At 58.6% G+C, this 57,671-nt stretch carries 37 protein-coding genes, 1 tRNA gene and 3 pseudogenes (1 of these 41 running past the window's edge); 19 read left to right on the top strand and 22 right to left on the bottom strand.

Translation table 11 applies throughout. From position 1 onward, the window contains the following. The 6 genes from rsmG to GSD1FS_RS02595 all read left to right on the top strand — a co-directional run. Positions 1 to 722 carry the 3' portion of a 16S rRNA (guanine(527)-N(7))-methyltransferase RsmG gene (rsmG, locus tag GSD1FS_RS02620; RefSeq protein ID WP_155588259.1) on the top strand. Its footprint begins 13 nt before the window's first position, so 722 of the gene's 735 nt are visible here — the last part of the coding sequence; its start codon lies beyond the left edge, outside the window; the stop codon is at positions 720 to 722. 277 nt (positions 723 to 999) lie between these two features. Further along, complete coding sequence (locus tag GSD1FS_RS02615; protein WP_155588461.1) at positions 1,000 to 1,947, top strand: ParA family protein; 948 nt, start codon at positions 1,000 to 1,002, stop codon at positions 1,945 to 1,947. Beyond that, positions 1,947 to 3,356: a ParB/RepB/Spo0J family partition protein gene (locus GSD1FS_RS02610; RefSeq protein ID WP_155588258.1), complete on the top strand. Its 1,410-nt coding sequence runs from the start codon at positions 1,947 to 1,949 to the stop codon at positions 3,354 to 3,356. Before GSD1FS_RS02615 ends, GSD1FS_RS02610 begins: the two co-directional genes overlap by 1 nt. Positions 3,357 to 4,389: 1,033 nt before the next feature. Beyond that, the gene (locus GSD1FS_RS02605; RefSeq protein ID WP_155588257.1) at positions 4,390 to 4,722 is read left to right on the top strand and encodes a hypothetical protein; all 333 of its coding nucleotides are present in this window, start codon (positions 4,390 to 4,392) and stop codon (positions 4,720 to 4,722) included. Between the two features lie 178 nt (positions 4,723 to 4,900). Continuing rightward, positions 4,901 to 5,161: a hypothetical protein gene (locus GSD1FS_RS02600; RefSeq protein WP_196425003.1), complete on the top strand. Its 261-nt coding sequence runs from the start codon at positions 4,901 to 4,903 to the stop codon at positions 5,159 to 5,161. Then, positions 5,158 to 5,445 (top strand): ribbon-helix-helix protein, CopG family, encoded by a 288-nt coding sequence (locus GSD1FS_RS02595; RefSeq protein ID WP_155588256.1) that lies wholly within the window; start codon positions 5,158 to 5,160, stop codon positions 5,443 to 5,445. Before GSD1FS_RS02600 ends, GSD1FS_RS02595 begins: the two co-directional genes overlap by 4 nt. 496 nt (positions 5,446 to 5,941) lie before the next feature. On the opposite strand, the gene trxB is transcribed toward GSD1FS_RS02595, so the two are convergent. The 5 genes and pseudogenes from trxB to GSD1FS_RS02575 all read right to left on the bottom strand — a co-directional run bounded on the left by trxB (position 5,942) and on the right by GSD1FS_RS02575 (position 13,877). Beyond that, complete coding sequence (gene trxB / locus GSD1FS_RS02590; protein WP_155588255.1) at positions 5,942 to 6,883, bottom strand: thioredoxin-disulfide reductase; 942 nt, start codon at positions 6,881 to 6,883, stop codon at positions 5,942 to 5,944. Between the two features lie 153 nt (positions 6,884 to 7,036). Then, positions 7,037 to 10,998, bottom strand: a pseudogene (locus GSD1FS_RS02585) (lipid II flippase MurJ). Next, positions 10,995 to 12,818 (bottom strand): DUF6049 family protein, encoded by a 1,824-nt coding sequence (locus tag GSD1FS_RS02580; protein ID WP_281349824.1) that lies wholly within the window; start codon positions 12,816 to 12,818, stop codon positions 10,995 to 10,997. The pseudogene GSD1FS_RS02585 and the gene GSD1FS_RS02580 overlap by 4 nt, the downstream one beginning before the upstream one ends. Further along, entirely contained in the window at positions 12,728 to 13,087 is a 360-nt protein-coding gene (locus tag GSD1FS_RS10115) for a DUF6049 family protein (protein WP_281349823.1), read from the bottom strand. The genes GSD1FS_RS02580 and GSD1FS_RS10115 overlap by 91 nt, the downstream gene beginning before the upstream one ends. Positions 13,088 to 13,148: 61 nt before the next feature. Continuing rightward, positions 13,149 to 13,877, bottom strand: coding sequence for an NUDIX hydrolase (locus tag GSD1FS_RS02575; protein WP_155588254.1), 729 nt, complete (start codon positions 13,875 to 13,877; stop codon positions 13,149 to 13,151). 114 nt (positions 13,878 to 13,991) lie between these two features. Between GSD1FS_RS02575 and GSD1FS_RS02570 the strand changes: the two genes are divergently transcribed. Next, entirely contained in the window at positions 13,992 to 15,413 is a 1,422-nt protein-coding gene (locus tag GSD1FS_RS02570) for a CCA tRNA nucleotidyltransferase (RefSeq protein ID WP_343030172.1), read from the top strand. A gap of 788 nt (positions 15,414 to 16,201) precedes the next feature. On the opposite strand, the gene GSD1FS_RS02565 is transcribed toward GSD1FS_RS02570, so the two are convergent. From GSD1FS_RS02565 to GSD1FS_RS02530, 8 genes and pseudogenes are all read right to left on the bottom strand, one after another. After that, positions 16,202 to 16,828, bottom strand: coding sequence for a LytR C-terminal domain-containing protein (locus tag GSD1FS_RS02565; RefSeq protein ID WP_155588253.1), 627 nt, complete (start codon positions 16,826 to 16,828; stop codon positions 16,202 to 16,204). Positions 16,829 to 16,903: 75 nt separating this feature from the next. Continuing rightward, positions 16,904 to 17,794, bottom strand: coding sequence for a 4-(cytidine 5'-diphospho)-2-C-methyl-D-erythritol kinase (locus GSD1FS_RS02560; RefSeq protein ID WP_155588252.1), 891 nt, complete (start codon positions 17,792 to 17,794; stop codon positions 16,904 to 16,906). Then, a complete protein-coding gene (gene rsmA, locus GSD1FS_RS02555; protein WP_155588251.1) occupies positions 17,791 to 18,669 on the bottom strand; it encodes a 16S rRNA (adenine(1518)-N(6)/adenine(1519)-N(6))-dimethyltransferase RsmA in 879 nt (292 codons plus the stop codon). The genes GSD1FS_RS02560 and rsmA overlap by 4 nt, the downstream gene beginning before the upstream one ends. 125 nt (positions 18,670 to 18,794) lie before the next feature. After that, positions 18,795 to 20,311 (bottom strand): annotated as a pseudogene (locus GSD1FS_RS02550) (resuscitation-promoting factor). A 311-nt stretch (positions 20,312 to 20,622) separates the two neighbouring features. After that, a tRNA-Thr gene (locus GSD1FS_RS02545) sits at positions 20,623 to 20,699 on the bottom strand. 244 nt (positions 20,700 to 20,943) lie between these two features. Then, positions 20,944 to 21,978 carry a DsbA family protein gene (locus tag GSD1FS_RS02540; protein ID WP_155588250.1) on the bottom strand — a complete coding sequence of 345 codons (1,035 nt, stop codon included), beginning with the start codon at positions 21,976 to 21,978 and terminating at the stop codon, positions 20,944 to 20,946. Between the two features lie 133 nt (positions 21,979 to 22,111). After that, complete coding sequence (locus tag GSD1FS_RS02535) at positions 22,112 to 24,271, bottom strand: serine/threonine-protein kinase (RefSeq protein ID WP_155588249.1); 2,160 nt, start codon at positions 24,269 to 24,271, stop codon at positions 22,112 to 22,114. A gap of 42 nt (positions 24,272 to 24,313) precedes the next feature. Continuing rightward, the gene (locus GSD1FS_RS02530) at positions 24,314 to 25,312 is read right to left on the bottom strand and encodes a potassium channel family protein (protein ID WP_155588248.1); all 999 of its coding nucleotides are present in this window, start codon (positions 25,310 to 25,312) and stop codon (positions 24,314 to 24,316) included. A gap of 423 nt (positions 25,313 to 25,735) precedes the next feature. On the opposite strand from GSD1FS_RS02530, the gene GSD1FS_RS02525 reads away from it, so the two are divergent. After that, entirely contained in the window at positions 25,736 to 26,863 is a 1,128-nt protein-coding gene (locus GSD1FS_RS02525; RefSeq protein ID WP_155588247.1) for an ABC transporter ATP-binding protein, read from the top strand. A 102-nt stretch (positions 26,864 to 26,965) separates the two neighbouring features. On the opposite strand, the gene GSD1FS_RS02520 is transcribed toward GSD1FS_RS02525, so the two are convergent. Then, positions 26,966 to 27,187 (bottom strand): hypothetical protein, encoded by a 222-nt coding sequence (locus GSD1FS_RS02520; protein WP_155588246.1) that lies wholly within the window; start codon positions 27,185 to 27,187, stop codon positions 26,966 to 26,968. A gap of 476 nt (positions 27,188 to 27,663) precedes the next feature. Here GSD1FS_RS02520 and GSD1FS_RS02515 point away from each other — a divergent pair, with 476 nt between their 5' ends. Then, a complete protein-coding gene (locus GSD1FS_RS02515) occupies positions 27,664 to 29,112 on the top strand; it encodes a DUF4032 domain-containing protein (protein ID WP_155588245.1) in 1,449 nt (482 codons plus the stop codon). A 92-nt stretch (positions 29,113 to 29,204) separates the two neighbouring features. Here GSD1FS_RS02515 and GSD1FS_RS10235 read toward each other — a convergent pair whose 3' ends face one another. Further along, complete coding sequence (locus GSD1FS_RS10235) at positions 29,205 to 30,623, bottom strand: polysaccharide deacetylase family protein (protein ID WP_343030171.1); 1,419 nt, start codon at positions 30,621 to 30,623, stop codon at positions 29,205 to 29,207. A 160-nt stretch (positions 30,624 to 30,783) separates the two neighbouring features. Further along, positions 30,784 to 31,779 (bottom strand): 23S rRNA (guanosine(2251)-2'-O)-methyltransferase RlmB, encoded by a 996-nt coding sequence (gene rlmB / locus GSD1FS_RS02505; protein ID WP_155588244.1) that lies wholly within the window; start codon positions 31,777 to 31,779, stop codon positions 30,784 to 30,786. 255 nt (positions 31,780 to 32,034) lie between these two features. Between rlmB and GSD1FS_RS02500 the strand changes: the two genes are divergently transcribed. After that, the gene (locus GSD1FS_RS02500) at positions 32,035 to 35,025 is read left to right on the top strand and encodes a cation-translocating P-type ATPase (RefSeq protein WP_155588243.1); all 2,991 of its coding nucleotides are present in this window, start codon (positions 32,035 to 32,037) and stop codon (positions 35,023 to 35,025) included. Between the two features lie 315 nt (positions 35,026 to 35,340). Here the strand turns inward: GSD1FS_RS02500 and GSD1FS_RS02495 are convergent, their stop codons facing one another. From GSD1FS_RS02495 to dcd, 3 genes are all read right to left on the bottom strand, one after another. Then, entirely contained in the window at positions 35,341 to 35,592 is a 252-nt protein-coding gene (locus tag GSD1FS_RS02495) for a hypothetical protein (protein ID WP_155588242.1), read from the bottom strand. Between the two features lie 145 nt (positions 35,593 to 35,737). Continuing rightward, positions 35,738 to 37,246 (bottom strand): hypothetical protein, encoded by a 1,509-nt coding sequence (locus GSD1FS_RS02490; protein WP_246165730.1) that lies wholly within the window; start codon positions 37,244 to 37,246, stop codon positions 35,738 to 35,740. Between the two features lie 149 nt (positions 37,247 to 37,395). Further along, on the bottom strand, positions 37,396 to 37,977 hold the full coding sequence (gene dcd, locus GSD1FS_RS02485; protein ID WP_155588458.1) for a dCTP deaminase: 582 nt from the start codon (positions 37,975 to 37,977) through the stop codon (positions 37,396 to 37,398). Between the two features lie 177 nt (positions 37,978 to 38,154). On the opposite strand from dcd, the gene GSD1FS_RS02480 reads away from it, so the two are divergent. After that, entirely contained in the window at positions 38,155 to 38,934 is a 780-nt protein-coding gene (locus GSD1FS_RS02480) for an alpha/beta hydrolase (RefSeq protein ID WP_155588457.1), read from the top strand. Positions 38,935 to 39,387: 453 nt separating this feature from the next. On the opposite strand, the gene GSD1FS_RS02475 is transcribed toward GSD1FS_RS02480, so the two are convergent. Further along, positions 39,388 to 41,460, bottom strand: a complete 2,073-nt coding sequence (locus tag GSD1FS_RS02475) for a Na+/H+ antiporter (RefSeq protein ID WP_155588241.1) — start codon at positions 41,458 to 41,460, stop codon at positions 39,388 to 39,390. 320 nt (positions 41,461 to 41,780) lie between these two features. On the opposite strand from GSD1FS_RS02475, the gene GSD1FS_RS02470 reads away from it, so the two are divergent. Then, the gene (locus GSD1FS_RS02470) at positions 41,781 to 42,257 is read left to right on the top strand and encodes a nucleoside deaminase (protein WP_246165729.1); all 477 of its coding nucleotides are present in this window, start codon (positions 41,781 to 41,783) and stop codon (positions 42,255 to 42,257) included. Positions 42,258 to 42,518: 261 nt separating this feature from the next. Beyond that, positions 42,519 to 44,777, top strand: coding sequence for an alpha-galactosidase (locus GSD1FS_RS02465; protein ID WP_155588240.1), 2,259 nt, complete (start codon positions 42,519 to 42,521; stop codon positions 44,775 to 44,777). A gap of 169 nt (positions 44,778 to 44,946) precedes the next feature. On the opposite strand, the pseudogene GSD1FS_RS02460 reads toward GSD1FS_RS02465, so the two are convergent. After that, positions 44,947 to 46,067: pseudogene (locus tag GSD1FS_RS02460) on the bottom strand (ROK family protein). 447 nt (positions 46,068 to 46,514) lie between these two features. Here GSD1FS_RS02460 and GSD1FS_RS02455 point away from each other — a divergent pair. The 6 genes from GSD1FS_RS02455 to ilvA all read left to right on the top strand — a co-directional run bounded on the left by GSD1FS_RS02455 (position 46,515) and on the right by ilvA (position 55,760). Next, the gene (locus GSD1FS_RS02455) at positions 46,515 to 47,795 is read left to right on the top strand and encodes an ABC transporter substrate-binding protein (RefSeq protein ID WP_155588239.1); all 1,281 of its coding nucleotides are present in this window, start codon (positions 46,515 to 46,517) and stop codon (positions 47,793 to 47,795) included. Between the two features lie 22 nt (positions 47,796 to 47,817). After that, positions 47,818 to 48,828 carry a carbohydrate ABC transporter permease gene (locus GSD1FS_RS02450; protein WP_425481775.1) on the top strand — a complete coding sequence of 337 codons (1,011 nt, stop codon included), beginning with the start codon at positions 47,818 to 47,820 and terminating at the stop codon, positions 48,826 to 48,828. A gap of 32 nt (positions 48,829 to 48,860) precedes the next feature. Further along, a complete protein-coding gene (locus GSD1FS_RS02445) occupies positions 48,861 to 49,742 on the top strand; it encodes a carbohydrate ABC transporter permease (RefSeq protein WP_155588238.1) in 882 nt (293 codons plus the stop codon). Between the two features lie 187 nt (positions 49,743 to 49,929). Beyond that, positions 49,930 to 51,753: a Sip1-related alpha-galactosidase gene (locus GSD1FS_RS02440; RefSeq protein ID WP_155588237.1), complete on the top strand. Its 1,824-nt coding sequence runs from the start codon at positions 49,930 to 49,932 to the stop codon at positions 51,751 to 51,753. Between the two features lie 782 nt (positions 51,754 to 52,535). Next, on the top strand, positions 52,536 to 54,356 hold the full coding sequence (locus GSD1FS_RS02435) for a glycoside hydrolase family 13 protein (RefSeq protein WP_155588236.1): 1,821 nt from the start codon (positions 52,536 to 52,538) through the stop codon (positions 54,354 to 54,356). A 138-nt stretch (positions 54,357 to 54,494) separates the two neighbouring features. Then, a complete protein-coding gene (ilvA, locus tag GSD1FS_RS02430) occupies positions 54,495 to 55,760 on the top strand; it encodes a threonine ammonia-lyase (protein WP_155588235.1) in 1,266 nt (421 codons plus the stop codon). Positions 55,761 to 55,900: 140 nt separating this feature from the next. Here ilvA and GSD1FS_RS02425 read toward each other — a convergent pair whose 3' ends face one another. Next, the gene (locus GSD1FS_RS02425) at positions 55,901 to 56,671 is read right to left on the bottom strand and encodes an SIR2 family NAD-dependent protein deacylase (RefSeq protein WP_155588234.1); all 771 of its coding nucleotides are present in this window, start codon (positions 56,669 to 56,671) and stop codon (positions 55,901 to 55,903) included. Between the last annotated feature and the right edge of the window lie 1,000 nt (positions 56,672 to 57,671).

Here is a 57,671-nt window from a genome sequence, read left to right as displayed (position 1 = left end):
TCCATACCGATGAACAGCTCGCCGAATCCAATGTGTTGCATGATGTGTTTGGTGATGCTCTGCCCGCGATCGAAGTGTTTCACGAGAAACTTCGCAATGAGGGCGAAGAACGAGGATTGATCGGCCCGCGTGACGTCGATATTCTGTGGGAGCGCCATCTGCTCAATTCAGCCGCTATCGTTCCGTTCGTGGCCGAGAAAACCGAGGGAAAGCAGTTCAAAACGGTTGCGGATCTCGGTAGTGGTGGAGGATTTCCCGGGCTGGTGATCGCAGCCATGCTGCCGGATCACACGGTGACGCTGATCGAACCGATGGAACGCCGCATCGAATGGCTCGATGAATGCGTCGAGGCGATGCAACTCACGAACGTCAACGTCGTGCGCGGGCGTGCCGAGGCCGCGATCGCGGCGTTGCGCATGCATAAAGGGCAGGGGCGCGGCAAAACCGAGGTGCCGGAAGAAGTGTTCGAGTCGATCACCCACCCGTTCGCCGTTGTGACGTGCCGTGCGGTCGCGCCGATGACGAAGCTTGCAGGCTGGGCGCTTCCGCTCGTCGAACCGAAGGGTGCGCTTGTGGCGCTCAAAGGACGTTCGGCGCAGCAGGAGATCGACAAAGCGAAGGATGTGATCCGCAGATTCGGAGGCATCAAGCCGCGCGTCGTCACCGCTCCGGTCGCAGACGGGCTCGAGTCAACGCAAGTCGTCATTGTCGACAAGAAATAAAAGTTATCCACATTGTGCATAACTCAACTCAAGTTATCCACAGCAGTTTCTTCGTCGTGTGCAATAGTCAATAATCACTGAAATATCAGTAATTTCAAACTATTCGAACACCGCGGGGAATCAAGTCGGGCTGTGAATAATACGAAGTTATCCACAAGTTATCCACAGTGAAAAGTGTTCGTGAAAACTCGTGTGAAACTGTCCATACGAATGAAGAAACTGGAACGTATTGAACAGGAGGGCCGTCTTCGTGACTGAACAAGGGAACATCCCTGGCATGGAAAGCGCATCGGAAACCATAGCGCGCATATTCTCCGACCATAACGGGTCTGGCGTCGGCTCCGAAATCGCCGACGCATCCGCGCGCTACCATGCGCTCGACCGACTCACATTCAAACGTCCGGCAGACACGCGCCGCATCGCCGTCGCCAACCAGAAAGGCGGCGTCGGCAAAACGAGCACTACAGTGAACTTGGCCGCAGCGTTCGCGTTAGCGGGCATGAACGTGCTCGTCATCGACATGGATCCGCAGGGCAACGCGTCCACCGCGCTCGGCGTCAGCCACAATTCTGGCGATCCGTCGGTGTACGACGTGCTCGAAGGGCGCGCGCAGATCTCCGAAGTCATGCAGCGTTGCCCGGATTTCCCATCTCTGGAAGTCGTGCCAGCCTCCATCGACCTGTCGGGTGCCGAACTCGAAGTCGCCGATATGCCGAACCGCAACAATCTGCTGCGTGACGCGCTCGACCAGTTCCTCGAGCAGTCACCGACCCACTACGACTACGTGTTCGTGGACTGCGCGCCAAGTTTGGGCCTGCTCGTCATCAACGCGATGTGCGCGGTCACCGAAATGCTGATTCCGATCCAAGCGGAATACTATGCGCTCGAAGGCTTGGGGCAGCTCATCAACACGATCGGCCTGGTGCAGAAGCACTTCAACCCGCAGCTGCTCGTCTCGACGATGCTCGTGACGATGTTCGACAAGCGCACGCTGCTCAGTCGCGAGGTCTACCAGGAAGTCAAAACGCACTATCCGAGCATTGTGCTGGACACGACGATCCCGCGCACAGTGAAGATCTCCGAAGCTCCAAGCTTCGCCCAGACAGTGATCAGCTACGATCCGCGAGGACTGGGTGCTATTTCATATCGCGAAGCGGCGTACGAGATGAACGATCGCTCCGCAGTTGTGCTGGAAACCATTGCGTCGAGGAGGAATGAGAACTGATGGCATCGAAATCACGCTTAGGCAGAGGACTCGGCGCACTGTTCCCGACACTGCCGGACGAGCAGGAAATCCAGCATGAAACGCAGGCTGCGGCGCAACCACAGAACAACGCCAAGCCAGCCGCCGCACCACAGCGAAAAGCGGCTGAGAAGCCAGCTCAGGCAGCGAAGTCGGCGCAGAAGCCGGCTGAGAAATCTGCAGCGAGCAGCGAATCGGCATCGGTGAGCGTGGAAGGGCCGATCTCGCCGCTGAGCTCGACGATCCCGTCGATGGGCGAAATGACGATCCACGCTGAAACCGTCAACAAGCTCTCCGCGCCGATGACGTTGCAGCCGCAGGCCGCGGAGCATCATCCGGTCGAGAGCAAGAAAACAGAGCCGAAGAAAGCCTCGCACACCAAGCGCGCGACGATGCCCGGTCTCACACAGATGACCGCGCATCCGAGCGACATGTTCTTCGACGGAACGCCTCTCGCAGGAGCGTCAACGGCGTCTGTGTCAGCGTCTTCAGCGCAGTCTGACACCGCGGAATCCGATGTGCCTGAACTCAAGCCGGTTGCAGGTGGATATTTGATCGAACTGCATCCAGATCAGATCGGACCGAACCTCTACCAGCCACGCACCGTGTTCAACGAAGACGAATTGCGCGAACTCGCGGAGTCGATCAAAGAAGTCGGCGTCTTGCAGCCGATCGTCGTGCGCAAGCGTCCGCAGGAACAAATCGAAGAGGCACGCAAGCACCCGCAGAACAATTCGGATGACCAGTTCGCCGGCCATATGGACAGCGAATACGAGCTCATCATGGGGGAGCGCCGTTGGCGTGCGTCGCAGCTCGCAGGGCTCGACGAGATTCCGGTGATCGTCAAAACGACCTCCGACGAATACATGCTGCGCGACGCCCTGCTCGAAAACCTGCACCGAGTGGCGCTGAACCCGCTCGAAGAGGCGGCGGCCTACCAGCAGATGATCGACGAGTTCGGACTGACGCAGAAGCAGCTCGCGCAATCGGTGTCGAAGTCGCGCCCGCAGATCGCGAACACACTGCGTTTGATGAACCTGCCAGCCAGCGTGCAGAAGAAGGTGGCAGCCGGACTGCTGTCATCGGGCCATGCGCGTGCGCTGCTGGGGCTCAACAGCGACGAAGAGATGGAAAAGCTCGCCGAACGCATCATCAAAGAAGGTCTTTCCGTGCGCAGCACCGAAGAGATCGTGTCGATGAACGCAGGCAAAGAGCCACGCAAGCCGAAGACGAACCGCAACAATCCGTGGGCGGGGTCGCCGATTCAGCAGCATCTGGAGAAGCGTTTCTCCACCAAGGTGTCGATCAAGGGGTCCGAGAAGCATGGGCGTATCGAAATCGTGTTCTCGTCACCGGAAGAGATGAATCGAATCATCGAACTGCTGGGCTAAGTGCTCTCTGGGCTTTTGTCAATAGCCGTCTGAATTTATAGCCTAGAAGGTTCGGGTTTTTGAGCCCGCAAGGTTTGGGTTCGGGGAGGGGCGGGGAAACATCGCTTCGTCAGGGGTGTTCGGGCTCGCCGCGCTTCGCGTGGCTCGTGCGAACACATTCCTCAGCGACGTTTCCCCGCCCCTCCCCGAACCGTTCTTGGCTGTTTTCGCGACCTTTTTGGCAGGTCTCGAAAAGGCGCAAGTCCTGTGTTGAGACATATAGCCAATGGGCTCTATACGCCTAGTGGCGCTTCCAGCAGCTCATAGAGGGTGTACTGGGGCTCTTCCGTCTCCTTAGGGGAGGAGGGGGAGGGAGGGGCTAGGAGGCTAGATAGTGCTGGGCGTCTAGGTCGACTTGGCCGAGAACGTCCCGCTGTTTTGAGCAGTCTTGCGCTACTGATCAGGCGGATTATTCGCTGTTTCATGCGTGCCTCGTTGCCGTGATGGTTACGGTCTCGTAGTCTTTTTGACTAGGAGACAATGGGGCTCCATCCGCGCAGGATAAGCGCATTCATATGAGAAGGGCTATGAAATGGAAAAAGAAATGTGATCAAGGGGATTGCCGCAACGCTTGCGGCCATGATGCTGTCCGGCGTCGGCGCGGTGAAGAGCCAATGCTTCAGCTAAAACGTCCGAAATGGTTCCAATCACATTTTTGGGGCTGGCTCACAGCAATCCTGTCAATCGCCATGCCGGTGATATCGATTGTGTACTACCTGCGTGGAGGCGATGCGTTGATCGCATGGCTGCTGGTAGCGCCAATCGTGTTCTGCTGGCCTGACTCCATAAGCAGGATACTGGAGGGAACGAAACAACGGTCAGGCGAAGCAAGCGCACCTACAGGTGTGCCCAAGTCATAGTTTGGCAACGAAAATGAGTGGGGTTGTCGTTCAACGCAAGGGAGTGTGCCTGACAGTGCAGTGGGGCTGGCTTCCTCTGAGATCAGAAATCAGGTGAGCAATATATGACCAGATCGACAGCTCCGATACCCAGTTTGAGTCAAGACGATCAGAGCCCAATCCCTGCCCTGATCGGCTGTTGCGCCCTCGCTTTATGCCTGGTTAATGAGATGGGCTCTCACCCCGGCGCATTCACGGTGTATGCATTCGTGTATCTCGCGGGCTGGTTGATGTTTCTGACGGTGTTGGTGTACCGGTGCTGGCGGTTTGATCGTGGATCGTTGGCGATGACCCTAGCGGCGCTGTTGGTCCCGTTGGGCATCGTGCTGCTGTACAACTGCGATTTATCCCGTATGTTGCTGTCGTTGTACTACGCGGTCTGGTGCATGTGGGCGGCCTACCGTTCGGCGGGGCGCAGAGAACCGTAAAAGCGGGTTTCGTTTTTAGCGGTTCATGCTGCTTGATGTTTTCAGTGAGTGGGGCGTCCAACAAGATATCAAAACGATCTTGCCGGACGCCCCCTGCTCTATGCAGCTTGCTTGTGATTCGCGGGTGGTGCGGGTATGATTACGCATGTAATACGCTTGTGGTTCGCGGGTGGTGCGTGTGAAGATTCAGGTTCTTGACAGGGTGACGTTCAGGCATCCGGAGTTATCCGAGGAGGACGTGGTGATCGCAGTGCGCAGCGTCATGGTGGACGCGCAGCGAGAGTCCGGCGCATGGATGGCGATAGGGCTCGACGGGCGCGGCAGGAACGTCGAGCTGCTGTACAGGGTCGCTGGCGACGTTCTGGTGGTCTACCACGCGTTCACCCCGCCGACCAAGAAGTTCAGGCGTGAGCTCGACCAGTTGAGGAGGCAACGATGAGTGACGGTTTCAGCGAACGTGACAAGGAGCTGCTCAAGCTGATCGGCATGAGCGAGGAGCAGGTGCTGGCCGACGAGCGGATGGCCGAGTCGGAGACCGTACCCGATGATCTGACCGGACGAGTCCACTACGGGCTGCATCTGGAACGGCCGGACGAGCGGATGGTCAGCGTGAGCATACGGGTTCCGCAATCAACGCTCGACGAGCTGACCGACGAGGCCAAGCGCTACCATATTAGCCGCAGCGAGTACATGCGCAGGAAACTCGCCGCGCCTACCAGTTGAACGAGATCACAACGATTTCTCACACCGTGCGCGACGCCGCACTCTTTGTTTAGCAGAGCGTCCTTTCGGATGCGCCGGAGTCGTCAGACGATGCTTGCTGCGTCCGGCGACAGCAGAGATGACTGTCGGCGCGATCGTGAAGCACAGATCGATCATAAAGTGGCTTAATTGCGAATTGAGGGTCTTCGTATCGACCTTGCAGGTTTTGGGTACTCGTCCCGCAAGGTTTGGGTTCGGGGAGGGTGGGGAAACATCGCTTCGTCAGGGGTGTTCGGGCTCGCCGCGCTTCGCGTGGCTCGTGCGAACACATTCCTCAGCGATGTTTCCCCACCCCTCCCCGAACCGTTCTTGGCTGTTTTCGCGACCTTTGGCAGGTCGTGAAAAAGACGTACTTTAAGGCTTAGAAGCCAAGTTGACTCCCATCTCTGAGTGCTTCCAGCAGCTCATAGAGGGTGTACAGGGTCTCTTCCGTCTCCTTAGAGGAAGGGGAGGGAAGTTAGGCGGCTAGATAGTGCTGGGCGTCTAGGGCTGCACGGCAGCCAGTTCCCGCTGCACTGATGGCCTGCTGATAGATGGGGTCGGCACAGTCTCCTGCTGCAAACACGCCTGGCACGTTGGTACGGGTGGAAGCGCCCTCGACCTTGATGTAGCCATTGGCATCTAGGTCGACTTGGCCGGCTACCAATTGGGTTTGCGGAATGTGGCCGATCGCCACGAATACGCCGTTGGCCTCCAACTGCGTATGCTCGTTCGTCGCCACATTGAGCAGATCAAGCGAGGTGACGCCCTTGCCGTCGCCATTGATGCGCTCGACCACGGTGTTCGTCAGCACGTTGATCTTCGGATTGTTCCGCGTACGCTCCACCATGATCTGCGAGGCACGGAACTCGCCGCGACGGTGAATGAGCGTGACCGACGATCCGAAACGGCTCAGGAAGTTCGCCTCCTCCATCGCCGAATCGCCACCACCAATGACGACGATCGGCTTGTTGCGGAAGAAGAAGCCATCGCACGTGGCGCAGAACGAGACGCCCTTACCCGAATACTCCGTTTCGCCCGGCACATCGAGATGACGGTAGTTCGAACCGGTCGACACGATCACAGCACGCGCCTGGAACGTTTGACCGCCATTGCAACGCACCGTTTTTACATCACTCTGCAACTGTGCCTCATCAACGTCGTCGAACACGATCTCAGCGCCAAAACGTTCGGCCTGACGCTGCATCGACTCCATCAGCTCCGGCCCCATCACACCATCAGGGAAGCCAGGGTAGTTCTCGACCTCCGTCGTGTTGATCAGCTGGCCGCCAGGCGTGAGAGCTCCTGCAATGACGAGCGGCTTCAGCCCCGCTCGTGCCAGGTAGATGGCTGCGGTGTAGCCCGCCGGACCTGAACCGATGATGATGACGTTACGCACTTGTTCGTTCTGTTCGCTCATGCCATTCACAATAGGACGCAAGCCCCGATTATTTCCGCATTACCCTACCGGCGTGCCAGCAGCGTGTGCGCAAATGCATCAAAAAGCCGTTTCTAACGACTCATATGCATGAACTGCTAGAAACGGCTGTAATGATACGGCTCAAAGAGGGCGCTAGAAGGCCTGCATCGAGTTGATGTAGAGCTGATTGCCCGGCAGTGAGTCGATCGGCACCCACATCACGATGTCTTGCGTGTCAACGGCCTTATCGAGCTTGACCTCGGTTGTGCCTCCCTCTGCGAAGGTGAACTCAGCCACCTGCTCGCCCGCGGTCGGGTCGCCGGTCGTGTTGACGCGAATGTAGCCCTTGCCGCCCGAAGACTGGATCTTGATGACGATCTTCGACACGCTTTCCTTCTTGTCGAGCTGAATGTAGTAGCCATAGCCCTGCTGACCGTTCGGGCGGTCGAGGAAGCGCTGCTGCGAGATCGGGTACGCCGTGGTGTTCTCAGGCTTCTTCGTCTCGGTCTGAGTTGGCGTCGGAGTGCTGCTGGTCGATGGCGACGACGTGACATCGGAGCCGGAACGATCGCCGAACGGCACCTTGTCGATTTCGCTCATGCTCGGCCAGTAATTCGAATCACGCTTGCCAAGGCCGAACAGCGAACCGCTCGTGGCCAACGAATGCACGGCAAAGCCCAAAGCGGTGGCAACGGCGATCACTACGACGATGATCAGCACGGTCACACCCTTGTTGCGCTTCTTCTCAGGAGTGGCCGTGAGCAGCGACGAGGTGCCCGATGCCTCCGGATTGCTCTGCGGGGCGAAGCTCGGCGGCAACGCCGGAGTACCAGCGGCATACGAAGCGTCGATGGCGCGCTTCTCCTCTTCCAGCGCACGCTGCGACTGCGTGCCGTCAGGAACCTCATTGCCTTCGTCATCGACGATCGAAATGCGACCGGTGGTAGAACCTGTGGTCGGTGACGATGTGACATCTACAGAACCGTTGCGCACCGCCGAAACGTCAACAGGAGTGGTCAAACGGCTCGGCTGCATAGGCTGCGGGGCGTTCGGGTCGAATGCCGAGAACATCTCGGTGGCGTCAGCTGGCGAAATCTCAGGCACAGAGCCGGTGGCGTCTTCTCCGCCCTCCATGTAGGCCTTGCTCTTGTTCCACAACGCCTTGAACGATCCGGCAGCCATAGGAGCGGTTTTCTCACCCGGTGCCTCATCATCCTCAGCGTCTTCATCTTCAGCTGTGGCAGCAGCGAGCCGCGCCGCACCAGCAGGTGCGAATGACAGCGACGGCAATGTCTGCGACGAAATAAGCGAACCCGGTAGCTCGATGAGATCGCTCGGCAGAATCGGCCGCACCGGAGCATACACCACCGAGCATGCGCCCTCGGCGTTCGGAATGCGCACATCGTGCCTCGTCAGCATATGCATCGGTTTGTATGTGCCGAGCAGCATATTCAACTCGTTGAGCGTGAGCAGCGGAATAGTCGTTGACGTGCCATCCTGCAATTCAAGTCCGCGCTTGCAAATCACGAACAGTTCCATCGGCACATCCGCCGGCAGATCGTTCAGATCAAACTTCGGCGGGAACGTCGACGGGCGGCGCGTCAGCATGCCATAGAGCACGCCCGCGAGCTGGCGGACGGCGAGACGCTCCTCGTTGTCGGCAGGCGACGCACCCGACGTGTCGGAAAGCGCTGCGCTGATGGGCGCGTCCGCAAGCTGCACACCGCGCACAGTGATGCGCACAGTGTCGGTAGACACCGCGCGGTGTGTCAAATGCTCGCGTTGCAGAGACGAAATCGCTTCGGCAGCTTCGCCGATGATCGTGCGCATCGCCTCGTAACTCAGCGGCGAGCTATCCGGGCGCTGCAAATATTCGGTTAGTGACACACCTGCGTCGAGCTGTGTGAGCACGACGGCGACCTGCTCGTCGTGCAGCAACCTCAGCACCGGTGTGAACCGCGGATTCTTCGACGCGGCGAGCGTGCCGGCGATCGCGTTCGTGCTTTCGAGCACCGACTTATTGTTGACAATAAACAACTGGCAGTCGCGCGAAAGCACGCGATCATTGGCCTTCCATGCCTGCAACCCAGGCTCTTCACGAAGCGGTGATACCAACGTGTATCTGTTGAGAACGGTATCTCCTAAATGCGGCCTCATCTGTTCCCCATCTGTACGACTGCTGTCTGCTGCAATACTGGCATTCATTCTACTGTTGCCACTGGTCGGGCGAGATAATCCCTGAGACTGATTATTGGTCAGCATAACGGGGTTCTCCGCAAGTTCGATTGGCTCGACCGTGCCCAGCTGCTCGATCTGACCATACGGTTCTGCCGGAAGATCTGTGGAAGATTGCGGAGGGAAACTCGGTGGCATAGGTTCGGCGGCTGGCTCGCTCTGCGCTCGCTGCTCCGCCGTCTCCGCTGGCTGCGCTGCCGCTTGTTCCGCAGGCTGCGGCGCCTTCTTCGCGCGCCCGAAGCGCGCTTGAAGCGAAGAGATCATCGACAGCAGTTCTTCGCAACGCGTCACCCACAGCACCGCCACATAGATGACGCCGAGGATTACCGCGAATACCGCCGTCGCGAGAACGGTGAGAATCCAGCCGCCCACACCCAAGCGCGGTTCCATGACGTGCGCGATGGAATAGATCGGCTCACGGATCGCCAAACCGATCACCGTGGCGATCACCGCGGCGAGTATCGCCTTGCCGTAGGTGACGGCGATGCGCTTTCCGTCGAGACGGTTCTCGAAGCGTTTGCGCAGCATCAACACGAGTGGCATGAACGAAATCACATACGCCAGCGACAGGCAGACGCCGATCATCGTCGCCCACTTCGTCGGGTCGACCACGCGCGTGCCAACGAGGAACAGCACCAGCTGGATGGCGCTCAGCAACGCCATGAACAGGAATGGCGAACGGCCGTCTTCGAACGCGTAGAACGTGCGTTGAATGAGCAGGTACGCGCTCGCGAGCGGCAGGCAGATGCTCATGCCGACGAGCGGCCCGCAGATCAGCAACGCCTGCGTGACGCCGACGGTGGGCAGCAGCGAGCGGGTTATGGCAAGCGGCATGACGATGAACGCTGCCGTGAAGAAGCACATGATGACGCCGACCGTGCGCAATGCGCCAGAAAGATCGTCACGCGCCTTGTCGAGATTCTTCGTGGCGATCGCCTGCGCGATCTGCGGGAACAGCGCCGTCGCCACCGATGTTGCGATGAGCGAATACGGCAGAATGTAGAGCGTGTAGGCGTTCTGATAAGTGGCGTTGCCAGCCACGTTGAACTGGCTGATGTGCATTGTGCGCTCGGCGACCGAAGGGGCGCTCGTGAGCACACGTGTGGAGATGACGTTGACGAGCTGATCGACGCCGACGATGCCCAAGCTCCACGCAGCCACAGGGCCCATCGAGCGCAGGCCGATGCCACGCACGCCGAAGCGCAGGTGGAAGCGGAATCCGAGTTTTTGAGTGGCACCAGCAGAATGAGGCCTTGGAAGGCGACGCCCAGCGTCCATGTGCCAGCCGTCAACGCCAGTTTCATTGGCGTCCAGAAGTCGGCGGGCTGGTGAGCCGCATTGCCGAACAGCACGATGAAGATGCCGAAACCGAGGCAGCTGATGACGTTCGCGCCCACCGAACTCCATGCATAGGCGCCGAAATGGTTCTTGACGGCGAGAATCTGCCCGAGCAGCATGTGCAGGCCGTAGAAGAAGATCTGCGGTGTGCACCAGAGCATGAACGCCATCGAAAGGCTCACGAGGTCAGGGCTGCCACTCACGTAGATGCGTATCAGCACCGGTGCGAGCGCCGCGATGACCAACGTGGCGCCCAACAGCAGCATGATCGCGAACGTGACGATTTTATCGAGCGTCTCCTGAGCGTTCTTGCTGTTGAGCGTGCGTGTGATGTGCGGAACGAGCACGGCGTTGAATATGCCGCCAGACACCAGTGTGAAGATGACCTGCGGGATCATCGAACCCGCCTGATACGCGTTGGCCGCCAAGCCGGTTGTTCCGATCGCTGCGGCGAGCAGAATGGTGCGCAACTGGCCGGTTATGCGGCTCGCAGCCGTTCCCGAGGCCATGATCAGCGAATTGCGTCCGATGGAAGAGCTCATTCGTCGGGATCCTTCTTACGGTTGAATTGCCTCCAGAGGCCAACGATGCCGAGGAGCACAGCGATTGCGATGAATATCAGACCGCTTTTATCGCTTATTTGCAGTTGTGACGTGATGGTGGTGGTGTGCGTGCCGCTCAATGGCACGCCTTCGTTGTTCACGAGCATCTGGTTCGCGGTGGTCGTACCCGACGTCGATACGCGGATCTTCAGCGTGGCCTGCGTCTCGGAATTGGCTGGCACGTCAACGTCGACGAAGCGTGAGGTGACGATCTCCATAGAGTCGGTGCGCGAGGAGATGCGCAGTTTGATGGCATACGGCAGGTTATTCGTGACGGTGACCGGCAGCGACGCGCTTTCCGACACCACGTTCACGTTCGCCGGCGTGGTCAGCGAAACTCCTGCGCGCAGATAATCCGCCATACTCGTGGTATCTGCCGCGATGTCTGTGCCGGGCGGGGAGTTCGCGTTCAACGCGAGCAGTGCGAGATCGTCGTGCGCTTGCAGCCACCGTTCGCTCCACTGTGTCGCGCCAAGCGAATCCTTCGAATCCGTGCTCTGCGAACTCGTCGTTCCGGCGAGCAGCACGGCTGAATTGAACCGTTCGATACTCTGCCGCGAACTGGTGAGTGTAGAGAGCGTCGAGCTCAACGCGATCGTGTTGTATTGCGACACATCGAAATTATTGCCCGCCTCATTCGCCACCTGCGTCGCCTCGTCACCGCTTACGTATGCCTGATGACTGCGTAACGTCTGCAAATCAGTGAGATCGAGCCAGCTCGCCTGCCCCAGCGCCTCCATATATGTGTAGATATCGCTGGCTGAGGTGCTCGTGCCGAAGTTGACGAGCAGCGCGCGGTCTTCATACGGCTGTTCCATCTGGTAGAACGCGGTCTGCGCGATGAAACGCTGCAATCTGCCCGCCGTGTTCGTCTCTGCCTGCGCATTGCTCGACGTGCTCGTGCCCTGCACGAGCTTCGACAGCAGCGTGTGCGCCGACATCACGGTCACATCTCCGCTGTCAGTAGGCACAGAGTAGATGCAGGTGTGCGCGGTGTCGTCATCTTGATTGTCGAAATCATGCGTCGCGATAACCGTGTCGTATCCCTGCGCGCGGGCAGTGTTCAAAGCCTGCACATTCCACGGGCCCGAGCCTTGCAGCGCATACGTCGGGCGGCTCGCCTTCTCGTCTTTGAGCACATCGCGCAACGTCTGCGTCGCGGTGCTGGCGGCCCAACTGGTTTTCTGCACGCCCGCCTTGGTGTATGTACCGTCGTTATTGACGTAGCTATACATGTTGATATCGAAATCCGCGGGTTGCATCAACGCGCTCACGTGCGGCGTTTGCAATGCCGAAAGAATCTGCGGATCCGCCACGGTCTGCAATTGAGAGAACTGTTTGGCGAGCTTGTCTTTGTCGCGCAGCGCGCTCACCGTGGTGTCACTGAGCTTCGCGATCGACGACGCCTTTGTTTCCGCGGAATTCTGCGCGCGCATCGCCTTCAACGTGTCGTTGTTGATCGACCAGGCGCTCGCGGTAAGCGGCATCATCATCGTCATATGCAGCTGCGGCGTGCGCTCGCCTTGCAGACCGTCTTGCGAACGCGTAATAAAACTGTTGAGTTGCGCGGATTGCGAGCCATCATCGGCGGCGTAGCTGAGCGCGAGCGGGCGAGGACCCCAGCTGTTGAGTTGCTTGAGAATCTCTTCGCTGGCCGGCAGAGTGGAGCTCACGGTGACGGAGGCGCGCGCTCGATGCGCGGCACATGCAGCGTGACCAGCAGATCGGGTAGAGGAATGCGCGCGCTGCCATCCGCCCAATCCTGCACGTCGCTGCGCGAGACGAACGTATATGAGAAATTGGTGAGAGCGTCGATCGACCCCTGATCGACCGCTGAATCGGTGTTATTCGTGACGGTGAGCGTCATCGCAAGGCCGGAATCGTTGGTGATGACCGGCGTCATTGAATCGATTGCGATGCTCACGCCGGAGCTTTGCTCGCTTGTGCTGTCGCCGGCGTTCTCTTCGGCGTGCGCGACGGGTGCGCATATGGATCCCAAGCACAGCATCGCGAACAGCAGCGGAAGCAAGAAGATCCATCTGCACCGGAAGCGTGCCCAAAGGCGCTGATCGGTGCGATGTTGATTCACGTTAAGCCTGCCTATTCAGTTTCCGTGCATACAGCCAAGCGATCTTCCGCTCGTTCGGGTAGCTGAGCACATCGTCGAGATCGGCGAAATCGACCCAAATGGCATCTTCCGCCTCGTGGTCGGGATCTCCCTCGACGGTCAGCTCGCCTCCAACCTGACGTAATGCGAAATGATGCACTAGCTTGTGGACACGTTGACTCGTTCCAGTAAACCAATAGTCTATCGTGGCTATCGAATCTACAACCTCGCCGATGATGCCGGTTTCCTCGTGAATCTCGCGCACGGCGGTCTGCTGGGGAGTTTCGCCTTTTTCGATGTGGCCTTTCGGCAGGCACCATTCCAAGTGGCCGCTGCGTGAATGGCGGGCGATGATGGCCACACGACCATGCTCGTCGAACACCAGTCCGCCAGCCGAATACTCGCGCACCACAGGGAGTTCCTGCGCGTCGAGCGAGGCGAAGGAACTGCGACGGTCACTGCTGCGGCGCTGAGGCATCATCGCCGGCGTCGGCTTGCTGGGGTCGAGAGGCAGACGCTTCATTTGCTTGAGGCGCTTGGCACCGATGAGATGGGCGATATCGGCGGGGTTGACGCTGCCGGAGTCGGAGCTAGACACCACGGTCTGTGATGTATAGAGCAGCTCGTCAGGCTCCAACGGGTCGTGGTCGTCGTGGGCATGGTGATCCGCAGCGTTGGCATGCATGCGAGCAACGTCTGCGGGAGTAATCATGGTTTCAACCATACTCAATAAAACTGCATATGGGTGTCGGTATGCTTGATGGCGGAATGATGCATGCCTCAAGCGTGCTTGGAGTGTGCCTGAAGCGTGCTTGAAAGGGGTGGCGTGAATTTCGAAGTTTGGCCCGAAGCGATTGAACTTGGGCAGATGTTTGCAGACGAGGGTTACGAGCTGGCATTGGTTGGAGGGCCCGTGCGCGATTTGCTGCTGCACAGGCCGTCGCACGACCTCGATTTCTGCACATCGGCACGCCCTGAGCAATTCGAGCCGATTCTCAGGCGCTTCGGGCACGATGGGTTCTGGGACATGGGGCGTAAATTCGGCACGCTCGGCGCGATGCGTCGTCGCCCTGACGGCACTGAAGTCAAGGTTGAGGTGACCGCATACCGCAGCGACGAATACGACCCGGATTCACGCAAACCGGAAGTGAGCTACGGCGATTCGCTCGAAGGCGACCTGTCACGCCGCGATTTCACGGTGAATGCGATGGCGCTGACGGTGCCCGACCTGCGATTCGTCGACCCGTTCGGAGGGGCGAACGACCTCAACCGCAAGATTCTGCGCACACCGGTGGATCCATACCAGTCGTTCGATGATGACCCGCTGCGCATGATGCGTGCGGTGCGCTTCGTCGCGCAACTCGGCTTCAGCATCGAACCGGAAACGGCGGAGGCGATCACGAAGATGGTGGATCGCATCGACATCGTTTCCGCGGAACGTGTGCGCGACGAATTGACGAAGATGCTGCTCTCCGACCGTCCACGTGACGGCATCGAAGCGCTGGTGGATTCCGGCTTGGCCGACATCGTGCTGCCGGAGATTCCGGCACTGCGTTTGGAGATCGACGAGCATCACCGCCACAAAGACGTGTTCGACCACACGATGATCGTGGTCGACCGCGCTGTGGCACTCGAAACGGGGCCCGATGGTCCTGTGCCTGCACCCGACCTGGTGCTGCGCCTTGCGGCTTTGATGCACGACATCGGCAAGCCGAAGACCCGTCGCTTCGAACCTGGCGGCAAAGTGAGTTTCCACCGCCACGACGCCGTGGGCGCCAAACTGACCCGCAAGCGTTTGAAGGCATTGCGCTTCGACCACCATGTGGTTGACGATGTGAGCGATCTGGTCGACATGCATCTGCGCTTCCATGGCTATGTGGATGAGCGTTGGACCGATGCCGCCGTTCGCCGCTACGTCAAGGAAGCAGGGCCGCTGTATGAACGCCTGAACCGCCTGACACGGGCCGATGCCACCACGCAGAACCGTCGCAAGGCCCTCGTGTTCGAACATGCGATGGACGAGATGGAAGAGCGTGTGCGCCAGCTCAAACAGCAGGAAGACATCGATGCGATTCGCCCTGACCTCAATGGCGATGAGATCATGCAGGAGCTTGGATTGAAGCCGGGCCCAATGGTCGGCAAGGCCTACCGCCATATGCTCGATTACCGCCTCGATAATGGGCCGGTCGACCATGATGTGGCTGTAGCCGAGTTGCACCGCTGGTACGAATCGCAGCCTGAAGCCTGATCTCGACCGCCTTTAGCCCTGCTGCGCCTAGCTTCTATGCCCAATTGCGTGATTACCTCTGTTAGTTCGTGATTGCGTTGGTGTGGGGCGGGAGGCGCGGCATAGTCTCGCTTCGTCAGGGGTGTCGCGAGCTTCGCGCGCGCACATTCCTCAGCGAAACTATGCCGCCCCTCCTGCCCCACACGTCATTGTGCGCTTATGGTTTTATGCGGAAAATCGCTGACTTGGACGTGAATGAGCCGCTTTGGTACTGGCTTCAAGCGGAAATACCTCGATCGGCTTAGGCGGGCTGTTGGGGAGTGCGGCGGAAGCAAGCTGAGGAATGTGCGCGCGCGAAGCTCGCGACACCCCTGACGAAGATTGGTTCCGCCGCACTCCCCAACAGCCCATACGTTTCAACGATGGAATGGATTATTGCTACGGCGTTGTGGCGAATAGCCCGATATGCGTTATGACTTACCGTGGGTCGGGTGGTCTGGCGTGAGCTTGCTGAGGAATGTGCGCGCGTGCAGCTCGCGTCACCCCTGACGAAGCGAGTTCACGCCAGACCACCCAACTCACAGACGTTGAACGATAGAAACGGTCTGATGGACTGACTACTGGGGGTCGTTGTCAGTGAAGAGGGAGGGGATGGTGAATGCGATGGCGACTAGGACTGCTATCCACATATACCGATAGGTATGAGTGATCTTCCCGATCACGATCATGCAGCAGAAAAGCGTCGCCAGGAATATCCATAGGGCATTCAGCGCTTTTCTCATAGGGCACCTCAGGGGAGGGGAAGAAGGTTAGCCGACGGCGGTGTGCTCTGGAGCCTTCGGGAGATCCTTCATTTCGCTGACTGGCTTGCAGCCTTCAATGTTCGGAATCTCGGAACCCGTCTTCGGCAGCTTGTCTTCAGCCGTCAGGTTCTGGAAGGTCGCACCGAGAATCACATCGACGAGCTTGTCTTGACGATCGTCCATCTGCAGCTTCGCATCGGGGAAGTTTGCGGCAAGCGTGTAGGCCTGCGGAATCGCGTTCTTGCCGAACACGATCGTGGTGCGCTCCACCTTCGAATTGTTGTAGTTATCGACGCCCTGCACCACGAACTCACGGTTGGTCAGAGCCTGGCCGACCGCATTCGCGAAGCCCGAGAACTTCGTGCCGTTGAGCACACGGGTCGTAACCGACTTGTTGTCGAGATACTTCGGCTTGCTGCCATCGGCAGCAGGAGAGACGCAAGGGGCTGTAGTGCCATAGTTCGCGCCCTGAGCCGTCGTTTTCACTTCGCCTAGGCCACCCACATGGAAAAGGAATAGCGACGAGACGAACAGTGCAACAACGAGAACCACGCCAACGATCGCAAAGACGATCGTCTGGCGCCTGTGCACGTATTCTTTGCGCGCTTCGCGGGCGTCATCATTCTGTGCCATGTCAGTCCTTCTCATACGTAGACGATGCTTCCAGTATCGCATATGCCATGACCCGTGTTCAGCTCCGATCCGGCTTCAGCGGAGAATGCGCTCGCAGGGCACGGCTGGCGCTTCGGCGGCGATGATGCGGTCGACGGCATCGCGCTCGAGCCAACGGCGTTCCACCGCTTCACGAGCCTCGTCGGAGTTCACAATCGCGATCACGGTAGGGCCTGAGCCCGAGACGAACGCGCGGTCAGCTCCGGCGGCGAGCGCTTCGTCGATCGCCACACCGCTTCGCGGGTGGAGCGACACCGCAGCGTTCTGCAATTCGTTGAGATTGCCAGCTCCTGCGCCAAGCACATCGAAGGTCGAATACACTTCCGGCGTGCTCAGTTGCGAGAGGTAGGCGCCGACCAGCATCGTGGTGCGTGGCGAACCTCCGAGCAACGGGAGCACACGCTCGTCTTCGGGGCTCAGATCGGTTATGCGCTCGCCGAATCCCGTGCCCAATGCCACTCCGCCGCTCACGCAGAACGGCATATCGGCGCCAAGCGTCGCCGCGATCTCCCGCAGTCGCTCCACCGGCCAATCGAGCTCCCACAGCGTGTTCAGCGCCAGAAGCGTGGCGGCGGCATCGGCTGAGCCACCGCCCAAGCCGGCAGCCACCGGAATGCGCTTGTCGATGCGAATCGACACGTCGGGTTCATGCCCGCACGCTTCTGCTATCGCGAACATGGCCAGCACAGCGTGGTTGCGCCGCATATCGGAGGTCGATGCAGCCAAGTCTCCCAAGTGTGTGCCGGAAAGATCGAGGGAGAAGCCGGTGCCGCATGGCTTGGCTTCAACCGTCACCGTGTCGTAAATGCCTACGGCGCAGTAGATCGTCTCCAATGCGTGACGGCCACCCCATTCGGCATGGCGTTCGCCCACATGCAGTGTCAGATTCGTTTTCGCTGGGCAGTCAACGCTGACGCAGGTCGTCATGCTTCAAGCTCCTTACACGCCTTCGCCAGTGCCACGAATTCGTCTATCGTCAACGTTTCCCCGCGTCGAGTGGGGTCGATGCCGGCGTTCTCGAATGCCTGTGCCGGCACGGTTTTCTTGAGTGCGGCATGCAGCGTTTTGCGGCGCTGCGAGAACGAGGCGTCGATCAGGGCGAACACGCGTTCGCGCTCCACACCGCGATTCTGCGGGTTTCGCGGATCGTCAGCCGCATAGCGCTCGAAGCGCACCAGAGCGGAATCGACGTTCGGTGCCGGCCAGAACACGTTGCGCCCGATATTGCCGACATTGTGTGCCTCGCCATACCATGCGAGCTTCACGCTCGGCGTGCCATACACTTTCGTGCCGGGGGTAGCGCTCAACCGTTCCGCAACCTCCTTCTGCACCATCACGAGGAACGCATCGAGATTGTTGAACCGTTCGAGCAGTGTGAGCAGAATAGGCGTCGCCACATTGTAGGGCAGATTCGCCACCAACGTGAAGCGAGCGTCATCGTTGAAATCCGGCACATTGCTCGGCGTCACCTTCAACGCGTCCATATTGACGACGCGCAGGCGTGCAGCGGCGTCGGGCATGAACTCCTCAACCGTTTGCGGGAGCCGCTCAGCAAGCGGAGGGTCGATCTCCACGGCCGTCAGCGTAGCGCCGGTCTCCAGAATCGCCAGCGTGAGCGAGCCAAGTCCGGGGCCGACTTCCATCACGTGATCATTCGCGCCGATCTGTGCTTCGCGAACGATTTTGCGCACAGTTCCCGGGTCAATCACAAAATTCTGCCCGAACTTTTTCGTCGGACTGATGCCCTCCTGCGCGGCAATACGCCGAATATCGGCGGCACCCAGCAAATGCCCTTGTGTCATCTGTGTTTGAACTCCCTATGCACAACACGTGCGCTATGAACCCGGCAGAACTCAGCATAACCCAGCAAGCGCACGCATACTTGTATACAAAGAATATACGAATATATGAGGAATATGCGAAGAATTTAGTACCAGCCGTATTTCTCGGAATGCTCCCACGCCTTCAGCGGCGAGCCATACGTACCGGAGATGTAGTTGAGTCCCCAGTCGATCTGCACGGCGGCGTCTTCCTTCCAATTCGCGCCGTAGTCCGCCATTTTTTGCCGGGCAGTGACTGCGGAATGCCGTACGCGTGCGTCGACGGATTCTCCGCATACCACAGCCAGCTCGATTCGCGGTTCCACAGTTTCACGAGCGCGGTCCAGTTCGCTCCGGTCCAGCCATACTGCGCGGCCGCGCCCGCCGCATACGCTTGCGCGGCACTCGGCGACGGCTTGCACAGCCTGCAATCCGACGGCGTGCTCGGCGTCGTCGGCTGCTGCGTTGGCTGCTGTGTCGGCTCCTGCGTAGGGGTTTGAGTCGGCTTTTGCGTTGGCGTTTGCGTCGGTTTCTGGGTAGGCGTTTGCGTTGGCTTCTGCGTAGGCGACGCGGTTGCCTGCGAGTCGTCCTTCGAGTCGTCGGAATCGTTCGAATTATTTGCATTACTCGAACTATTCGAGTCCTCAGAATCCTTCGAACTGTTTGAATCTTCCGAATTACTTGACTTATCGGAATTACTCGAGCTATCTGAACTATCTGATTTGTTGGAATCTCCGGAACTATTGCCGGAATCAGTGTTCTTCGACTCTTCCTTCGCCGGGCCAATCGCAATAATCTGATTGACCGGAGTCGAAATCGGCGTCGTCGCCGTCAACTTGCGGCTCTCTTCTTTGCCGTCGACATAGGTGACTGAGTACGTGAGCTTGTTCTGCCCGTTCTTGCCCTCCTGCTGCACCTTCGTCTCGCCCGGCGCGAGCGACTCGTCGACCACCGTCAGCGTCTCGAACGGCACGTCTTCAATAACCGTCTCGTCTTTCGTAGTCACGCGCTGTACGCGCAGAACAGTCTTGCCGTCTTCCTTGCTCACGCTCACGCGGTCGTTCTTGCCGAGCGTGATGCCTTTGGAATCCAATATCGATGCCGCAGGCAGTTTGCCATTCGGCGCGACGGAAGACTTGCCGTCCGCGATCACCGTCACCGGGCCGTCCGTGTTAATAACAAAGCCGCCGGTGAGCTGGTTATAGACGTTCTTGATGTCTACGGTGATGCGATTCGCCTGCACTTCGTTCTGCTCGAAGAAATTGATGAGCTGATCCGCGCTTTCCGCGACCGTCCAGAACGGCACTTGCTGCCCGTCGATCGTGACGGTGGTTTGATACGCGGTTTTCACGGTCACCGTGTCGTGATCGGTAAGTTTTCCGGCAGTGGTGGATTGCACAACATCGTGCGTTTTCACGGTGACGCCGCTCTCGCGTAGGAACCCGGGGACTGAGGTGGCGTACGTCGACGTCGTGGTTTTCTCACCGTTGTAGTTCAACGTGACGGTTTTACGCACCAACGTGAAGAAGCACGCCGCCACGAGCGCGACGACGCAGACGATGCTCACGCCAATGCGGATCGCGCGCAGTCGCGCCATGCGCTGCGGTGTCCAACGTTTTGCCATGGTTGTGCTTCCCTTGATATTGACTATCTGCTGGTTCGATTGTACTTGCTAGAGTCCCCGCGAGCATAGGCGCGGGGAAAGAAAATGGCTTCGATGCTGGGCATCGAAGCCATTTGACGAATATGGGGGCGAGAGAGAAGGGGGTTATCTCGCCCCCGCTGAGTGCGACCGCTAGGGGAGGGTCTGCACTCATTCCAGAAGTCTCATGGTTGGGGGGAAGACTTCTGGACCTTACTCGTGGTAAGTCTTAAATTATTCTGTTTGGTGATGTATCACTCATTGTAAATGATGCATCGTCTCGACACAACCACTGGAGCCTCCTGTCGGGATCGAACCGACGACCTGCCGCTTACAAGGCGGCCGCTCTGGCCATCTGAGCTAAGGAGGCGCGTGCGGAATTGTTCTGCAACTGTTCGAGCATAGCAGATGCCCGGAATTGTTCACCAGTCAAACTCCGGCAATGTTGCACGGTGCCTTCACATATGGCTTTCGCTGATCTGTCGGCTACCGTCACAAAGTATAGCGTGAGTTTTCGCTCGCGGCAATGGCATGTCGCGCGTGTTTGGCATATTCTTTTGCCTTTTTGTGCCACGCGCGACATGCGCATATTCCGCGGTTCCAAGTTGAGATTATTATTCCTTGGACTGCGAAGACGAGTCCGTGGTGTCATCGGAATAACCGATGAGCGGCTTGCCGGTCGCGCCGATCGACGGGCGGATCTCGGAGTTGCCGACCTTGCTCTGCTCGAGTCCGATCGCGTCGAGGAACGCTTCGGCAACGTTCTTCTTGCTCGTTACTTCCGAAGAATTCATATCCCAGAAATATCCGTTGATCGTGACGGTCGGCGTGCTCATCGAACCCTTGAGCTGGCCGGAACGGTTCCACAGCTCCTGACGGGTCGGCGTGTAGGTGTTCACAGCGTCGAGCCACTTGTCGTAGTCGCGCTGCATCGCCTTGCTCTGCACATCTTCGCTGATGCCGGTGCCCTTCATCTGCGCCTTGATCTGGTCGTCGGAGACGTGCTTGTAGCCGGAGCCTTCCTCGGGCTGGAAGTCTTCTTTGTAAAGATTCGTCACGAAATTGAGCAGATGCGTCGGATTGTCGTCATGCTCGGCGACGTAGATCACGGCATTTGCTGCACGGCTCGAATAGGCGTCCGTTTTGGTCGAATCTCCGTCGAGCCACGAATAGCGGTCCATGAAGCTCATGAAGTGCAGGTCGATGTTGATTTGGCCGGCATCCATCATCTTCACGAGATCCTGGTCGAGCGTGCGGTTGAGATTGCCGCAGCCCGGGCACATGAAGTCCATGTAGATGCTCACGGTCGGCACGTCGTCAACCGGCTTGTTGTAGCCGTTCTTCGACACGAGAATGCCTCCGAGGTTATCGGCCTTCGACGGCTTGACGTTCTCGTCGGCGAGCGTCGCTTTCGCGGCGTTGGTCGATTCGGTGGTCTGCTGCTGCGAGCTCGTGCTCGGGTGCGTGCTGCGCCACACGGCAACACCGGCAATGGCGATAAGCGCAACGAGCACCACGATGACGATGATGCCGATCGTCGTTTGCGTTTTGCGTTCTTTGCGCAGGCGTTCCTGCTGTTCGGCGAGACGTCGTGCTTCTTCGGCCTTGCGCTGGGCGCGGCTCTCGCTCTTCGGTGATTTAGAGGCCATGCTCTTCCTTTCGTGTCGGTAGAAGTCTAAAACAACGCATTGCCATCTGGCTAGTGTTCACAGGAGTTTTTCAGCTTACATGCGCATCTGCCCACCTTCGACCAATATATATAGGTCGTAAAGGGCTAGAAGGTTAGAAGGGCGACCATGCGGTGATGGGCCACCAGTCGATGGTCGGCGTGATCGAAAGGTTGAGCACGGCGGCAACGAGTGCGATGACCCAGATGCCAAGCACGACGAAACGGCGGATATTCGTCGAAGAGCCCTGCGGCTGCAATTCGAGCTTCTGTTTCGGGCTCAGGCCGACGATCACGCCAGCTCCGGCGCGCATATTCGCCGAATATGGGCCGAACTGCGCGAAGAGCCATGCGAGCAGCAACGCCACCGCCAGCCACAAGCCACTCACCGATTCCGGTGAATCCGAGAGCAGCGGAATTCTGCCGAATGGCGCTGGGAATGGCAGATCCTGCTCAAAGGTTGGAAGCCCCATCAGGTATGTGGAGGCGGCGAGCAGAATGAGGTAGGTCACCCAGAACAGCAGCAGCGACCATATCGACATGAATATGGCGGCGAACAGATGCCAAGGCAGTTGCGCGGCTCGCAAGACCTTGGAGCCAGTGCCGTCTTGCCCGCCACGTTTAAGCACATGCGTGATATGCGCATTGAGGTTCATGCCGAGCGCCGTCTGCACCCAGATCAGCACCGATGCCGTGATGCCCGCACCTATTGGGCATGTGGCAGCCAGGATCATCAACGGCAGTGCGGTGAGCAGAATCGGCACGATCGCGCGTGATCTGTGCATCTGGGCGGCCTGCTGATAGGCGACTTGCGGAGGCGCGAAGGCAGGTGTTTGCGCGTATTGCTGGTAGTTGCTCGGCGGCTGAGTGTCGGCGAACTCGCCGTTATAGCCTTCCGGCGGTTGATACGCGGGAGCCGGCTCAACCGGCTTGAACGTGTTCGTCGGCAAAGCCTGCGTCGGCTCTTCAGCTGCTGCCGGCTGCGTCGCCAACACCCGCGTCGGGGCTGGCATGGCTCGTGTGGCCTGTGCATCTGAGGAATCTGCGTTCGCGTCGGAATCTCCTGCCATCAACGGACGCGTGGCTTCCGTCTCTTGCGCTGGCATGGCTTGCATCGCCTGCGTCGCCGGCTCCTGCTGCTGAAGAAGCGTGGTCTGCGCTGGCGGGGCAGGAGGTTTGCTCAACGAGGCGAACTGTTGTGCTGGCTGTGCCGACTGTGCCCGCTGTGCGGGCATCGCTTGCGTCGCCGCAGGCTCGTCGAGCAGCATCGGTTGCGTGGTTTGCGAGGCATGCACCGGCAATGCTTCGGTCGGCATCGATTGCCGACGCCACAACGTGCGAGGATTATCCACCCGTTCACGGCTGCGCAGCACGCGACCGGGATCGCCGGCGTCAAAAGGGAGCATCGCCTCGCCGTCGCCGTTCCAAGCATCGGAACGAATGGCCTCCAGCAGTTCCTGCGGAGTGCAGCGCTGCGACGGGTCGGGGTTCAACGCAGCGCGGAACGCCTCCATCGTGTGTGGCGGTAATCCGGTCAAATTGGCATGCCCAGCCGCCTCGCGTTGCAGCACCGCCATCATCGGAGACGTGCCGAACACCGGCTCGCCGGTTGCGGCGAACGCCAGCACCGAAGCGAGCGACCACCAGTCGCTGTCTGCAGTAGATTCAGCGCCCTCAATAATCTCCGGAGCAATAAATCCAGGAGTACCCATAACCAAACCAGTACTCGTCACATGGTTCTCGCCGGGAGCCATGGCGATGCCGAAATCCACCAGCACAGGGCCGGTCACGGAAATCATCACATTCGTCGGTTTGATGTCGCGGTGCACAATACCCGCCTCATGCACGGCGTGCACGGCGTCGATCAGTTTGCTCGACAGCCGCTCGAGATCGTCACCCACATATTTGCCGTTGTGCCGCACATCCTCGCGCAGATTCTCACCCTCGATCAGTTCGGTGACAAGGAACGCGAGCGAATCGTCTATCTCCATATCGACGATCTGCACAACGCCGGGATTCTTGATCTTGCGCATCGCCACGGCTTCGCGGCGAAGGCGCTCGCGAGCCACGACCTGCGCGCGGTATTCCGGGCTGTCGCGGTTGCCGTCTTCGGAGTCGGAAAGCGACGCGCGCAGAATCTTCATCGCATACGCAGTGCCGCCGCCATCTACCACTTTCCAGACGGAACCCATGGCGCCAGATCCGAGACGCGAGTCGAGCGTGTAGCCACCCACCATGTCTCCTGGCTGCAACTGCAATGCGTTGATATCTGTCATACGCCCTATCGTATAGCGCTCCATTCCGCGCAGCGCCAGCTTTTACCCGAGGTGAGAGTTATTTCTTCGACTTGCTGCGCGTGCCCGTTGTGCGCGCGTGCTGTGTGTGGTGCACGACTTTGGCGGTTGCGAAGTCTGCGCGGGCTCGGCGCTATGCGCGTTGTGCCCGTTACCCTGCCGCGAGAAGATCTGCCCGCGACCATTACCGTGTTGCTTACGCTCCGCATTGTGCTGCCTCCGCTCCATGCGGTGCATACGCTCGATCTCTGCGTTGAGACGGTTCACGGACTCGGTCAAACGCAATAATTCAGCTTGCATAATGCGCGACTGCTGAGTATTGAGCGAGGAAGACAATACCTCTGTGTGCAGTGCCTCGTGATACTGCACGTCTACGCTCGCGCTCTCTTCGCCATTCGCGGCGCTGCCGTCGGTGTTCTCGCTCTCCTCGTCTTCGGGACTCGGAAGCGGGTGAGTGCGCACGTTCACTTGGTCGATCACCCACGACGAGATCATTGCGCTCACAATACCGATGACTGCAATGCCGGTGATCATCAGTAATACTGCGATGAATCTGCCCACCGCAGTCACTGGGTACACGTCGCCGTAGCCGACGGTGGTCACGGTGACGAACGCCCACCAAATAGACGTGGGGAAACTGGTGATCGTCGCGCCCGGAGCCGTGTGCTCCACCGAATACTCGGCGAGCGCGCCCACATAGATGAGCATGGCGACCACACTGGTGGCATACAGCGTGATGCGCCCGCGCGTGGCAGTGCCCGCACTGCGGTTGAACATGCGCAGCATCGGCACAAAACGCAGTAATCGCAGCGGCTGGAACATTGGCAGCAGCATCGTGATGAGTAATAATAGATTACTTTTGAACCAAGCCCAGCGATTATGTGCCAGGCACAGTGAGACTAGATAATCTATGCCGTAGAGCACCCACACCAGATTGATCACCCAGTTGCACAGTGTGATGTGAGTTTGCGCGAGAATCTGCCACGAGTACGCGAATAAGAACAACGCCGATAGCACGAACATCGGCGCATTGGTATAGTGTTCCCATTTTTCAGCGTCATAGTGCCGATTGTATGCGGGGCAGAGTGCAAGATGTTGCGCAGTGAGCGCTGTGGCGTGTTGGGCAAGCGCGTCCCATGCTCTGAGATGAGTTGTGTTCAAAATGTGTCATTAGTTGCAAATCTGTCGAAGAGTTGGCAAGATAGTCCACGAACTTAGCGGTTCAGGCAAGTGGGGATAGGCAACACGCAGGGAGTGTGCATCACTATTGCATTGTTCGAAAGAGCGTGTATAGTGAAGAAAGCTCATCGAAGAGAACACTTCACTGGGCAAACAGTGGAAGGTTGTGGCCAAGTCGAAGACGACGGTTGCAAACGGAAACAACTAAAAGTAATCCCCTCACAACGGATCGTTCGGCACGTACCTGCCGATGAAAGGATGAACAATATGGCAGAAGTCATTTTCGATCATGTCACTCGTATCTACCCGGGCAACGATAAGCCATCGGTGGATGATCTGAATCTTGACATCAAGGACGGCGAGTTCCTGGTTCTCGTTGGCCCTTCCGGTTGCGGCAAGTCCACGACGCTGCGCATGCTCGCAGGCCTCGAGGAAGTTAACAAGGGTCGCATCTTGATCGGTGGCAAAGACGTCACCACGATGCAGCCTAAGGACCGCGACATCGCAATGGTCTTCCAGAACTACGCTCTGTACCCGCACATGACTGTGGCCGACAACATGGGCTTCGCTCTGAAGATCGCAGGCACCCCGAAGGACGAGATCCGCAAGCGCGTCGAGAAGGCCGCTGAGATCCTCGACCTCACCGAGTTCCTCGATCGTAAGCCGAAGGCTCTGTCTGGTGGTCAGCGTCAGCGCGTTGCCATGGGCCGTGCAATCGTTCGTGAGCCGAAGGTCTTCCTCATGGATGAGCCTCTCTCCAACCTCGATGCAAAGCTTCGTGTGCAGACCCGTACGCAGATCGCTGCTCTGCAGCGCCAGCTCGGTGTCACCACGCTGTACGTTACCCACGATCAGACCGAGGCTCTGACGATGGGCGATCGCATCGCCGTCATCAAGCTCGGTGTTCTGCAGCAGGTCGGCGCTCCGACCGAGCTGTATGATCGCCCGGCCAACGTCTTCGTCGCAGGCTTCATCGGCTCCCCGTCCATGAACCTCAACACCCACCCGGTGGTGAACGGCAAGGCTCAGATCGGTGCTGACACGATGGATCTGCCGAAGGAAGCTCTCGACAAGCTGACCCCAGAAGATCACAACCAGATCGTGGTCGGCTTCCGTCCAGAAGATGCTTCGCTGGCTACCCCGGATGAGACCAACGCCTTCTCCCTCAAGGTTGTCAACGTTGAAGATCTGGGCTCCGACGGCTACATCTACGGCAACATCATCACCGATGATTCGCCGGCAGAGCAGAGCACGGTGATGTCCGACCAGAACAAGCTCACGACGATTCGCGTGAATCCGCGTGTGCTCCCGAAGGCCGGCGACACCGTCAAGATCAAGGTGAACCCAGCTAAGATGCACCTGTTTGCTCCGTCGACCGAACTGCGCCTGAACTAATAGCGCATGTTCCAGCCACATGAGTGGCTATGGCTGACATGATGTGAGAGACCCCGCTTCGTGCGGGGTCTCTCATTTTGTTGTGTGGGCTGGCGTGAGCTGTTATGCAAACCACTGTTTGCCCAGTGAGCCGCGCTGCATGCGGAGTCTGTGATTTTGCTGTTTTAGCATCTTGTTTTGCCGTTTTGCATATATTAGAGCTGCTTTTGTAGTTAGAACGGCGAAATAATCTGTAAAAACATCAAATTCTAATAATTTTGCTGTTTTGTAGATTTGCTTTGCTGTTTCGTTGTCCGGTTTTGCCGTTTCGCATATAACAGACATATACCAGAGCAGTCTTATGGTAAGAACGGCAAAACAATCTGTAAAAACGTCAAAATAAGTTATGTTTGCTGTTTTGTATATTTGTTTTGCCGTTTTTGCGCATATTAGGACTGTTTTGTAGTCAAAACAGCAAAACTACATGTAGAAACGTCAAAAATATAAGATTTTGCTGTTATGGAGATTTATTTTGCCGTTTCTGCAGAAAGTTTCGCCGTTCTGCACACTGCATGAATGCTGTAGTGCTGTGCTGTAAGCGCTACATGGGTGCTTGCATTACCGTCAACAGGGCTACAGTGCTGGCAGCAGGACTCTGCAGAGCTGGCAACAAGAGTGCAGCGCTGCCAGGGGGATCGCGATGCTGTTGAAGAAGCAGATGGGCGAAGCTCGCAAACGCCTACGTCCCCTTTGCTAGGATAAGTGTTTGATACAAGGTGCACAAAACGTTGCGAGGCGCAACAGAACAAGGATGTGACGGTATGGCAATAACCGATAATCCGCAGTTGGATCCTCGAGCTCTCAAAGCTACCTCAGTCAAGGCTGAGGATCCTGAGAAACCAAGCGAAGAACCGTCTACATTGAAGATCACGGCGGCGAGCTCGGATCCGAAGATGTTCACGTTGCCGTGGGAGAAGCCGCTCGCGACCTGGCCTTCCGAACTGTTGGTGAATCTGCCTCGCGGTATTTCCCGCCACATCGTGCGCTTCGTGCATGTGGGCGATGAAGTCTACGCGATGAAGGAGATCACGCGTTCCGTGGCAGAACGCGAATATGAGATTCTGCGCCAGCTGCAGAAGCTCAACCTGCCGACTGTGCAGCCGATCGCCGTCGTCACCGGCCGTCACGACGACAACGGCGAACCGCTTGAGGCGATTCTGGTCACGAAACACCTGCGCTTCTCAATGCCGTACCGCGCACTGTTCGCCCGCACGCTGCGCCCTGACACCGCCGAGCGCCTCATCGACGCTCTGGCCGTGCTGATGGTGCGTTTGCACCTCGCCGGCTTCTACTGGGGCGATGTGTCGCTTTCCAACGTGCTGTTCCTCAAAGACGCCGACGCGTTCTCCGCGTTCCTTGTCGACGCGGAAACTGGTGATTTGCAGATCGAACTGACGCAAGGCCAGCGCGAATACGATATTGACTTGGCTCGCACGAACATCATCGGCGAATTGATGGATTTGAGCTCCGGCGAACTGCTGCCGCCTGACGTTGACGAGATCGCGATCGGCAATCGCTTGGTGGACCGTTACCATTCGCTGTGGAGCGCGCTCACCGACACCGAGAAGTTCAGCCCAGACGAGATGTGGAAAATCGAGAAGCGTGTGAATCGCCTGAACGAACTCGGCTTCGACGTTGATGAGCTTGAGATGAAGACGACTGAAGACGGCAAGCGCGTGCTCGTTCGCCCGCGCGTTGTGGACGCAGGCTATGCGAACCGCAAGCTGCTGCGTTTGACCGGCTTGGACGTGCAGGAGAATCAGGCTCGCCGTCTGCTCAACGACCTCGATGCCTACCGTGCACAAAGCTGGCGCGACGGCGAAGACCTGGAGATTGTGGCGACTGACTGGATGCGCGAAGTGTTCGAGCCGACCGTGCGCATGATTCCGCGCGAATACCGCTCGCAGATCGAACCTGCGCAGTTCTTCCACGAGGTGCTCGACCACCGCTGGTACATGGCTGAGAAAGCCGGTCATGACGTGCCTATGGCGGAGGCTGTGGAGAGCTACGTGAAAGACGTGCTGCCGCAATACAAGCTCGACACGAAGACGGTGAACGAGCTCAACGCCGACGCTGACGCTGGCGTGATCGACGACGAATACACCTATGATGACGCGTCGAACAAGGCGAATCACACGAAGCCGGCTGACGATCACGACGATGATTACAATCCCGAAGACGATCCTGACGCCGCAGTCTGGGCACAGTGATCAATAATTTGAAATATTACAAATAATATAGATTATTAAAATTCGCGCTGGCTAATAGATACTTAGTCAGCGCGAATTTTATATATATAAAATTATCGAGAATAATATAGCGATCCATTCTCGCCTTCGAGCAGTTTCGAAACGGTCACCAGAGTTAGTCCTTTGCTGCGCAAACCGCTGACAATCTGCGGGATGGCGGCCACCGTGCGCTCATTGCCGTCGTGCAGTGCGACGATCGAGCCAGCTTCGGCGGCGTCGACCACACTCTGCGCAATGTTGGTATTATTTGTGTCCCAGTCGCGCGAATCCACGCTCCATAGAATCACTTTCTGCCCGTCCGCATTGGCCTCTTTGACCACCGTGTCGCTCCACGCGCCGTCCGGCGGGCGGAACAGCGTGGGTTTGCTGACGCCAGCCGACGTGATGACGTCATCGGTGTCGTGTAGCCATTTGTCGAGCTGCGACGAGTCCATCATGTGCAGTTGCTTGTGCCGCCAACCCATGCTGCCGATCTCGTGGCCGGAATCCGCCATCGTTTTGAGCAGCTGTTTGTTCGAGCCGGAGACGAACTGGCCTTGCACGAAGAACGTGGCGGGCGCGTCTGCAGTGCGAAGCGCGGCGAGCAGTTGCGGAGTCACCTGCTTGTTCGGGCCATCGTCGAACGTGAGCGCCACGCATGCAGTGAATTCGCAGTCGAGCGGCATCGCGTCGATAACAGCGTCGGTAGCCTGAGTGAGCGAGCTCAGCGCAGTGTTGATCTGCTCGTTTGAGGCAGCGGAATCAGGCTCAAGTAGTGCGGTTGCGTTGGCGATCTGCGCGTTCAATGCGTCGCGGAGCGTTGCGTTCGCCTTGCCTTCCGAGCGAGTGTAGGCGGCGTTCGCAGTCGTGAGCTCTTTCTGCAATGCGCCGCGCCGGTTCGAGTTGCGAGCGCTGTCGATAAGCGTGCGCAATGTGTCGGTTTCGGTCTGCACATCGCGCATCCGGTTGACCATGCTCGTGCTCGCGACGCTGAAATCGCGGGCGAGTTCGTTGAGCTCATCGGTGCTTTTGCTGGCATTGCAGCTGACGTTTACTACTGAGGAAACGGTTTGTGTGTCGTCGATATGTTCGATTGTTGACGACAACGTGGTGGCGTGCTCTTTGCCGACGTCACTGCCGAAATCTGTGTTGCGGTTGCTGGCGATGAGTTTCTTTGCGTTCGTCAGCGTGGCAGTGTACGTGGTGTGCATCGTGCTGAACTGCTGTTGCGCGGACTCGCAGTCGGCGAGCGCGGTGGCATGCAGTTCTTCGGCATGGCGGCGCTGAGCGCGGTTGATCGGAATGATAATCGCCGCGAGCACGCCGGCGATGACGAGCAGTGTCACCACAACGGCGATGATGGTGCTGCGCTTGGCATGAGGGGAGTGCGGGGAGCCGTTTTGTTCTGCCGCGTTTGCGTTCGGATCTTCTGCTGCGAACTCAGCGTGGATCGCGTCGAAGTCATCGTCCTGCTCTGAAGAATCTTGTGCCACGATAACCTCCCCTTTGCACGCACACCCTTTGTGCGTATTCGTTATAGTTCAGAATACATTCTGCTGGCTATTGAAATGCTGACTATAAAAACTACGCAGGTGTGCCAGGCACAACGAATATGTGTTTGGCATACCTGCGTAGCAATAAGTCGATAATCGATTAGTCGGCGTCTGCGCCGGCCTTGCGGCGGGCGTTCACCGTGGCGTAGAGCGCAATGCCGGCGGCCACGGAAGCGTTCAGCGATTCGACTGCGCTGGAGATCGGGATGCTGGCGATGCTGTCGCACGCCTCACGGGTCAAACGGCTCAGACCCTTGCCTTCAGAGCCCAGGACCACGACGAGCGGATCGGTTTCGAAGCCGGTTTCGCCAACCATCTTGTCACCGCCACCATCGAGACCGATGGCATAGAAGCCGCGCTCTTTAAGGGCTTCGATGGCCTTCGTCAGGTTCACCACGCGGGCGATCGGCATGTGCGCGGCAGCGCCAGCCGACACCTTCCATGCGGCGGCGGTCACCGAAGCGGAACGACGCTCCGGCAGAATCACGCCGTTAACGCCGAACGCGGCGGCGGAACGAATCACAGCGCCCAGATTCTGCGGATCAGTGATGCCGTCGAGTGCGATGAACAGCGGGCGGGCATTGATGCGCGCGCTCTTCGAATCCGCCATCTCCATCGCGCGCGCCCTGCGCTCAGCGCGGTCGACGAGCTCGTGCAGCGACGAATACTGGAACGGGTCGGCCTTCATAATCACGCCCTGATGATTGCCGGAGCGTGCGATGCGATCCATTTCCATGCGGTCAGCTTCCATCAGGTTCAATCCGCGCTGACCAGCCAGCTTCACAATCTCGCGCGTGCGATCATCGTGCTCTATGCGAGCGGCAACATACAGCGTGCTTGCCGGAACGCCCACGCGCAGTGCTTCGAGCACTGCGTTGCGGCCGATCACCAGATCGTCGGAATCCGAGGTGAAGTGTGCGGCGCGGCGGCGAGCAGCCAAGCGCGGATCTGAGCGCTGGCGTTTCTCTGCCTGCTTCTTTGCCTTGTATGCCTTGTGATACACGCGGTCTTCGGCCTTCGGAGTGGGGCCCTTGCCGCGTAGAGAATTACGATGCTTTCCGCCCGACCCCTTGGTCGGGCCCTTCTTAGTAGCCATGCGCCCATTCTCTCAGCACCCGTTGTCATCATTTGGCATCAGCACATGGCGATCTTGTGATACTCAGCGGTAATTTCCACACGATGTTCACTTCTTAGCAAAGGTGAAATAGCCGACGTATGGAATAATGGCAAACGTTAGCATCGCGATACTCGCGTATGCCCATAACCGCGCAGCCAAGCGTGCCCCTCGCAGATATGCGAACTCGCGCGCATGGTTGACTACTCCGCGGCTGACCGAGGAGATTATAGATATATGGATGATCGCATCATAGATCCATCCGCAGTAAACCGCGAACCCCATGTGGAGACGGCGGATGTTGAAGAATCCCAGGAAGTAAAGGCACAAGAGGCGCTGCTCAAAGACGTCGACCCGTCGCTGACCGATGCCGCCGACGTTGCCAAAGCACTCAATGTGGATACTCGCACCGGCTTGACGAGCGACGAAGCCAAGCGTCGACTCGAGAAATTCGGGCCGAACGAGCTGGCGTCCGCGCCGCCGGTGCCCAAGTGGAAGAAGTTCCTGCAGCAGTTCCAGGATCCGCTCGTCTACCTGCTGCTTGCGGCGACGGCGATTTCGTTGATCGCGTGGATCATCGAGAAAGTGAACGCGGCACCGGGCGCCGAAGGCGGGGAAGCACTGCCGTTCGACGCCATCGTCATCGTGCTCATTCTTATTGTGAACGCCGTGCTCGGCTACATGCAGGAGGCGAAGGCGGAGGAGGCGGTGAACGCGCTGTCTGAGATGACCGCGCCGACCTCCAACGTGCTGCGCAACGGCCGCGTCGAACGCATCGCCACTACTGACATTGTGCCCGGCGACGTGCTCGTGCTCGGCGAAGGCGACACCGTGCCCGCTGATGGCCGACTGTTCGCCGCGGCGAGCCTGCGCATTGCAGAGGCCTCGCTGACCGGTGAATCCGTGCCTGTGGGCAAGAAGCCGGAGACTCTGGAGAAAGCCAAGGCTCTCGGCGACCGTATGAACATGGTGTTCAACGGCACCTCCGTGACGCAGGGCACTGGCCGCGCGATCGTGACCGGCACCGGCATGAACACGCAGGTCGGCAAGATCGCCGACTTGCTGCAGGCCACCGATGACGAGGCGACACCGCTGCAGAAAGAGATGAATCACGTTTCGAAGATTCTCGGCATTGCAGTCTGCATTATCGCGGTCGTCGTGCTCGTTGCGCTCGCGATTTTGGAAGGATTCCACAGCGTTCACGATGTGATCGACTCGCTGCTGCTCGCAGTGTCGCTCGCCGTCGCCGCTGTTCCTGAAGGACTCGCCGCGATCCTGACTGTCGTGCTCGCGCTCGGTGTGCAGCGCATGGCTGCGCACCACGCCATCGTCAAGAAGCTGCACTCGGTGGAGACGCTGGGTTCCGCTTCCGTCATTTGCTCCGATAAGACCGGTACGCTCACGCGCAACGAGATGACCGTTGAGCGAGTGATCGTGCCAAGCGGTGAAGTCGAACTCACCGGCACCGGCTACGCACCGGAAGGTGACATGGTGTCGCTCGACGGCAGCCCAGTGCCTGACCCTGTGGCACAGGAAGTGTACGCGACGCTTGGTGCCGGCACTCTGGCGAACGACGGCGAACTGCGCGAAGGCGACAAGCCGGGCACGTGGGAAGTCGTTGGCGACCCGACCGAGGTTTCGCTCGTCGTCGCCGCACGCAAACTGCACGTGGACAAGAAGTACGAGCACTTCACACGCGTCTCCGAGATTCCGTTCACGTCGGAACGCAAGCGCATGTCGGTCATCGCGAAGAACGACACCGACTCCGGCAAACTCACCGTGTTTGCAAAGGGCGCGCCAGACGTGCTGCTCAGCTACTGCGACCGCATTTATGTGAACGGCGCTGTGCGCAAGCTCACCGAGGGCGACAGGCAGGATATTCTCAACAAGGTTGAGGAACTCTCGCGCAACGCATACCGCACGCTCGGCCAGGCGTTCCGCCCGCTCGACACGAATTCGCTGATCGACGTGCCGGGCATTCGCACGAACGCCGCCGGCGAGATCTCCGACATCTCCGAGCAGGCTGATGTGATCGAACAGCACTTCATCTGGAACGGCATGGTCGGCATCATCGACCCGCCGCGCGTGGAAGTGCGTGACGCTGTGGCTGAAGCGCATCGCGCCGGCATTCGCACGGTGATGATCACCGGCGACCACCCGCTCACCGCTGCTCGCATCGCCTCCGACCTCGGCATCATCGCCAAGGATGGCAAGGCGCTCACCGGCGACGAACTCGACCAGATGGACGAGGCTCAGCTCGACAAGGCGACCTCCGAGGTTTCCGTCTACGCTCGCGTGGCTCCTGAGCACAAGCTCAAGATCGTTGAATCGCTGCAGCGTCAGGGCAACATCGCTGCCATGACCGGCGACGGCGTGAACGACGCCCCTGCCGTCAAGGCAGCCGACATCGGCGTGGCCATGGGCATCACCGGCACCGAGGTGACGAAGCAGTCCGCGAAGATGATTCTGGCGGATGACAACTTCTCGACGATCGTTGCCGCCGTGCGCGAAGGCCGTGGCATCTTCGACAACATCCGCAAGTTCCTGCGCTACCTGCTGAGCTCGAACGTCGGTGAAGTGTTCACCGTGTTCTTCGGCGTGGTGTTCGCCGGATTCCTCGGCATCTCGCAGCCGGAAACCGTGGGCGTGACCGTGCCGCTGCTCGCCACGCAGCTGCTGTGGATCAATCTGCTCACCGACGCCGCCCCCGCACTCGCGATGGGCGTCGACCCGATGACGGAAGACGTGATGAACCGCAAGCCACGTAAGCTCACCGATCGCGTGATCGACGGCGCAATGTGGGGCGACATCATCTACATCGGCATCATCATGGCTGTTGTGACGCTGATCGGCATGGACATGCACCTCTCCGGTGGCCTGTTCACCGACCGTTCCGTGGACGCGATGGGTCACGATGCGCAGATGACCGAAGCGCGCACAATGGGCTTCACGATCCTCGTGTTCGCCCAGCTGTTCAACGCATTGGCTTCCCGTTCCCACCTGCAGAGCGCCTTCAAGGGCCTGTTCTCGAATAAGTGGCTGTGGGGCGCTATCGCACTGTCGATCGTGCTGCAGCTCGTGGTGATCTACGTGCCGTTCCTCAACACGGCCTTCGGCACCACGCCACTGCCACCGATGGCATGGCTCGAGTGCATCGGCCTCGCCTTCTTCGTGCTGCTCGCCTCGGAGATCCGCAAGATCTTCCTGCGTATGCGCGCCAGGAAGTAGCCTGACCAGCTTTTAGGTCGCACCATATAGCGATCGAAAAGCTATGAGTCGCAAATGGGGCGGTGAACACCTTCCAAAGGTGCTCACCGCCCCATTTTTGTGCCTTCGTGCTCCTTCATTGTGCTGGCGGGGATATAAAACCGTGTTGCCCCTCGGTAGCCTTGTTGCGAGAACCGCTATTTTTCAACGATTGTGCTGAAGCAATACTTGGGTGTGGAGTGGTTTTACATCCCCGCCAGCAAATGAAGGATTGTGGATGGTGGCATCACTGGGAGATAGCGGCTTATTGGTGGATGCCGGTGATTATTGGTGGGATTAATGGGCGCGGGTGTTGCGAATGTAGAACGCCACGTCGATTGCAGTGACGACTATGGCAAGAAGCCATACACGAATCGACGTCAGAGCCGCTTGGAAGTTGCCGCCCACAAAAATGTATGCGCCGATCACAAGCATGACGATGAGATGAATGACGCCGAACACCACATATCCGGTAGTGCTCGGCTGACGGTTTTGGTCGCTCTCCTCGCGCTTTTCCGTAGATTCGTTGGGATTGCTGTCGCTTGCCATCTACGTTCCTCCATGCCTCTTCGCTGGTGGGGATATAAACCTTGTTGCCCCGTAGTAGCCCAGTTGCAAGAACCGCTATTTTTCAACGATTCTTGCAACATGATACTTGAGAGTCTAGCAGTTTTATATCCCCACCAGCGAATTGTCACGATTGAGGGTTGGCGTTGCCGTCGGTGGTTTGACCCGTAGCGTCTTGGTTAGTGCCGTCACCGGTATTATTAGCACCATCACCATTATTGGTTGCGTTCCCATCAGTGCCGGTGTTGTTGCCAGCGCCATCTCCGGTGTCAGTTCCTGTGCCATCACCAGTGCCGGTGGTGTTGTTGAGTGCCTGCTGCTGGGCTTGCTGGGCGGCAAGCTGCGCGGAATACGCGCTTTGCGAATCGGTGACGGCAGTGCTGGCATCGGTCAGCGATTTCATCGCATTCGTGACGTCATTGCTGCTGAGGTTCTGGTTGTCGAGCAGCTTCTTCGCATTGTCGATCTGTGTCTGCAAATCGGTGCGGGTCTGCTCGTCGGCCACAAGCCCTGCGCTGGCGTCGAGCACCTTCTGCGCTTCGTCGATCGCATTGTTCAGGTTGTCGCGATTCGTCGATTGAGCCTTCGAAGTCTTCGACGCATTCAACGCGTTGACGGCGTTATCGAGCTTGGTCTTCGCATCGTTCATCGAAGTGGTGGTGCTGCGGAACGCTTCCGTCGTGGCAGTCAGCGACGTGGTCTGAGCGTCTGCCGCGCAAGCGGTGATTGACTTATCTTGCAACTGCTGAGCATCGGAAACGGCCGTCTTCAATGTGTCGATCGTGGCGCTATCGGCAACCTGGTCGGCTGCGGTGCCGGTGAGTCCATTCGCGGTTTTCAGCGAAGCCTGCAACGCGGATTGAGCGTCTTTATAGGAGTTCTGAGCGTTTTCGCACAACGAATATGCCTTCGAACGCGCACTGCTGGTGCGGCTGTGGTTCCACCACACAATGCCACCGGCGATAAGCGCAACGGCCACAACGCCTGCCGTGATGCCGACGATGAGCTTCGTATGGCTCTTCTTCGCGCTGTCGTTAGCGTGGTGAGGAGTGCCATTGGGGTCGTCGCCCTCGTCGCCGCCAAAATCGTCGGAAGCCGGTGGAATCACCGGAGGTGTGGCTGGGCGGAATGCAGGCAACACTGAAGTGGAGGAGTCTTCGGCGGGTTCCCATGCTGAAGAAGCGACGCGGGTCTGTGCAATGGTCTCTTCGACGTGCGGGGGCAACGGAGGATTGATGCTGGTGCTGCCGATCACATCGGTGCTGCCCGTGCTGCCAGTGGTGTCGCCAAGCAGTTGTGTTGCCTCATCGTTCGCCGCATCGGGGAACAGCGAGGTGGCAGTTGCGTCAGCTGTGTTCGCGGCATGTCGACCAACACCATTCACGCCAGCAGAGCCAGCCGCACCCGCTGCCGATGGTGGCATCACCTGTGTGGCGCCGGAATCCGGCGTCGCACAGGTGTCAGGTGCGCTTGGCGTAATAGGAGTGGTGGCGGCAGTGGGCGCGCCAGCGCCGCTGTCATCCATGCTGGGGAACTCGAGCGCGTTCTTGTCTACAACGTGCGTCGCCTCGAAGTCCTCCTGCGAGCTACCGTCTGCCGGAAATTGAAGATCCGACGAGTCAGTTGTGTCAGCCATGCGAGCCCTTCTCTATCTCGGTCAACAAATCGCATCAATAATTAAATAATAATAAGAAAAAGATAATATATTTCACCCGCTTGCTTCACCAATCTTGCGCAATGTGCAAACAGCGAAACAAGCGGTGGAATATCAAGCGATCAAGCAGATCAATCAGTGATGCGCGCGCGATAGAAATTCTGGTACGAGCGCGACGGGGTAGGTCCGCGCTGACCCTGATAGTGCGAGCCGGTTTCCGCGGAACCATAGGGGTGCTCGGCGGGGGAGCTCAGCTGGAAGAAGCACATCTGCCCGATTTTCATGCCCGGCCACAGTTTGACCGGCAGCGTCGAGACATTCGACAACTCGAGCGTGATATGCCCCTCGAAACCGGGGTCGATGAAGCCGGCCGTCGAGTGAGTAAGAATACCCAAGCGTCCGAGCGAGCTCTTTCCTTCGAGTCGTGCGGCAACCGTGGCGTCGATCTTCACGTACTCCCACGTGGAACCCAGTGCGAACTCACCCGGGTGCAGAATCCACGGTTCGTCGGGCGCGACCTCGAACTGCTCGGTCAGCTCGCCTTGATTTTCCGCCGGATCGACGTATGTGTATGCGTGATTGTTGAACAAACGGAAGAACCGGTCGAGTCGAACGTCAATGGACGCTGGCTGCACCATCTGCGGAGTCCACGGATCAAGTGAAATATGACCCTCGGCTTGCGCGGCGAGAATGTCGCGGTCAGATAGCAGCATCAGCTTCTCCTTGTGAAGAGTAGACAACGAAATTCGCGTGCGAAATAATACACACTGCAACTCAGTGTAGTGACACCAAGCGAATTGTGTTTCACGTGAATCAGTCGATATGTGATTACACTCACACCGCACTTTCGCCGCTCACGCGCGCGTGCGCGTATATTGAGAGATATGAGCATGAGTGATGATTCACGTGAAACAAATGATGACTCCGCCGCGCCGCTCATCGGCCGCGCGGCAACCGTGGTGCCCGGACGATTCGGCGAGCCGGTCGAGATAACGCAGACACTGCCGTCGCGCGGAAACGCAAACGCACAGCCGAACCGCCCACTGTTCCTTTGCTTGCACGGCTGGGGTTCGAACGAAGCGGATCTCGCGGATATGATGCGCTACGTCGCGCCATACAACGACTACGTGGCACTGCGCGCGCCGCTGACACTGCAAGAGCCGACCTCCAGTGGACTCTTCGACCAGCCCGGCGCATACAGCTGGTTCCACGACTCGGTGCCGGTCGGAGACGATCTCGATTACGACGCATTCGCCGCAGCCAACGCTATCAACGATTGGGTGCTCGACAATGTTGACATAAACAGAGACGTTGTGCCGATTGGTTTTTCACAGGGTGGAGCGCTTGCCATCGAGCTGTTGCGCGTGCGCCCGCAGCGCTACCGTGCGGCTATTTCATTGTCTGGATTCGTCGCGCCCGGCAACGTGCCCGGCACCACGCCATACGACGATATTCTCGCAGATCTGAACATTCCGGTGTTCTACGGATACGGCAAGGCCGACACCGTGCTGCCGAAATACACGATTTTCGAAACGATCGCGTGGCTCGAAGAGCATACGTGGCTCACCGAACACGGCTACCGCGGACTCGATCACTCGGTGAGTCTCGAAGAATTCGCGGATCTGAGGCAATGGCTACTCGAACTGGATATTACTTCCGGAATCATCTGATTATTGCACTGGCGCCTATGCGGTAGGTATTAAGTGATGTGTTAGACGCTAGAGGTCTTCGTTGCGAGGAGGAGCGGAACGACTGCTTCGTCAGGGGTGACGCGAGCTTCGCGCGCGCACATTCCTCAGCAGCCATTCCGCTCCTCCTCGCAACGGCACGTCGTGCGTTGAATGCCATCACGCTTCGCCCCTTATGGCTTATTGCTTTTCCCCTCTAAGTCCGATGCGCAAGACGGACGAGGGTTGCGCCCCTGAGCCCAGCCATAAAAGCTATCGAACCACTTGTGTGAAAGAGGCTGTTCGATAGAAGCGTTTTTAACCGTTGTGTGGGAGGCGGGAGCGTACGCTGAGGAATGTGCGCGCGCGAAGCTCGCGACACCCCTGACGAAGCGTATGCTCCCGCCTCCCACACAACAATCGGGCAACGAATCTAGAATGAATGATTCCGCAGCATTAGAAGCTGGAGTCTGCGGCCACGCTCATCACATATACGTTCTTGCGCATCTGACGGCTCTGCGCGCGGGTAATATCTCCCGCCTCCAACATATCTTGAATCACACTCAGCTCAATACCGAAACTCTCTCGTTTGACTTCGTCTATCTGTGTGGAGAGCTGCGCCGAGCGCTCCATGCTCGGCTTCGATTTCAGCGTGGCCATCGCGCGACGATAATCCAGCAGCAGTTCTGAGCAATACTCAGTGTTGTATGTATTATTTGACATCTCTTCATAGAGCCGCTCAATAACATGTTCGAACGCATCTATTTGCAGATTGCGCATGCTTACATAGATTTCACTCTCGTTGAGCAGCGGCGTGCGGCGGCGCACAGTATTCACCGCGCGGCGTGAGAACAGCACGAACCGGCGCTGCATCGAGTGCGCGCGCCCGCGAACCTGCCACAGTACTTGCGAGGAATTATGCCCGGTGTTCGCATGGCGCAGCGTGTTCATAATCTGATCGAGCAGTCGCTCGCACGCTTCCACGGCGGTGTCTTTGTCGTGCTCGCTCAACGTGGTGTCGCGCTTCGTTTCCGCGAGCCTGCGTTTCACATACTCTTTCTCCCACTCGAGCGCCGCGATCTGCAACTCCGCGCGACCTGTTGGATCGGTGTCTCCGAGCTTGTTCTTCAACCGCGCGATGCGCTGCGTGTATGAATTAATGACGATCATTACTGCGGAACGGTTCTCGTCGGTGGTCAACTCGGCGAGCTCTTCTACTGTGCGGCGCAGTACTTCTATGGAAGCTTCGGCTGTTTCACGTGACGCATCTTTCGTTGTATTCGGCGCGATTACTGGCAGCAGGAAGTTTGCGAGCAGCAGCGTGACGATGATGACTCCGCCGGCGATGAAGATCAGCTCGTCGCGCATCGGGAACCATTCGCCGTCTGCGAGCGTGTATGGGATCGTGAACATCAACGACAGCGTGATCGTGCCCTTTGCGCCACCGAAGGTCATGACTGCGGCGGAACGCCAACGTTCGGGTGTCATGCGACGGCGTTTGTGCGAATCCTGGGAGCGAGTGATGCGCAGCATGCCTGAAACCCAGAGGAAACGCATGCCGACGACGATCGCGGAGACGCACCGAATGATGGTGAGCAGTGTGAAATTGCTGATGTCGGGGCTCGTCCAGCTCGCGCGCATCGCGCCGGGCAATAGCATGCCGAGCAGGATGAACACAGCGCCGTTGAGTGAGAACGCAAACACCGACCAGACGCTGGAGGCCACGATATTCGTGCGCGCGACATTCGGACCGATGCCGGAATGGTCGAAACGGATCACCAAGCCCGCAGCGACTACCGAAAGGATGCCCGACACATGCACGGCTTCAGCGCCGAGATAGAGCAGGAACGGCAGGAACAGTTCCATCAGGATTCGGGTGGTCGTGGTTTCCCAGCCCATTTGACGCGCGGTTTCGAACATCCAATTGATGATGAAACCGACAACGCAGCCGAAGAGCGCGCCACCTAAGAACGACAGCAGGAATTCGCCGATTGCGTCGCCCACGGCAAAGTGCCCGGTGGTCGCAGCGGCGATGGCGAACTGGAAGCCGACGATGCCGGATGCATCGTTGAACAGCGATTCGCCTTTGAGCACGCCGATCTGACGTTGCGACAGCGATGCTTCATGGCTGAGCGAACTCACCGCCACCGCATCGGTGGGGCCAAGTGCGGCACCGAGCGCCAGCGCCGCCGCGAGCGGGAACATCGGCCAGATGGCATTAACCGAAAAGCCCACGACCACCATCGTGGCGATCGCCAGTCCCACAGCGAGCGAAAGCGATAGCTTCAGCGATTTGAGCAGCTGGCTCTTATCGATCTCGTGCGCTTCCAAATAAAGCAGTGGTGCGATGAAGAGCACCATGAAGAGCTCTGGGTCGAGTTCTACCTCGGGGAAGAACTGCACAAACGAGAGGATCACGCCGAGAGCGATCTGCACCAACGGGGTGGAGATGCGCGGTATGAAGCGGCTGATGAACGACGACAGCAGCACGGCCGCCAGGATGCTCAGGATGAGGGTGAGGGTTTGCAAGGTGTCCTTTCAATGGCCGTCGGCCGCCTTCCGCATGGCAGTCGGCATATTGGCTCTCAACATGCTGGCTGGTGTGGAGCGACGGATGACCAGATGTGTGCGTTCACACGAATTGTGTACCTTGTGTGAGCGTACCAAAAACGCCTGCCCGCCGCACGGGTCGTGCAATCCCTGATTGCCTGTTTCGCTGGCAGGCGCATTGTTCAAGTCCTTTTGTGCTCCGCAGTCCTAACTGTCTATTATGTGATGTTTTCGTTTTCGTAGTCTTGACTTGCCTCCCTTGTCGCGTTATGTCGGCGGAGGGCGGTGAAGTAGCTGGTATGGCAGAAAGTGGACGCTACCAATTCAGCGAGGCGATGCGCGAGGCATTGGAGGAAGCACGTTTGGCTGGGCAAGCCGGCGATGTTCCGGTCGGCGCGGTGGTGCTTGATGCTGATGGGCGGATTATCGGGCGCGGGCACAATCTACGTGAACGTGACGGCGATCCGCTCGCCCATGCCGAAGTGGAAGCTATGAAAGCCGCTGCCGCCAAACGCAATGATTGGAATTTGGCGGATTGCACGCTCGTTGTGACGTTGGAACCCTGCCCGATGTGTGCCGGTGCCTGCCTGCAAACACGCATAGGCCGCGTCGTGTTCGGCGCTTGGGATCCCAAACTCGGGGCTTGCGGATCAGTGTGGGATATTCCGCGCGACCCACATATCGGCCATGCGCCGGAAGTCTACGGGGGAGTATCCGAGCAAGAATGCACCCAGCTGCTCACCGATTTCTTCAGCGCTCGCCGATCCCAGCCGTGAATCCTCACAACCCTGTGCTCATTCCGGAGAATTATTCTCCCAATATTGCCGTCCGATCTGAGAGAATAATCCTCCGCGGAGAATTATTCTCTCGGTTCTGTCGCGCAATCTGGGGGAATAATTCTCTGGGGGAAAATAATTCTCTATTTCTTTCCGTGTGCGCAGAACACGCCACAGTATGTCAAGGAATCTGAAATTCCCTACGATGTTCTTCAGTTGCAAAGATGCACGTCATACACGTGAATACATGAAAGGAACACCATGACCAAGGTTCTCGAATTTGAAAACCAAGCTGAGCACAGTGACGAGCGGCTGCGCGTGGTCTATCTCGAGCAGGCGGAGGCGCGGTCGGCGTTCGCGCTCGCGTTCGTGGGCGATGAGCTGCCGCGCGTCGTGCACTGGGGGAGGCCGGTGCGCAATCCCGAAACTCTCATCAACTCGGTGGCCGCGCTGAAACCGCAACGCGTGTCTGGCGCGCTTGACGAAACTGCTTGGCCGAGCATTCTGCCGACGCAAGCGGAATCGTGGTCTGGTGAAACACGTTTTGTTGTGCGTCGCGGCGGCACCGAGCTGTTCTGCAAATTCGTTGTCACTTCGCTGCTGTGCGACGAGTCGGGCGTCACGCTGACCGCACGTGATGACGAGCAGCACGTCGAGATCGAGTGGACGTGCGAAATGCGCGAAAGCGGCTTGATTCGCCAGCGCGCGCAAGTGCATAATCTCGCAACCGGCGAGCTCGAAGTCGGAAAAGTGGAGCTCGGATTCGCCGTGCCCGCTGACATGACCGAGATTCTGACCACCACCGGCCACCACCTGCACGAGCGTTCGCCGCAACGCCAGCAGCTCACGATCGGGCGATTCCAGAAGGCGTCGATGGTCGGCCGCCCGGATTTCGACGCCTCGCTGCTGCTCAGCGTCGGTCGCCCGGGCTTTGGCTTCACGCACGGCGACGTGTATTCGGTGCACGTCGGTTGGAGCGGCAATTCGCTGCTCGCCGCTGAAAAACTGCCGTACACCTCCGGGCAGATCAGTGGTGCCGAAGTATTGTTCGGCGGGGAGATCTCACTGCCGCTGTTCGTGGACGGCGAGAGCGACGTGAGCGAGGAATCGCGCGACGTGTACACGACTCCGTGGGTGTATGGCGCGTACGGCGACGGGCTCAACGAGGTCGCCGACCGCTTCCACGCCGAACTGCGCAACGTGCACGCGCAGTGGCGTGCCGAGCGCGGCATCAGCGAGAAACCTCGTCCGGTTATTCTGAACACGTGGGAAGCCGTGTATTTCCAGCATGATTACGACACGCTGACCGAGCTCGCAGACAAAGCTGTGCGCAGTGGAGTCGAACGATTCGTGGTCGATGACGGCTGGTTCGGGGATCGCCGCGACGACACCGCTGGCTTGGGCGACTGGCAGATTTCGCCGGACGTGTGGCCGGAAGGCAGCAAGTCGCTGAAGGCGCTCGCCGACTATGTGCACGGCACGGGCATGGAATTCGGACTCTGGTTCGAACCTGAGATGGTGAATCCGAATTCGCAGATGTTCCGCGAACACCCCGAATGGGTGCTGAAGCCGACGCCGAACCGCCTGCCGATGCAGGGGCGCAACCAGCAGGTTGTGGATCTGACGAATCCGCAGGCGTATGACTACGTGTATGGTTGCATGGACTCGCTTATTGGCGAGCTCGGCATTGACTACATCAAGTGGGATCACAATAAATATGTGACAGAGGCGGTGTCTCCGCTGAGCGGACGCCCCGCGATTCACGAGCAGACGCTGGCCGTGTACCGCATCTTCCGTGATTTGAAGAATGCGCACCCCGGCTTGGAGATTGAAAGCTGCTCGTCGGGCGGCGGCCGTGTGGATATGGGTATTCTCTCGCTCGCAGACCGCATTTGGGCTTCCGATTGCGTTGACCCGGTGGAACGCGCGGATATTCAGCGCTACACGTCGCTGCTGGTTCCGCCGGAGATGATCGGCGAGCACGTTGGCGCCAGCCCCGCTCACTCCACGCACCGCGCGACGAGCCAGGAGCTGCGCATGGCCATGGCGTTCTTCGGGCACTTGGGCATCGAGTGGAACCTGCTCAAGGAGCCGCAGAAAGATCTCGACGAACTCGGCGTGTGGGTGAAGGCATACAAGGAGCATCGCGACGATTTCGCGCACGGAGTTGTGGTGCACGGTGACGATGAGGATCCAGCCGTTCGCGTGGATGGCGTGATCAGTGCCGATGGCGCACGCGCAGTGTATAGATTCACGCAGCTGACCACTTCGCAGACCTACCCGGCTGCGCCGGTTCGCTTGGCTGGACTCGACCCGGATGCCACGTACCACATTGCTCCGCTTGCGCTGAACTTGGAGAGTGGTGAGCCGTTCACCGAAATCGGCAACGGCCAGAGCGCCCTCGGATGGTGGAATGCGGACGGCATCGATATGAGCGGTGAGGCGCTCGCCACTTATAGTTTGCGCCCGCCGAGCATTCACCCCGCCAACGCAGTCCTCTTCTCCGTCACTCGCATCTAGGCGGTTTGAGTAACCAGCTTGAGTAGCCAGCGCTGAGCTCTACCTACGCTTTTGAGTGCGGGCTGCTCAAGTGTGACTGGCAAAAATTCAGAAGCCTTGGCGTTCCACAATGCTCTGTGGAACGCCAAGGCTTCTTGTCGATCAATACAAATATTGAATAGGCGAGCGGTCAGCTGATGAAGGCGGCGATGGCGCGGGCGGCTGCGGAATCCGACCAGAGCCGCCATGTGAAGTTCGGAATCGTGAACTCCACCGGAGCGGCCTGGCTGTGGCGGAACGCGTCGATGCCCTTGCGAATCGACTCGCGGTTCTTCTTCGCGATGAACGAGCTCTCGCCGCTGATCAGCACGCGTGATGGCATCGCCAGATTCGCCACCGTCGCCACCAGCACGCCCAGCCGGTAGCACGTGCGTTCGCACAGTCTGCGTGCCTGCGGTTTGTTAGCGGCGAGATCTTCCTCAAATTCTTGGAACGTAGCCACGTGCCCGATGATCGATGAATATTCTTCGGCGATCGAATCGGAAGTCAGGCACTGCGAGCAGCCGATATGCCCAGCCGAGCAGCGCGGCCCTCGGGGTCGATCAGCACGTGGCCTGCCAATCCATAGCTTTTATCGGGGTTATCAATCGGATTGCCGTGTGCAGAGAGCGAATAGCCGACACCAGCGCCAATCGTGATCACCGCAAAGCGGGAAACGCCGATCGCATCACCGAACCAGCACTCGTAGAGCAGCACCGAGTCGAGATCGTTGAAAACCTTGGTCGGGATGCCGGTGGCCTCCTGCAGCAGAGCCCCCAGGTCAACGGTCGCATCCCAATATAAAAACGGCGCGTAGGTGACGAAGCGGTCATCGTCGATGTGCCCGCCCAAGGAAACCCCCATCGCGGTGGGCTTCGGTGCGGAAGCGTCAGTGCACTGCGCGACCATGCGCGCGATCTGAGCCGTAACCGCCTCAGGTGCCGTGCCTTCGATCTTCTCGGTGAGTTCCGAGCCGATCGGCCGGCACATCGCGTTCACCTGAGACACCGTGATTTCCTGATCGTGAATATTCACGCCGATGAACGTGTGCGAATCCTCGCGAATACGCAGCGCGGTCTGCGGTCTGCCGCGCCGCTCGCTCGACTCGTGCAGTTCGAATCCCTCGGGCAGACGCCCCGCCTGCACACTGCCCGCTGGCATCTCCTCGATCACGCCGTCGTAAATCAAATCACTGGTGATGCGCGACAGCGCACCCTGCGACAGATTGAAAATCTGCGCGAGCGGCGTGCGCGCAATCGGCCCGTACTGCATGATGCCGCGCGCCACATTGTGCGTGGCCTCCGATTTGCGGAACCAGTGCGGGTATGCGAGCTCGCGCGTGCTGTGCGCGCCGCTCGCCGTGCTTGCCGCGCCCGCCGCGCGACCCGCGCTGTCTTCAATCCGCGCGTCTGCCCGTTCCGCCGTCATAATATTCCCCTTCTGCCACTGCGCCAGTCGGTTGCGCTCGCCAAGTGCCGGTATCTGCCGCGCTCGCAAGCTAGTCAAGCTAGTAATTACTCACTACTACTCACAATAACTCAAGTTTACTTTCCGTGAGTATAAAATCCCCGCGTTTTACTTCACCGATTTCGGGGCGCGCGGAGGGGTGGGAATAAAAAACGCGAATCCATACACTTGGCAACTGTTGGCAGGCGTAATGAGGCGCTCGCCAGTGAGGAACATAAGGGAAACCAAGAGGATAGGAAGACGAGGTAGTCTATGAAACTCGCAACAACGAAGTTTCGGCGCGTACTGCGCGGCGCGTGCGCTGCAGTGTGCGCGGCGGCCATCGGGCTGGGCGCGGCCGCGTGCGGTGGTGCGAACAGCAACGTGGTCACACTGGATTTCTTCCAGTTCAAAGCCGAGGCCGCAGACTGGTTCAAGCAGGCGGCGCAGGAGTTTGAGAAAGAAAATCCAGACATCCGCATCAATATCAATAATTCAGCGAATGCGCAGACTGATTTGCGCACGCGTTTCGTGAAAGACCGCGTGCCCGACGTCATCACGTTCAACGGCGACTACAGCTTCGGCACATTCGCCGCGTCGGGCGTGTTCTATGATTTCACCGACGATCCGATGGTCGACGACCTCAATGAGGGCATGGTGAACATCGCGAAGAATCTTGTGCAGACTTCGGATCCGGCGAAGAAGCGTCTCTACGGTCTGCCGTTCGCGGGCAACGCCTCCGGCTACATCTATAACAAAGATTTGTTCCGCAAAGTTGGGCTCGATCCAGATAATCCGCCGACAACTTGGGATGAATTTATTTCTATGCTCAAGAAATTCCGTGACGCGGGCATCAACCCGGTGCAGGCGACGCTCGCCGACGCGTGGACCACGCAGGCTCCGCTCGCCTCGCTCAACGGCACGCTCGTGCCGGAGAGCGAATACACCGAGCTCAAAGAAGGCAAGACCACGTTCAAGAATATCTGGACGGACGCGATCACCAAAGAAATCGAACTGTTCAGCTATGCGGACAGTGAGAAAGGCGTCACATATCAGCAGGGTACGCAGAACTTCGCCAAAGGGCAGGCTGCGATCATTCCGCTCGGCACATACGCCATTCCGCAAATTACTTTGATTAATAAAGATATTGACCTGGGATTCGCGCAGATGCCCGCGACGAACGACGCGAGCGAGCAAGTGCTCACCGCGGGCGACGACGTGATGCTGACGATGGGCGCGAACACTAAGCACAAAGAGCAGGCAATGCGCTTCATCAAGTTCCTGATGAGCAAGGAGCAGCTGGAGTCGTACGCCGACAATCAGTCTGCGATCACACCGCTCAAAGACACGTATTTCGGCAACAAAGCGCTCGAAACAGTGCGCCCGTTCTTCGAAGACAACCGCGTCGCCGACTTCTGCGACCACTACATTCCATCGTCGATCAATATTGGCGGATACTTGCAGTCCGCGATCCTGAGCGGCAACGTGACGCAATTCATCAACTCCATGCAAAGCGAGTGGGACAAGGTTCAGGCTCGCGACTTCCGCAACTAGAGAACCAGAGAAAGGAGTAGACATGACTTCGCTTACCAATTCAGATCAGCAGGCGCGCGCCATGGAAGACGTGCTCGCCAACGACATCGATACGCGAACTTCGCGCGCAAACAATGCGAGCGCGCCGAGCAATGCGGGCAAGCCGCGCAAGAAAAAGAAGTCCGCGTTCTCCGACCGCAAGGTCGACCGCGCATATTATTGGATGGCAGTGCCGGCCGCGATCATCTTCGCGATCTTCCTCTACGTGCCGTTCATTCAAGGCATCATGTATTCGTTCACGAATTCGCAAGGCTACGGCAACTACGACTGGATCGGGTTCAAGAACTACGTTGCGCTGTTTCAAGACGAGCGAGTCGGGCACGCGTACTTGTTCACGTTCCTGATCGCCATCGCCATCACCGTGCTCATCAACGTGATTGCGCTGTTCTTGGCAGTGGCTCTCAACGGCAAGATCGCGTGCAAGAACGGTTTCCGCGCGATTTACTTCATTCCGTACACTCTCGCCGTGCTGGTGATCGGCTACGTATTCAAATACATCTTCATGGAGCCGCTGCCCGCGCTCGGCAAGGCACTGCACATCGGCTGGCTGAGCGAATCACTGCTCACGAGCGAACGCTACGCATGGATTCCGATCGTATTCCTCGCCGTGTGGCAGGGCGTCGCATACTCGGTGCTCATCTACCTCGCCGGCCTGCAGACCGTTGACACGCAGGTGTATGAGGCCGCCGCAATCGACGGCGTGAACGCCTGGCAGAAGTTCTGGAAGATCACGTTCCCGCTTATTGGGCCGTTCTTCACGATCAACCTCGTGCTCACGATGAAGAACGCACTCGGCACATTCGACCAGGTGGTCGCGCTGACCGACGGCGGCCCGAACTCGAAGACCGAGACAGTGACCTACCTGATTTGGAAGGGCGGCCTGACCGGCGGCGAATACGCCTACCAGACCGCGAACGCCGTGCTGTTCTTCATTGTTCTGGCGATTATCGCGTTCATTCAGCTGAAGTTCTTCGGTAGCAAGGAAAAGGTGTGAGAGAGATGAGTGCTGCAAATACTGCGAATACTATGACTGGAAATACTGTGACTGCTGGTGCGCCCGGCACGCTCGGCAAGCCGAAGAAAGAGAAGTATCGCAAGGATCGCCGCATCAACTGGTGGCTCACCGCGGTCATCGCGGTGTTCAGCCTGACGATTCTCGTGCCGCTCTATTTCACCATCGTCACCGCACTGAAGACGCCAGCCGAAGCCGGCACATTCAGTCTGCCGACGAGCTGGCAGTGGAGCAACTTCGCCACCGCCTCGAATATGGTGGATTACCCGCGCGCCGCACTCAACTCGGCGATCATCACTGTGCTCGCGGTGACGCTGACGTTGCTGACGAACACGTTCGTCGCCTACGCGATCGCGCGCAACATGGATAAGCGATTCTTCCGCTTCCTCTATTACTTCTTCATCGCCGCGATGTTCGTGCCGTTCCCCGTGGTGATGCTGCCGATCGCCAAGCAGATGGGCTCGCTGCACCTCGACAATCAGGCCGGACTGATCCTGCTCTACGTGGTGCTCGGCTTGGGCACGAACCTGTTCATCGCCACCGGCTTCATCCGTTCGATTCCGGTGTCGCTTGAAGAGGCCGCCCGCATCGACGGCGCCGGCACGTGGCGCATCTTCTGGAAGATCATCTTCCCGCTGATGGGGCCGATCAACGCGACGATCGCGATCACCACAACCCTGTGGGCATGGAACGACTTCCTGCTCCCGCTCATCATCCTGACGAACCAGAGCAACCAGACGATTCCGCTGGCACAGTATGTGTTCAGCTCGCAGTTCGCCACGAACTACCCGGTTGCGTTCGCCAGCTACCTGATGGCCATGGCTCCGGTGCTCATCGTCTACATCTTCGCCCAGAAGTGGGTGATCGGTGGCGTGATGCGCGGCGCCGTCAAGTAACCGATCCTCTTTTTCCTCCTCGCATCAGCAAGCCCGGCGCGGTCTCTGTTCGCAGAGTTCCGCGCCGGGCTTTTCGTTGCCATCGGTGACGGAGGAAGAGGGGTGGCGGCGTGGCGGGTTGTGGCTTGGAGGGGTGGCGGTTACGCTGTTGGCAGCGATTGGATGTTGGCGCGCAAAGGAGAGTCATATGGTTAGCATCTTGCTGTCGGTCACATCGGTGGCGGCCCATACGGAATCCGGACCTGCCGGTGAGCGTGCCGTGGTAGAGCTGCCGCTCAATGTGGCAAGCGTCAATGAAGGCTCAACTATGGGTGAGCCGGTAACCGCCGTCACCGTGCATGCCCAGCTCCCCGTGGAGAATCCGATTCTCGAACACGCTACATTCCAAGCGGGGCGCTCGCTGTCCATTGGTTTGCGGTTGCCGGCGAGCCAGCTGTCGTCCTCGATCCTGTGCCTGTACCAGCACAAAGAGTGGTGGATGCGCCCTACGTGGGTGAAGAATCTGCACGATATACCCGAGCGTACGCAGATGATCATGTGGAAGACGAGCAGCGAGCTCAATGACAATCACGATGAGCAGTGGCACGTTTTACTCGCGGTGAGCAACGGTGCAAGCCGTACCGATATTCGCGCAAATGCCAGCGCCAGCGCCGGTTCCGGTGATGCAGGCACTGAGCGTGCAACTGATCAGGTGCTCGTCGATATATCTTCGAACCAAGCCGGCCACAGCGGTCTCGATGGCTTGGCGCTTGTGTACGCGCACGGTGACGATCCATATGCGCTCGTTCAACAGTGTGCGCTCTATGCCGCCGAAGCCAACAACATTCGAACGGTAAGCGAGCGCCCGTTCCCGAAGGCTCTGCAGGGCTTGGGCTGGTGCACATGGGATTCGCTCGGCCAGAATGTGAGCGAGCAGGCCATACTCGAGAAAATGCGTGAATTCCAGGCGAATCGTGTGCCGATTTCGTGGGTGCTCATCGATGACGGCTGGTCGCGAACCAGCGACAGCAAGCTGACGGGCTTCGAAGCCGCCCCAAGCTGTTTCCCGCAAGGCCTTGCGCACACCGTCGAAGTGCTCAAGAGTGAATTCGGCGTGCGCTATGTCGGCGTATGGCAAGCGTTCCAAGGCTATTGGCGCGGCATCGATCCTGCTGCTCCCGACTTCGCACCTCTGCACAATGTGCTGGAAATGCTGCCGAACGGCATGACAGTGCCCGCTGTGCCGTCCGCGCAATCATCGGACGACGCTATGTTCTGGCATCGCTGGGATACACAGCTCGCCGACGCCGGCGTCGACTTCGTGAAAGTCGATTCTCAAAGCACGATGTCCGTGTTCACCCGCGGTGTGGAATCATTCAGCGAACTCGGTGAGCGGCATCGCGTGCTGGACGAGGTCACCGCCGAGCTGTTCGACTCCGCGCTCATCAACTGCATGGGCATGGCACCGGAGAACTATTGGCGCCGCCCAAGTTCGCCGATCACCCGCACGAGCGACGACTTCTTCCCGAACATTCCGGAATCGCTCGCCGAGCACGCCATCGAAAACGCGTACTGCTCGCTTTTGCTCGGCAATCTCTACCACTGCGACTGGGACATGTTCTGGACCAAGCACCCGCACGCGCGCACCCACGCGTTGCTGCGGTGGATCAGCGGCGGTCCGATATACTGCTCCGACGCACTCGGCGACACCGACGCCGAATTATTGTGCGCGTTCGTCAACGCGGATGGAACAATCAATCGACCGGAACACGTTGGCATACCCGTGGAGAGTAGTCTGCTCGCAGATCCGGTGCACGGCGAGACGCCGCTCGGCATCCGCAACACGTACCATGGTCACGAAGTCGTACTCTTCGTCGGGCTCAACGCCGACCGCGCGCAGCATGTCACCCTCACTGCCCGGCAGGAGCCGATCACTGTCAATCTGCCGGACGCCAGCGAGCACACCATTGCGTCAGGTGAGATTTTCGAGCACGACCTGAACTACGGAGACTCGCTCCTCGCGCGCTACTAGCCGCTCTTCCAGCGCTTGCGTCCTTCCCGTTTTGCTGGCGGGGATAAAAACTCGATTACTGCCATGTATGCGTGTGCCAGAAAGGGCTATTTCCGACGAAATAATCTGCTAGATACTTGCTACTTTGGAAGTTTTATATCCCCGCCAGCAAAATACAGGCAGAGCGAGTGGTCTATGAGTGTACTTCTGGCGTCACTACAGTTGGGGCGGTAGGCCAGTGTTTGGCGCAAGAACTTCCGGAGTATGTAACTCGTGTGTATGCACGGTGTAGCCACCATAAGTAAGCATCGGGTGCGTGATGCCCTGTAGACTGCGTGCCGTTTTGGTGTAAGAATCGTTGCTTCACCCGGCACGTTATGTCTAATTGGAAACTACGCGCTCTATTTGTAATTTGCGCGCTTTAGTTGGAAAATACGTCACTTTTTGGGTGAAAACGTGACGTATTTTCCAAATAGCACGCGTATTTTCCAAATACCGCGCGTAATTTCCAAATAGAGTGACCGTTTTTCCAACTAGAGCGCGCAAATTACAAATAGACATAACGTGCCGAGGGCGGCGATAAGAAGAGCACGGCGGAGGGGATTGGGAAGGGCGGAGGGGATTGGGAAGATGGCGTGCGCAGTTGAATTGCTAAGGATGCTGTGCCGCTTTGCGCGTTGCGATGTGAACGAAGAGTGAATTACTTTCCCACACGCCCATCGAGAAAGCGCAGTGGGCAACTAATTGGGCAGGGCATAGCATGTAAGCGTAAAAACGTGAGAAAGCGTGGCAAAGGAGCTTACATGACAACAATGAATCGCAGTACATTGCCGGATTCGGTGCGCACGAACGGTGCGACGCCGAACCCGTGGTGGGCGAACGCGGTGGTTTATCAGATCTACCCGCGCAGCTTCCAGGACTCCAACGGAGACGGCATCGGCGATCTCAAGGGCATCACGAGCCGCTTGGACTACATTGCCGATCTTGGCGTCGACGTGATCTGGCTGAGCCCGGTCTACAAGTCCCCGCAGGACGACAACGGCTACGATATCTCCGATTATCAGGCGATCGACCCGCTGTTCGGCACGATGGACGACATGGACGAGTTGCTTGCCGAGGCGCATAAGCGCGGCATCAAGATCATCATGGATCTGGTGGTCAACCACACCTCCGACGAGCATGCATGGTTCCAGGAGTCGCGCGACCCGAACTCCGAGAAAGCCGACTGGTATTGGTGGCGTCCGGCCCGCGAAGGCAAGGAGCCGGGCACTCCGGGTGCCGAGCCGAACGAGTGGGGTTCGTATTTCGGCGGTTCCGCGTGGGAGTATGACCCGAAGCGCGGCGAATACTTCTTCCACCAGTACTCGAAGAAGCAGCCTGACCTCAACTGGGAGAACCCGGAGGTGCGCAAGGCCGTCTACAAGATGATGAACTGGTGGATGGATCGCGGCATCGACGGCTTCCGCATGGACGTGATCACGCAGATCTCCAAGGTGGTCGATTCGATGGGACGTCTGCCGGGTGAGCCTGGCAGCGAGATCGACGATTACCCGGCAGGCCCTGAGGGCTATTCGTCGCCGTACCCATTCTGCTCGGACGGTCCGCGCATCGACGAGTTCCTGCAGGAGATGCGCCGCGAGGTCTTCGAGAAGCGTGACGGCTACATGAATGTCGGCGAGGCTCCGGGCGTTGATGCCGTGCGTAACGAATACATCACCGATCCCGCACACAAAGAGCTCGACATGCTCTTCCTCTTCGACCACGTTGGCATCGATCAGGCCGGTTCGAAGTGGGAGAAGGTCGATTTCGACGTGCGCCACCTGCGCAAGCAGCTCGAAGCGCAGCAGAACGCGGTCAGTAAGCACGGCTGGGCGAGCCTGTTCACCTGCAACCACGATCAGCCGCGAGTCGTCACTCGTTGGGGCGATGACAGCACCGAGGAGAATCGTGCGCACTCGGCGAAGGCCTTCGGCATGCTCGTGCATCTGCACCGTGGCACGCCGTACATCTACCAGGGCGAAGAGCTCGGCATGACCGGCGCGCACTTCACGAAGCTCGACCAGTACCGCGACCTCGAATCGATCAACGCATACCGCCAGCGCGTGGAAGAGGCGAAGGTGCAGTCGAAGGAGTCGATGATGGACGCCCTCGCACTGTTCGGCCGCGACAACGCGCGCACGCCGATGCAGTGGGACGGCTCGAAATACGCGGGATTCACCGCGGCCGACGCTCCGACCGAACCGTGGATCAGCGTGAACCCGAACCACGTGGAGATCAACGCTGCAGCGCAGTTCGACGACCCGGACTCGGTGTTCGCGTTCTACAAGAAGCTCGTCAACCTGCGCCACAACAGCGCGGTCGTTGCTGCCGGCGAGTGGCAGCTCGTCGACGACGATGACGAGAAGATCTACGCGTTCACCCGCACGCTTGGAGACAAGCGCGTGCTCATGGCGATCAACCTGACCGGCCAGCACGGCGCGCTGCCTAAGCCGGTCGCCGATTTGATCGGCGACGGCGTGCGCGAAGACCAGATCATCCTGAGCACGTACGACGCCATTCACTCCGAGAAGTCGCTGGCCAGCGGCGAGCTCGCCGGCTGGGAAGGCGTTGTCATCGAGCTGTAAGTAATTTAAATAATTTGAATAATTATTGATTATCATGCGCGCGTGTTTCACGGGAAACACGCGCGCATTTCTTATTACATGGTGTCAACACTCGGACAGTGCGTGACGAATTCGCGTTTTTCTCTTAAACTTGCGCGCATGGAACAGAAAGATGTGTTGCAAGCAATGCGCCGAGACCACGCGGCGGAGCTGAAACTGGCCGCCCAGCGTCTCGAAGGAACCGCCCGCCACACCGAGATCATCGAATCGCCGGTGCTGTCTGAGATGACCGGTCACAAGATTCTGCTCAAGCCGGAGAATCTGCAGGTGACCGGATCGTTCAAAATTCGCGGTGCGTACAACAAGATTGCTTCGCTTTCTGACGAAGAGCTCGCGCGCGGCATCGTCACCGCGTCGGCGGGAAATCACGCGCAGGGCGTGGCATACGCGGCACGTGAGCGCGGCGCGAAGGCCACGATTCTGATGCCGACGATCACTCCGCCGCTCAAGGTGGACGCGACGAAGGCGTATGGCGCCGAAGTCGTGCTGCACGGCGACGTGTTCGACGAAGCCGCCGCGTACGCGATCGAGCTGAGCAAAACCGAGGGCATGACCTACGTTCCGCCGTTCGACGATTACGAGGTGCTGTGCGGGCAGGGCACGATCGGCATGGAGATTCTCGAAGATGTGCCCGATGTCACCGACATCGTTGTGCCGCTCGGCGGTGGTGGACTTGGCGCTGGCGTGGCGCTGGCGGTCAAGACGTTCCGCCCGGACGTGCGCGTGATCGGTGCGATTCCCGAGGGATCGCCTGCGTTCCGCCGCTCGTTCGCGGCTGGGCATGTGGTGTCTGCGGAGAAAGTGGTCACGTCTGCGGAAGGCGTTGCCGTGCGCCGTCCCGGAGATCTGACGTTCGCTCTGCTCAACGAGTTCCTCGACGATCTCGTGGAAGTGTCGGAGCGCGACATCAACGAGATGATTCTGCTGATGCTCGAAAAGCACAAAATGGTGGTCGAGGCCGCCGGCGCGGTGTCGCTTGCCGCGCTTGATCATCTCAATCTGCGTTCGCGCAAGTTCGCGGAGGCTCCGGGCGAGCACGTCGTCGTGCCGATTCTTTCCGGCGGCAATATCGACACGGTGACCATTGGCGCTGTTATTCAGAAGGGCATGATCGCGCGCGGCCGCATCATGAACTTCGAAGTCGAACTGCCCGACACCCCTGGTCAGCTCGTCAAGGTGGCGACGATTCTCGCGCAGGCGCGCGCCAATGTCATCGCGCTGGATCACGACCAGTTCAAGGCGAACGGTCACTACACCAACTCGGTGGCGCTCGGTGTGACCGTTGAAACGAACGGCCCCGACCACATCGAGCAGGTGCTGCACATGCTCGCCGAGGCTGGCTACACACCAAAGCGCATCTACTGAGTCGCGCACTGCGGTCGGTATGTATTGGGCGCGCGGCGCGGGAAAACGATTCTCCCGCGCCGCGCGCCGTTTATTTTGCTTTGTTTGCTGCTATTTAAAATAATTAATTATATATTATATTAAATATTTAATTATTTTAATTAATTATTATCGGCGATCGTCTGCTGCACGAGTTCGGGCAGCGCTGTGGCGATGTCGTCGTGGATCAGTCGCGTGGCGAGCGAGTCGTACTGCGTGCGCCCCATGTTCATGATTGTGATCGGCACGCCAGCCTGCGCGGCGGCGGGCACAATCGACGCGGCCGGGAACACCTCAAGCGTGGAGCCGATGACCCACAGCTCGTCTGCCTGCTGAGCCGCGCGAATCGAGCGCTCCATCGCGCCCTCCGGCAGCGCCTCGCCGAAGTAGACGACGTCGGTTTTGAGCAATCCGTTGCACGGCATGTTGCCTTTGTAGGGGAGGTTGCGGTGGCAGTGCGGGTCGGGCTCTTCGCTGAGCTTCGCCATGATGTCGGCGGTGTTGTATTTCGCATGGCACTTCATGCAATGCGACGTGCCGATTGTGCCGTGCAAGTTCACGATTTTGCTCGGACTATTACCCGCCTTCTCATGCAGCGCGTCGAAGTTCTGTGTGGCGATCAAGCTGAGCATACCCGCTTTTTCCAGATCGACGAGTGCGTAGTGCGCTTTGCCTGGCTTCGCGTTCCACACCGGGGATTCCTTTTGCCAGCGCCACGAATATTCGCGCGCTTCCTTGTCGGTGAGGAAGGCGTCGATGTCGTAGACCTGCATCTGGTCGGGGTGCTTGGTCCACACGCCATCAGGGCCGCGGAAGTCCGGGATTCCTGCCGAAGTGGAGATTCCGGCGCCTGTTAATACTACGATTTGCTTTTTCGATGTTTCGTCTGCCATGTTGCTCCAATCTGCTTGCGCGCTTGTGTGCTGGTTTTTATGCGACGCTTTGTGTCGCGCTGAGTTGTTCGAGATATATGAATTACTACTTATAGGCTTACCACGTTTCGCCATGCGTGCGCTGTGCGTCAAGCTTTCGGCTCCAGTTGATTATTCGCAAGCTGCTCATGTGTGACTTGTGCTTTGCTGCCTGTTTGGTGGTCGTTTCTGCACGTGGGTCGTAGCGCATGGAGCCTTCATTTTGCTGGTGGGGATATGAAACCAGTTTGAAGTTGTATAGCCGCAATTCGGGAACCGCGGTTTTCCGCCGTTTCCCCGGATCGGCTACATGGCTCTTGATTGGGTTTTGTATCCCCGCCAGTGAAATGGCGGTGTGGCTGGTTCGGGCATGCGGCCATGTTTTTCCTGTTGTCTTTTTGCGGAGTTCGTCGCGGATTCGGTGATGGTGGGCGTGGTTTTGCGGTCTTCGTTGTCATCTTGCGGTTTGGCCTATGGCTGTGGCGTCTAGGTCTGTTGGTGCATGCTCGGTTTTGCGGTGCGTTGGTCTCGTCGGCTGGCCGCTGTTTGTGGTGCCTTGCCCCGTGTTGTGTTGGTGGGGATGTGAAACCGTCCGAATGCCGAGTGGTCGTAGCCTAGAAACTGCGGTTTCCGCCATTCTTCTGAATCGGCGGCCGAACTCTAATGGTTTTGTGTCCCCGCCAGCAGACAGGGCGCCGTCTCGACGGCGCTGGCGAAGCGCCTCGGCGTGCTACGCGGGAACCGTCGGTCAGACCACAAAAGCCACCCCATTAAAGAACCATCCCATCGTCGACCTGCGAGTCCGCTGGTGGGATGCAGAATCGGTCGGGTGTCGAGTGGGTGATCCCGGGGCGTTGGGGGAATGGCGGTTTCGGGTTGGTTTTGTGTCCCCGCCGGTGGAATGGTTTTGGTTGTGGGTTTCGTGTTGTTGTCGTGTTGGGTGGTTGTGTTGTTTGGCTTTGTTTTTGTTGGTTTTCGACAA

The organism is Bifidobacterium canis (assembly GCF_009727065.1).
Classification (GTDB): domain Bacteria; phylum Actinomycetota; class Actinomycetes; order Actinomycetales; family Bifidobacteriaceae; genus Bifidobacterium; species Bifidobacterium canis.
Note: the sequence above shows the minus strand (reverse complement) of the source record. Positions and strands in the feature narration are given on the sequence as shown.

Coding starts and splice junctions, on each gene's coding strand:
- GSD1FS_RS02495 (WP_155588242.1), bottom strand. CDS start 35,592: ATGGCAAGCGACAGCAATCCCAACGAATCTACGGAAAAGCGCGAGGAG.
- GSD1FS_RS02575 (WP_155588254.1), bottom strand. CDS start 13,877: ATGATTACTCCCGCAGACGTTGCTCGCATGCATGCCAACGCTGCGGAT.
- GSD1FS_RS02535 (WP_155588249.1), bottom strand. CDS start 24,271: ATGACAGATATCAACGCATTGCAGTTGCAGCCAGGAGACATGGTGGGT.
- GSD1FS_RS02560 (WP_155588252.1), bottom strand. CDS start 17,794: ATGACGACCTGCGTCAGCGTTGACTGCCCAGCGAAAACGAATCTGACA.
- trxB (WP_155588255.1), bottom strand. CDS start 6,883: ATGAGCGAACAGAACGAACAAGTGCGTAACGTCATCATCATCGGTTCA.
- GSD1FS_RS02520 (WP_155588246.1), bottom strand. CDS start 27,187: ATGTCTGTTATATGCGAAACGGCAAAACCGGACAACGAAACAGCAAAG.
- GSD1FS_RS02525 (WP_155588247.1), top strand. CDS start 25,736: ATGGCAGAAGTCATTTTCGATCATGTCACTCGTATCTACCCGGGCAAC.
- GSD1FS_RS02455 (WP_155588239.1), top strand. CDS start 46,515: ATGAAACTCGCAACAACGAAGTTTCGGCGCGTACTGCGCGGCGCGTGC.
- GSD1FS_RS02440 (WP_155588237.1), top strand. CDS start 49,930: ATGGTTAGCATCTTGCTGTCGGTCACATCGGTGGCGGCCCATACGGAA.
- GSD1FS_RS02540 (WP_155588250.1), bottom strand. CDS start 21,978: ATGGCCTCTAAATCACCGAAGAGCGAGAGCCGCGCCCAGCGCAAGGCC.
- GSD1FS_RS02595 (WP_155588256.1), top strand. CDS start 5,158: ATGAGTGACGGTTTCAGCGAACGTGACAAGGAGCTGCTCAAGCTGATC.
- GSD1FS_RS02610 (WP_155588258.1), top strand. CDS start 1,947: ATGGCATCGAAATCACGCTTAGGCAGAGGACTCGGCGCACTGTTCCCG.
- GSD1FS_RS02480 (WP_155588457.1), top strand. CDS start 38,155: ATGAGTGATGATTCACGTGAAACAAATGATGACTCCGCCGCGCCGCTC.
- GSD1FS_RS02445 (WP_155588238.1), top strand. CDS start 48,861: ATGACTGGAAATACTGTGACTGCTGGTGCGCCCGGCACGCTCGGCAAG.
- GSD1FS_RS02530 (WP_155588248.1), bottom strand. CDS start 25,312: ATGTTCGTGCTATCGGCGTTGTTCTTATTCGCGTACTCGTGGCAGATT.
- rsmA (WP_155588251.1), bottom strand. CDS start 18,669: ATGACACAAGGGCATTTGCTGGGTGCCGCCGATATTCGGCGTATTGCC.
- GSD1FS_RS02425 (WP_155588234.1), bottom strand. CDS start 56,671: ATGGCAGACGAAACATCGAAAAAGCAAATCGTAGTATTAACAGGCGCC.
- GSD1FS_RS02465 (WP_155588240.1), top strand. CDS start 42,519: ATGACCAAGGTTCTCGAATTTGAAAACCAAGCTGAGCACAGTGACGAG.
- GSD1FS_RS02450 (WP_425481775.1), top strand. CDS start 47,818: ATGACTTCGCTTACCAATTCAGATCAGCAGGCGCGCGCCATGGAAGAC.
- GSD1FS_RS02500 (WP_155588243.1), top strand. CDS start 32,035: ATGGATGATCGCATCATAGATCCATCCGCAGTAAACCGCGAACCCCAT.
- ilvA (WP_155588235.1), top strand. CDS start 54,495: ATGGAACAGAAAGATGTGTTGCAAGCAATGCGCCGAGACCACGCGGCG.
- GSD1FS_RS02435 (WP_155588236.1), top strand. CDS start 52,536: ATGACAACAATGAATCGCAGTACATTGCCGGATTCGGTGCGCACGAAC.
- dcd (WP_155588458.1), bottom strand. CDS start 37,977: ATGCTGCTATCTGACCGCGACATTCTCGCCGCGCAAGCCGAGGGTCAT.
- GSD1FS_RS02615 (WP_155588461.1), top strand. CDS start 1,000: ATGGAAAGCGCATCGGAAACCATAGCGCGCATATTCTCCGACCATAAC.
- GSD1FS_RS02490 (WP_246165730.1), bottom strand. CDS start 37,246: ATGGCTGACACAACTGACTCGTCGGATCTTCAATTTCCGGCAGACGGT.
- rlmB (WP_155588244.1), bottom strand. CDS start 31,779: ATGGCTACTAAGAAGGGCCCGACCAAGGGGTCGGGCGGAAAGCATCGT.
- GSD1FS_RS02470 (WP_246165729.1), top strand. CDS start 41,781: ATGGCAGAAAGTGGACGCTACCAATTCAGCGAGGCGATGCGCGAGGCA.
- GSD1FS_RS02515 (WP_155588245.1), top strand. CDS start 27,664: ATGGCAATAACCGATAATCCGCAGTTGGATCCTCGAGCTCTCAAAGCT.
- GSD1FS_RS02565 (WP_155588253.1), bottom strand. CDS start 16,828: ATGGCACAGAATGATGACGCCCGCGAAGCGCGCAAAGAATACGTGCAC.